A 56,902-nucleotide genomic window follows, 5' to 3' on the forward strand; every position below is an offset into this window, starting at 1 on the left:
CCGTATCCCGACCCGCCAGGAATACATGGAAGGCACGGGCATTCTGGGCGCCCATGAAAAGACGATCTACAGCTACATGAACTTCGACCAGATCGCCGACTTCAAGGACGTGGCGGACACCGTCAAGGCCTGATAGCCACAACGTTCGTAAAGGCCGGGACACCCTTCGGGATGTCCCGGTTTTTTTCGTCTGATCGGGGTCGCCATCGGCCGTTCGGGTTTGGGTACGCGGCTTGCTTGAAGCCGTCATCACGACCCGGAAGGAAGGCTGGATGAACGATCTGATCGATTTGATGCAATGGCCCGCCATGGTGGTATCGGTGCTGGCGGCCTACCTGGTGGCGTCCCTGTCCAAGCACAAACGCAACTGGGGATTCTGGCTGTTCCTGCTCAGCAATGTGTTGTGGATCGTATGGGGCCTGCATACGTCGGCCTGGGCGCTGATCGTGTTGCAGGTGAGCTTGGCGGTTCTGAACATCCGGGGGTACTGAAGAACGGTCCGCAAGGGCAGGAGGCCAAGGAAGCGGCCTAGCGGGATCATCGCGGCAGGGCAGGACCTGGCCGGCCACTGGGCTGTCTTGGGCGCAGCGTGGCTGCGGCCCGGGCGCGGGAACGATATAGTAGGCGTCCTTGCAGCCCTTCGGCGTCCGCCATGCCATCGACCTTGTCCTGCTGTCATCCATGCCCCGGCTTGCCGCATGGCGTTGCGACCGGATGCGTATGACGCGCGCTGGACTGACACCAGGCGAATACCTGTGCGCCTTGCTAGTCGTCGTGATCTGGGGCCTGAATTTCGTAGTGATGAAATTTGGCGTGCAGGGACTGAGCCCCATGTTGCTCGGCGCGCTGAGATTCAGCACGGCATCGTTACCGCTGCTGCTGTTCATCAAGCCGCCCAAGGTGCCTGTGCGTTTCGTGGTCGTCTACGGCCTGACACAAGGCCTGGGCCAGTTCGGCCTTATGTTTACCGCCATCCATGTGGGGATGCCCACGGGCATGGCGTCCCTGGTGCTGCAGACGCAGGCGTTTTTTACGATGATCCTGGCGGGCGTGCTGCTGCACGAGCGGCCGCATGCCTGCCAGTGGGCGGGGCTGGCGATCGCCGCAGTGGGCCTGGGCTGTATCGCCGCGTCAGCGGGCGGCCGGCCCGGTGACATGACCCTTCTGGGGTTCCTGCTCACGGGTGGCGCAGCGCTGATGTGGTCGCTGTCGAACGTGGTGATCCGCTTTACGGGACGTGCGGCGCCGGTCTATGACTCATTTTCCCTGATCGTGTGGAGCAGCCTGGTGCCCATCGTGCCGTTTTTCGGGCTGGCGTTCTGGCTGGAAGGCACGGAGCACACGATGGCGGCGCTGGCCAATGCGGGGTGGAAAGAGATCGGGGCGGTCGCCTACCTGGCCTTCCTGGCGACGTTGACGGCCTACAGCCTGTGGGCGCGCCTGCTCAAGCGGCATCCCACCAGCCGCATCGCGCCGTTCTCGTTGCTGGTGCCGGTAGTGGGGCTGATCACGGCCGCCATCGTATTCGACGAGCGGCTGGGGCCGGCGCAGTGGCTGGGCACGTTGGCTGTGCTGGGTGGCCTGCTGGTCAGCCAGTTCGGGCAGCGGTGGTGGCCGAAGCGCGCAGTGGCCTAGCGCGTCCCACCGGTCAGACGCACCACGTCACCCGCTGCACCCTGGCCACCGGCCCGGGCAGACCTGTCTGCCCTGTCCCGGTCGCCGCTCACGTCAGCCCTGATCGTAGCTATCCGTTGGCAACGTGAAGCTGAACGTGCTGCCCTTGCCGTGCGTACTGGTGGCCGAGATAGTGCCGCCGTGCGCCTCGACCAGTTCCTTGGCGATGGCGAGCCCCAGGCCGACGCCGGGCGCCAGGCCCTGATCCGGATCCGGCTGAAGCAGACGGTCGAACACGTGGGGCAGCTGGTCTTCCGGAATGCCCATGCCGTGGTCGATCACCGATATGCAAATCATGTCGTAATGCCGTTCGGCGGTGATAAGCACCGTGGCATTTGCCGGACCGAACTTGACCGCATTGCCGATCAGGGCGCCCAGGATGCGCAGCAGCCACGCCAGATCCACCCGGATATGCGGCAGGCCGGGCTCGACCTGGAATTCCAGTCGGACCTGCTTGCGGTCCGCGATTGCGGCCATCATGCTGGTGGCGCGGGACAGCAGGTCTTCGACCGACACGTCTTTCAACACCAGCCCGGACAGGCTGCGCGACGCGGTGCCGGTCAGGCTCTTGAGCCGTTCGGCCATGCCGTCTCCAGCGGCCGACACCCGCGTTAACGACGTGCGCTGCGCCGGGGTCAGATCGCCCAGTAGCAACGATTCGGCCGAAAAGGTCACGATCTGCAGCGGCCCCAGCAGGTCGTGCGCAATGGTCGCCACCAATTCTTCGTGTTTGCGCACGGCTTCCTTGGCGGCTTCCAGATTGCGCGCCGCGTCCTGCAGGGCCTGCTGCAGCTTGATCTCGCGCAGGGTGGAGTGGGCAAGTTCGCTCAGGATCTCGATGTCGCGTTCCGTCCAGTGCCGGGCACGCATGTCAATCGCGCAAAAGCTGCCCAGATGCATGCCGTCGTCCGTGATCAGCGGCACGCCCAGATAGGCGCGAACGCCCAGCACGTCGATCAGCGGGATCGCCTGGAATTCGGGATGGTCCACGACGTTGTCCACCACCAGCGGACCGGCGGACACCAAGCCGTAGTGGCAGAAGGTGCGCCCTTCGACTTCGCGCACGTCGTGTGCGGGCGGATGCGCCCAGTAGCTGCTTTTGTAGAAGTCGCGGTCTTCGTCAATAAAGGAAATGAAGGTGGCGGGAACGTCGATCAGCTTCGCTGCCAGGCGGGTCAGGCGATCGAAGCGTTCGTCTTTGGGACTGTCCAGCATCCCGGTCAGGCGCACGGCCTGCAGCCGCCGGCGGTGGGCCAGGGCGGCGTGGATCTCGAGTTCGGACGGCAGGCCTGACATGGCGGTCAGCAGCGGCGCGCGCGGCGTGCGGCGTCACAGCAGGGTCCGGCTCAGCCAGATCCCCAGGCTGAGCAGCGCCATGAAGGGGATGCCCCACAAAATGAAAATGCCGAACCAGCCAAACGTGGCCCAGCCGGCAGCGCCATCGACCTTGACGGCACTGCGCTCCATGCGCATGGTTCCTATGAATCCGAGGACGGCCAGTACGGCCCAGATCGTCCAGAGTGTCGTGATCACGTCGTTCGCCCATGTTTTGACGCATCATAGCGTGTCGGAGGGAGTGGACGCTTACCGCACGTCTTCCGGTGTTGCGCGAATGCAGGATTCACCCTGGCGTCAGGCCACATTGCAGCCGCGCATCAAGTGCAAGAGGGTGTGTCGCCAGGGCAGCGGCAGGCCGGGCGGGCCGTACGATGTGGGCTTTTCGAAGTCCAGGACACTCGCTATGACCATGACGCTGCGCATCTCGCTGGTGCTTGCCACAACTGCCGTGCTTTGGGGCGTGATGCCCGCCCAGGCGCTGGAAACCCGGCGCGCGGGCGACATCGAATACGTGTCGGGCGGCGTCGGTGACGAAGAACGCGCCCAACTGAATGACGTGCGCGCCCGCTACAACTTCCACCTGACCATGGCGCAGGCTGGTGGCGAATACCTGGAAGGCGTCCAGTTGCGCCTGACCCCGGCCCGCCAGGGCGACAAGGTGATCGAGGCCCGTGCCGAAGGCCCGCAATTCTTTGCCAAGCTGCCCCCCGGCGAGTATCTATTGACCGCCACCTACCAGGGCAAGGTGCAGAGCCAGAAAGTGTCGATCGCGAACAATGCATCGGCCAATCTGACCCTGTTCTGGCCCAATGAAGGCGCGGGCAAGAGCAAGTAAGCCCCGGGCACTACCGGGTAAACTTGCGGGTTACCCGATTGAACAAGGAAAACCAGGATGCACAAGACCGTTCCCCCGTTCCGCGCCGACACCGTTGGCAGCCTGCTGCGGCCCGCCGCGCTCAAAGCTGCCCGCGCCAGCCGCCTTGCCGGCGACCTGTCGGCCGATGGCCTGCGCGAGATCGAAGATCGCGAGATCCAGAAGGTCATTGCCAAGCAGGAAGAGATCGGTCTGGAAGCGGTCACCGACGGTGAATTTCGCCGCTCGTGGTGGCACTTCGACTTCCTGGAAGGCCTGGACGGCGTAGAGGGCTACGAGTCCATCCAGGGCATCCAGTTCAATGGCGTGCAGACCAAGGCGCGCAGCGTCAAGGTGACCGGCAAGCTGGGCTTTACGTCGCACCCGATGATCGAGCACTTCAAGTTCCTGAAAGCGAACGCGAAGGCCATGCCGAAGATGACCATCCCCAGCCCCAGCCTGCTGCACTTCCGGGGTGGCCGCAACGCCATCGACAAGAAGATCTACCCGGACATGGAAGCCTTCTTCGACGACCTGGCCGAAGCCTACCGCAAGGTGGTGCACGCCTTTGCCGATGCCGGATGCCGCTATCTGCAGCTGGACGACACGGTCTGGGCCTATCTGTGCTCGGAAGAACAGAAGAACCTGGTCCGCCAGCGCGGTGAAGACCCCGACACCTTTGCGCGCATCTACGCGAAGATGATCAACCATGCGATTGCCGATCGGCCGGACGACATGACGATTTCCATGCACATCTGCCGTGGCAACTTTCGGTCGACGTGGATCTCCGAAGGCGGCTATGAGCCGGTGGCGGAAACGCTGTTTGGCGAGCTGAATATCGACGGCTATTTTCTGGAGTACGACAGCGCGCGCGCCGGTGGCTTCGAGCCGCTGCGTTTCGTGAAGCCGGGCACGCAGAACGTGGTGCTGGGCCTGGTCACGACCAAGACCGGCGAGCTGGAGAACGCCGACAACGTCAAGGCCCGCATCGACGAGGCGGCCAAGTACGTGTCGCTGGATCAGCTGTGCCTGAGCCCGCAATGCGGCTTCGCATCGACGGAAGAGGGCAATGATCTGGCGGAAAGCGAGCAGTGGGCCAAGCTGCAGCTGACGGTGGATATTGCGCGGGATGTGTGGAAATAAAGCCCCCCTGGGCGCTTCGCGCCTCCCCAGGGGCGGCACCGATGGACCGGCGGAGCCGGATCCATGGTGCCCTCGGTTTGGGGTGTCTTGGGTCGGGGTGGTTGTGTTCTTGGTGGTGGTGGGAATAGAGCCCCACTGGGCGCTTCGCGCCTCCCCAGGGGCGGCACCGATGGACCGGCGGAGCCGGATCCATGGTGCCCTCGGTTTGGGGTTTCTTGGGTCGGGGTGCTGGTGTTTTTGGCGGTGGTGGGAATAGAGCTTCCCTGGACGCTTCGCGCCGCCCCCCAGGGGGCGGCACTGGTGGACCGGCGGAGCCGGATCCACGGTGCCCTCGGTTTGGGGGGCTTGGGTCGGAAGGGCTTGGCGGTGATGAACGCAGACGGAAGTCTGCGTTTTTTTAGTGCATGGCGCGGTTGGCGCGGGTGAGGTCCAGGGGAAGGGCGGGGGGCGGGGCGTCGGCGTTGCGGACGATGTCGTTGCCGGACTGGGGGCTGAGCGCGGCGGCGTCTGGCGGAGTGGTGGTGGGCGGAAGGGCGGCCAGGGACTTGACGGCTTCGCAGGGGTCGGGGCGGGCGATGGGCATGACGCCTTCGGCCTGGTCGTAGGCGCCGGTGGTGGCGCGGCCTTCGATGAAGCCGATGGACAGGGACGGCGCGCCCAGCCATTGCGGCACACCGATGTCCTTGCGCACGTGACCGTTGCCGGCAAGCAGGACGACGGGGCCGGCGGCGCTGCGCATGACGCCGGCCATGACGGCGTCGCGGGCGATCTGGGCGGTGGCCATGGGACCGTGCATGGCGGCGGGCAGGACGCCGCAGTGGCCATCGGCCACGGCCTGTTCCTGGGCGGCCATCAATTCAGCATGCGGGGGCACGGCCAGACCCATGTCCCGCAACTGGGCGCCCGAAAAAACGGCCGACAGGCCGCCGCGCACCACCTTGGCCGCGTCGGCGCGGGACAGGTTCGCCGCCAGCAAGGGCAGCTTGTACTTCAGGGCCAGATCGATGACCGGCTCGTAATAGGTCCACTCCCAGGCGCTTTTGCCGGGCACCGCGGCGGCGATGACGCAGGGCGCGTCGGTGCAGGTGGTCATGGCCAGGTCCAGCAGCGGCTGGAAGCGGGTGTCGAATTGCTCCATGGCGATGGCCGGACGCCAGCCGGCTTCGATCGCGCGGGTCAACGCCTGCGTGCGCCATGCGTGGCCAAACGGGTTGTCGTGCACTTCGCCCATCAGCACGAAGCGCTGCGTCATCATGGCGGCCGGCAGGCCGGCGCGGGTTTCGGCGGACAAGGGCACGATGGTGTCCATGCCGCGCGGCGGCGCCGAGGCGCAGGCGGTCAGGCCGATCGCCAGCAAGGCCGCCAGCGTCGCGTGGCGAAAGGGGAAGCCGGTGGATGCGGGGCGGTGAGCAAGACGGAAAAACAGATCGGGCAAAGGCATGAACGGACACCGCGAGGCAGGGTAGGCAAACAGGCGGACCGTGGCGGCGCACGCACCCGCCCGCGCACGGTCGAGCGCAAGCTTACCAAGATACAAGACGCGGCATATCGTGCATGGGCGCTACGTAATGGTGAGGATTGGCAGCATTCGTTGCAGAAGCCAAGCGCGCCCAGCGAGGTGCCCGGAGCTGGCGCCAGGTAACTGGCGCATCAGGCGGGGCGCATGCCGTCGTCCGGACGCCTGTCTGATTGGCGGATGCCGCCATGTGCCATGGTGGGCATCGCGAGGATCGACGAAGCCCTGCGGCGCGCATGCGCGGGGCGGCAACGCATCCCCGCGAACAAGCCTATAATTATCGGTTCGCCAGACCCAAATTGTGAGAATTGCTATGCCGCAATACCGTTCACGCACATCGACCCACGGACGCAATATGGCCGGGGCTCGCGCACTATGGCGCGCGACCGGTATGAAGGACGGCGATTTCGGCAAGCCGATCGTGGCCGTCGTCAACTCGTTCACGCAGTTCGTGCCGGGTCATGTGCACCTGAAAGACCTCGGCCAGATGGTCGCCCGCGAAATCGAAGCCGCCGGTGGCGTTGCCAAGGAATTCAACACCATCGCCGTGGATGACGGCATTGCGATGGGGCACGGCGGCATGCTGTATTCGCTGCCGTCGCGCGAACTGATCGCCGACTCGGTCGAATACATGGTCAATGCCCATTGCGCCGACGCCATGGTCTGCATTTCCAACTGCGACAAGATCACGCCCGGAATGCTGATGGCCGCCATGCGCCTGAACATCCCGGTCGTGTTCGTGTCGGGCGGCCCGATGGAAGCGGGCAAGGTCATCGAGGCCTACCATCCGTCTGCCGACACCACCGTCAAGGGCCAGAAGGTCATCAAGGTCGACCTGATCGACGCGATGATCAAGGCCGGCGACAGCTCGGTGTCCGATGCGGACGTCGAAAACTACGAACGTTCCGCCTGTCCCACGTGCGGCTCGTGTTCGGGCATGTTCACCGCCAATTCCATGAACTGCCTGACCGAAGCGCTGGGCCTGGCCCTGCCGGGCAATGGCTCGCTGCTGGCCACGCACGCCGATCGCAAGCAGTTGTTCCTGCGCGCCGGCCGTCTGGTGGTGGACCTGTGCAAGCGCTACTACGAGCAGGACGACGTAACGGTTCTGCCGCGCAACATTGCCTCGAAGGCGGCGTTCGGCAACGCGATGGCGCTTGACGTGTCGATGGGCGGGTCCACCAACACGGTGCTGCATCTACTGGCCGCGGCACAGGAAGCCGGCGTCGACTTCACCATGAGCGACATCGACCGCATCTCGCGCAAGGTGCCGTGCCTGTGCAAGGTGGCGCCTGCCACGCAGGAATACCACATGGAAGACGTGCACCGCGCCGGCGGCATCATGGCCATCCTGGGTGAACTGTCGCGTGCGGACTTGCTGGACCTGACGACCTATACCGTCCACTCGAAAACGCTGGGCGACGCGATCAAGAACTACGACGTCACCGTCACGCAAGACGAGGCCGTGCATTCTCTGTACAGCGCCGCGCCGGGCGGCGTGCCGACCCAGGTCGCATTCAGCCAGGACAAGCGTTTCGCCAGCCTGGACGTGGACCGCGCGGGCGGTTGCATCCGCGACAAGGCGCATGCCTTTTCGCAAGATGGCGGCTTGGCCGTGCTGTACGGCAACCTGGCCCTGAATGGCTGCATCGTGAAGACCGCAGGCGTGGATGAAAGCATTCTGACCTTCAGTGGCCGCGCCCGCGTGTTCCACAGCCAGGACGCGGCCGTGGACGCGATCCTGGGTGACCAGATCGTCGCCGGTGACGTGATCATCATCACGTACGAAGGTCCGAAGGGCGGGCCGGGCATGCAGGAGATGTTGTATCCCACGTCGTACATCAAGTCCAAGGGCCTGGGCAAGTCGTGCGCGCTGTTCACCGATGGCCGCTTTTCCGGCGGATCGTCGGGTCTGGTGATCGGCCATGCGTCGCCTGAAGCGGCGGAAGGCGGCAACATTGGCCTGGTGCAGGAAGGCGACATGATCGACATCGACATCCCAAATCGCACGATCCAGCTGCGCGTAAGCGATGCGGACCTGGCCCACCGCCGCGAGGCGATGGTCGCCCTGGGCGCCGATGCGTGGAAGCCGATCGGCCGCGAACGTGTGGTGTCGCAGGCCTTGCAGGCCTACGGCATGCTGGCAACGTCCGCCGACCGTGGCGCCGTGCGGGATATTTCGCAGCTGACGCGCAAGGCTTGAGGCGTCTCTATCCTGCAGCGGTCTTTCTGCAGGACGTGCCTTGCCAACATGGCCGCCCCGGCTTGATCAGCGGGGCGGCCATTTTCATGATGGGCGCGGTTTATTTACGTCCGGGCTTTGCGAGAGCCCGCCGAAGACGTCTTTTTGAAGGCGCCGCGCCGGCCGGTTGTCGTCTGATCGGCGGCGGCCTTTTGCGCCTTGGTCAGGCCGCGTATCATCTGCAGCGCGATGCGGCGATGTTGTCTGTCCAGCCCGCTGTACGCGCGGCGCAGGCTCTGCATCTCTTCATCGTAGCGGTGGGTTTCGCTGTCTCGCAGCTGGTGCTGCGCTTCGGTAGACGGCGATTCGATCAGCAGGAACAGGTCGGATACACGAACCTGCATGGCCTTGGCCACTTCCGACAGCCGGTCAACGGTCACCGCCTGCTGCCCGCGCTCCATGCGCGACAGATTGCCGGCGTCAAAGCCAGCTTCCATCGCGACGGCTTCGAGAGTCAACCCGAGGCGCTCGCGGGTCCAACGAATCGCGTCCCCGATATGCATGCCCGCATTGTCAAAGTCGCTTGCTCACCACGCAAAGCGCGACACGCAACGTAATGCTTCATAATTTGCGCCTGATGCAAACCGGGCGTGACGCATGCCGGCGAAAGTGGCGACAGGCGTGGGCCGCCCGCAACCTGTGGGAGTTGCGCATGATGCAAATACGTACGACGGACGCGCCAGTGCTCGTGCTGACCGGGCTGTCGCAACGGGGATTTACGGAATGGGTGTTCGTGCCCAAGGACTGGGATGTGGAGGCGGTCCTGCGGCGGTTCCGGTTCTCCGGCACGGCGCGGTCCAGAACGCGTCAGTGTCTGGCAACGCCAGCCAGCGTCAAGGAACTGATTGCCCAGTACGGAGAATCGAGCATGGTGCCCGCCGCATTGAACGCGACCTTGACCGAGTTGCTGGACCGGGCGCTGATTGCCGTGGACATGACGATCATTGCGCCCGAACCCGTGGAGGCCTGTTCAGAACGGGACAACGAGGCACGCTGATCCGGGGGCCGATTGAATGCCGCGCCGACGGAATGCCGGGCTGACTGATTGCCTAGCCGACGGAATGCCGGGCCGACTGATTGCCGGGCCGACTGACTGCGGGGCCGACTGACTGCGGGGGCCGACTGAATGCGGGGGCCGACTGAATGCGGGCGCGGGGCGCGGACCCCGGCGCCCCGCCAGGTGGCTGCGGTCAGTTGGCCTCGGCCACCATGCCGCTGTGGCGCAGCAGGGCGTCGATGCTGGGCTCGCGGCCGCGGAATGCGCGGAACGAGTCGATGGCCGGGCGGCTGCCGCCGACCGCCAGGATCTCTTTCCGGAACCGTTCGCCCACCGCTGGAAGCAGCGTGTCGCCGCCAGCGCTTTCGATGGCCCTGGCCGCTTCTTCGAACGCCGCATAGGCATCGGCGGACAGCACCTCGGCCCATTTGTAGCTGTAATACCCGGCGCCGTACCCGCCCGCGAAGATGTGCGAGAAGGAGTGTGACGACCGGTGCCATGCTGGCGGGAAGAGCACGGCGACTTCGTCCCGGACGGTCTGCTGCGCAGCCAGGACTTGGTCGATGCTCAGACCAGTGGCCTGGTGATGCAGCGTCATGTCGAACAAGGAGAACTCCAGCTGACGCACCGTTTGCAGGCCGACCTGGAAGTTGCGCGCGGCCAGCATGCGATCGAACAACGCGCGGGGCAAAGGCTCGCCCGTGTCAACGTGCGCGCTCATGCGCGACACGACAGGCCATTCCCAGCAGAAGTTTTCCATGAATTGCGAGGGCAATTCGATGGCGTCCCATTCCACGCTCGAGAAGGGCGAGGCACCCAGTTCGTCCACCTCGGACAGCACCAGATGCAAGGCGTGGCCCATTTCGTGGAACAGCGTGATGACGTCGTCATGCGTGAGCAGCGACGGACGGTTTTCACCGGGCGCCGCAAAGTTGCAGGTCAGAAAGCCTACCGGCGTCTGCACCCGTTCGTTGCGCAGGCGGCGATTGCGGTCCAGGTCGACCCACGCGCCACCCTGCTTGCCGGACCGGGCATACAGGTCGAAGTACAGGTGCCCCACCAGTTTGCCGTCGCGCGAGATGCGCACCGGGCGCACCGTGGGATGCCACTTGGGTGCATCCACGGTTTCCAGCTTGACCGAGAACAGCTTTTCGACGACTTCGAACAAACCGGCAATCACGCGCGGCTCGGTAAAGTACTTTTTGACTTCCTGTTCGGAATAGTCGTAGCGGTCGGTCCGCAGCTTTTCCGACACATACGCCATGTCCCAGGGTTCCAGACTGTCCATGCCCAGCTTGGCCTGGGCGAACGCACGCAGTTCGGCCACGTCTTTCTGGGCGAACGGCTTGGCGCGGGCGGCCAGATCGCGCAGGAAGGTGAACACGGCGTCGGGGTTGCCCGCCATGCGCGATTCCAGCTGTTTGTCGGCAAAGCTTTTGTAGCCCAGCAGACCCGATTCTTCGGCGCGCAACGCCAGCAGTTCGGAAATCAATGGCGAATTGTCGAAGGCGGGGTCACCCAGTTCGGATGCACGGGTGCCGTAGGCGCGGTACAGCGTTTCGCGCAGACCGCGGTCGTCGGCATACTGCATGACGGGCATGTAGCTCGGGATCTGCAGCGTCAGTTTCCAGCCAGTCTTGTCATCCGCCTTGGCGGCTGCCGCGGCGGCGTCAAGGACGTCGGACGGAAGACCCTTCAGGCGGGCTTCGTCGTCGATGTACAGCGCGAACGCGTCGGTCGCGTCCAGCACGTTCTCGGAAAACTTGTTGGTGATTTCAGCTTCGCGCGACGAGATTTCGGCATAGCGGGCGCGTTCCTGCTCGGGAAGTTCGACGCCGCTCAGGCGGAAGTCGCGCAGCGCCAGTTCGATGATGCGACGCCGTGCCGCCGACAGGGACGCGAAGTCGGGAGCGTCGTGGACGCGGCGGTATTGGCGGTACAGACCTTCGTGCAAACCCACCCAGGTCCAGAAGTCGGTAACCGACGGCAGCGCCGCGTTGTAGGCTTCGCGCAGTTCGGGCGTGTTGACCACCGAATTGAGGTGACCGGCGGCCGACCACGCGCGCGACAGGCGCTCGGCGGCGTCGTCCAGCGGGTCGATTACGGCATCCCAGGTTGGCGGCAGCGCGGGGTCGGCGGCGCGGTCGACGGCCTCGCGCGCCTGGGCGATCAGTTCGGTAATCGCCGGGCCGATATGCTCGGGCTTGATGGCGTCGAACGCCTGCAGGTCTTGCGTGGCAAGAAGCGGATTGTCAGTGGCGGTCATGAGCGGTTCCCGGGCAGTGATACATGAACGGCCAGCGCCGGCAATGCTCGTTCACGAGCACGGTCGGGCGGGCCGAGAATGGTGCGACCCGCGCGCGGCAAGGCCGCGGCAGGAACGGAATTCAGGACGGGCGACCCGGCGTTGCGGCAACGCCGGCGCTGCGTTCAGCAGCTTCCATGGTGTTCACCAGCAGCATCGCGATCGTCATGGGGCCGACGCCACCCGGTACCGGGGTGATCGCGCCAGCCACTTCCACGGCGGAGGCGAAATCCACATCGCCAGCCAGCTTGCCGTTGTCGAGGCGGTTCATGCCCACATCGATGACGACCGCGCCTGGCTTGATCATGTCGCCGGTAATCATGTTGGCGCGGCCCACGGCCACCACCAGCACATCGGCGCGGCGCGTATGCGCCGCCAGATCGACCGTCTTTGAATTGCAGATGGTGACGGTTGCCCCGGCTTGCAAGAGCAGCATGGCCTGCGGCTTGCCAACGATGTTGCTGGCGCCGACGACGACGGCTTCGGCGCCCCGCAGCGCCACGCCTTGGTTTTCGAGCATCTTCATGACGCCGTAGGGCGTGCACGGGCGAAACAGCGGCTGGCCGGTCATGAGCAGGCCGGCGTTCGAGATATGGAACCCGTCCACGTCCTTTTCGGCCGCAATGGCTTCGATGACCTTGTGGCTGTCGATATGTTTGGGCAGGGGCAGTTGCACCAGGATGCCGTGCACGTCGGGATCGGTGTTGAGGGCTTCGATGCGGGCCAGCAGGTCGGCTTCGCCCAGCGAAGCAGGGTGGTGTTCGAGAATGGAGCGCAGGCCCGATTCTTCGCAGGCCTTGACCTTGTTGCGCACGTACACCTGCGACGCTGGGTTTTCGCCGACCAGGATCACGGCCAGGCAGGGCTGCGTGCCTTGGGCGGTAAGGGCCGCGGCGCGGGCGGCGACTTCCTGGCGGACGGATTTGGCAAGTTCAGTGCCGTTGATGAGGCGAGCGGTCATGGGGGCTCCGGAGCGGATAGAAGCACGCTTGGCGTGGCGATGCCGGATTTTACCTGAGGGCCTGCTTTCCACCCCAGGGTACCAGGGCAGAACTGTCCAGGTGCCGGGCACAAAAGCATCGCCCCGCCACCTGTCCAGGGACAGAGGGCGGGGCGACGCAGGCCGCGGACCGGCGCAGGCAGGCGAACCGGCTTACGCGGAAGGGCGGTGGTGCAAGGCCACTTTCATCAGGTCGGCCACGGTGGTGACCTGCAGTTTTTCCATGATGTTGGCGCGATGTGCTTCGACCGTCTTGATGCTGATGCCGAGGTCGTCGGCGATCTGCTTGTTCAGGCGGCCCGCCACGATGCGCTCGAGCACCTGCTGTTCGCGCACCGTCAGGCGCGACAACAGCGCCTCGTGCCCGCGGCGCGTGGCTTCGTCGGCGGCCTTGGCGTGGGCCTGCTCCAGCATGGCCGCGATGCTCTGGCGCAGGTCGGCCTCGTTGAACGGCTTTTCAAGGAAGTCGACCGCGCCTTTTTTCATGGTCGCCACGGCCATCGGCACGTCGCCGTGACCGGTGATGAATACGATCGGCAGGGTGGAATGACGGGAGATCAACTGCTCTTGCAGTTCAAGCCCGGTCATGCCCGGCATGCGCACGTCGGCGATCAGTACGCCTACGGTGGCAGGATCGTAGTCGGCAAGAAAGCGCTCGGCGCTGTCGTACGCGCGGACCCGGTACCCGTTCGCCTCCAACAGCCAGCGTAGTGAATCACGCACTGCCTCGTCGTCATCGACGATGAAGACCGTGCTGGACTGGGGACTAATGCTCATTCGGTAAGCTCCTTGGGTGCGGATTCCTGTTCTTGGGCCGGTCCGGTGGCGACGAGCGGACGGACCCAGGGAAGCGTAAACCTGAAAATCGTGCCTCCGTCGGGATTGGGTTCAGCCCAGAGCCGTCCGTGATGGAACTCGATGATGGTCCGGCAGATGTTCAGACCCATGCCCATGCCTTCCGGCTTGGTGCTGTAGAAGGGTTCGAACAACCGTTCGGGATCGCCGAGGCCATGTCCGGTATCGGTCACTGCCACTTCAACCATATCTTCGCGCAGGTTCGCTTCCACCAGCAATTCCCGCCCCGCCGTTTCCTGCATGGCTTCAAGGCCATTCTTGAGCAGGTTCAAGAGCACCTGTTCGATCAGGATCGGGTCGGCAAGAACGTCTGGCAACTGTTCTGGTATTTTTTTGACGATATCAATCCGTTTCGGACGGGAATCGATCCCGGCAAAACCGACCGCATTATCCACGATCGTGAGCAGGTTGACGCGCTTGCGCTTCGGTTCGCTGCGTTTCACGAATTCACGGATGCGGCGGATGATCATCCCGGCGCGCTCGGCCTGTGCCGTGGTCTTTTCCAGCGCGGGAAGCAGCTTGCTGGAGTCGGTCACCCCGGCACGCACCAGCGCCACGACGCCCATACTATAGTTGGCAATGGCCGTGAGCGGCTGATTCAGTTCGTGCGCCAGGGACGACGCCATTTCGCCCATCGTGATCAGGCGGCTGGTCAACTGGATCTTTTCCTGCTGCGCGCGGGACGCTTCTTCGGACGCGCGCCGTTCGGTAATGTCGCGGGCCACCTGCATGCGCACGCGCCGGCCGTCCGACCACTGCAGCATGCGGTGGCGCACTTCGAACCAGCGCTGGGTCGACGAAGAGTACACCTCGATCGCCTCGTCGGTGAACCGGCCGCGGCGGCCAGCCGACAGCTCGTCGTGGCCGGTTGCCTGCGAACCCAGTACCCGGCGGTAAGTCTTGTTCGCGAATAGCAGTTCCGACCCCTTGGCGGATTCGGCCGTGACCGAGATCGCATCGTCCAGGCCTTCCAGCACCGTCATGAAGCGTTCGTGCGCGGCGGCGAGCGCCTCGCGAATCCGCTTGGGCTCGGTAATGTCGGTCATGGACGTCATCCAGCCGGTCTGCACGCCGCGCTGGTCGAGTAGGGGCGACACATACATCCGGGTCCAGTAGATCGACCCGTCACGCCGCTGTGCTTCCATCTCGAAGCCGCTGCTGGGCGCATTGCCACTCAACAGCATGTCGATGGCGCGCTGCTGCGCTTCGTGGTCGCCCTGAGGCCAATAGGGGTAGGGCGGCGCGCGGCCTATCAGGTCGGATTCGTTCCAGCCCATCATGCGGCAGAAGGCCGGGTTCACGTAGGTGATGCGTCCTTCCATGTCGATCACGCGCATGCCGGTCAGGATCGCGTTTTCCATGGCCCGCCGGAATCCCGTTTCGGCGATCAGGGCTTCTTCGGCCTGGGACCGGAAGCGGGTGTGGCGCCACAGGGCCAGCAGGCTCCAGATGATCACCGCCGACAGCGACACCACCACCCAGACCAGCATGGTCTGCGACGTTTCGGTCGTGGTGCGGTAGGCGTGGGCGCGCAGCACCATGCCATTGCCCGGTGGGTCCAGCGGCACTTCGTAGGCGTTGACGGCGGCCTTGTCGGCGCGCGAGGACGAGGACACCAGGGTACGGTCTTCGCCGTCCAGTATCGATACTTTGTATTTGCGGCCCGTTTCCTGGGGAATCAACAGCTGCAGCATGCTGTCCACCGAATAGACGGCCGCCAGATTGCCCAGGAAGCGTTCGTTCTGGAACACCGGAAGATAGAGGTCGACGTAGACCTCGTTGTACTGACCCTGGTAGGGCCGTGAATAGGTAGGACGATGTTCGTTGCGCGCGATTTCGAAGGCCATGACGGCGCCCGGGTCGGACACCCCGGGCGTGCTCATGCGGAACGACTGGCTGGCGCGCCGCTCGGGCGTGGAGATCCATTGCGCCCGGCGGTCGGCATCGAGCCAGGCCACGTGGATGATTTCGGGGTGTTCGGTCAGCAGTTCGCGGGCGTCGTCCAGGAAGCGCCCCTCGTTCATATTGGTACGGACGAGGTCCCGGCCCAGGGCGCCGATGCGGTCGCGCGCGGCCAGCATCCGCAGGCGCATGGATTGCTGCGCCCAATCGACGTCGCGGACCAGGGTGCCGTAGCGTTGCGCGTCGTCGCGCGCATCGAGCCACCACAGGATGGAGCCCATGACACACACGAACAGGCCAAGCGCGATGGCAGGCGTGAGCCAGTACCAGCTGCGGCGGCGAAGGCGGACGTGCTCGCGGAATGGAGCAGGAATGTTGGGAGGCGTAGTGCTGGACATCCGCGTAGTTTACGCAGCCGCAGCGGGCTTGTTGGGCGATTCCGCCTATGTTTGGCACAAGGCCTTCACATTTTTTGAGCACCGCATTTCACATTATGATATGACGCACCGCAGCATGAAATTTAGGTTGCCACGAGGCAAGGCGGCCTTCTAGAATCGCGGCCAAGTTGCTCCTTTTCGTGCGAAATACAGCTTGCGCGGACCAGGCATCGAGGGGCAAAAAGCCCGGCGGATTACCCATTCGCCGGACGATCACAGACTCAGGAGACAGATATGTCCGCTCTTCCTCAGATCGGGGCCGGCGAAGGCGCCGCCAACGACGAAGATACGCTTGAAACCCAGGAATGGCTCGATGCACTCGAGGCGGTACTGGACCGCGAAGGGCCGGACCGCGCCCACTATCTGCTCGAACGCCTGATCGATCACGCCCGCCGCTCGGGCGCCTACATCCCGTTCTCCCCAAACACGGCGTATGTCAATACGATCCCGCCGCATATGGAGCCGCGCCATCCGGGCAAGCTGGACCTTGAAGAGCGGATCCGCTCGTACGTGCGCTGGAACGCCATGGCCATGGTCGTGCGCGCCAACCGCCTGCACCCCGCCGACGGCGGTGACCTGGGTGGTCACATTGCTTCGTTCGCGTCGCTGGCAACCATCATCGGCACGGGCCAGAACCATTTCTGGAACGCCGAGCATGAAGGCCACGGTGGCGACCTGGTGTACTTCCAGGGCCATTCGTCGCCCGGCATCTATGGCCGCGCTTTCCTTGAAGGCCGCCTGACCGAAGACCAGCTGAACAACTTCCGCCAGGAAGTCGACGGCAAGGGTCTGTCTTCTTACCCGCATCCCAAGCTGATGCCCGAGTTCTGGCAGTTCCCGACCGTCTCGATGGGCCTCGGCCCCCTGATGGCGATCTACCAGGCCCGCTTTCTGAAGTACCTGCATGCCCGCGGCATTGCCGACACCAGCAACCGCAAGGTCTGGGTGTTCTGCGGCGACGGCGAAATGGACGAACCCGAATCGCTGGGCGCCATCAGCCTGGCTTCGCGCGAAAACCTCGACAACCTGGTCTTCGTGATCAACTGCAACCTGCAACGCCTGGACGGTCCGGTGCGCGGCAACGGCAAGATCATCCAGGAACTGGAAGGCGAATTCCGCGGCTCGGGCTGGAACGTGATCAAGCTGATCTGGGGCGGTTACTGGGATCCGCTGCTGGCCCGCGACAAGGAAGGCATCCTGCGCAAGGTCATGGAAGAAACGGTCGACGGCGAGTACCAGGCGTACAAGGCCAACGACGGCGCATTCGTGCGCGAAAAGTTCTTTGGCAAGCATCCGGCGCTGCTGGAAATGGTCAGCCGCATGAGCGACGAAGACGTCTGGCGCCTGAACCGTGGCGGCCACGATCCGCACAAGGTGTATGCCGCGTTCGACGCCGCCTCCAAGAGCGTGGGCCGTCCGTCGGTCATCCTGGCCAAGACCATCAAGGGCTACGGCATGGGCACCGCCGGCGAGTCGCGCAACCCGGCTCACCAGCAGAAGAAGCTGGACGCGGACATCATCCGTGCCTATCGCGACCGTTTCAACATTCCGATCGCCGACGACAAGCTGGAAGAGGTTCCCTTCTACCAGCCGCCGGAAGATTCGCCAGAAATGCAGTACCTGCACGAGCGCCGCAAAGCGCTGGGCGGTTACCTGCCGAAGCGCCGCCTGAACGCCGATGAGAAGCTGAACGTCCCGGCGCTCTCGACCTTCAAGGCCGTGCTGGACCCGACCGCCGAAGGCCGCGAAATTTCGACCACGCAAGCGTTCGTCCGGATCCTGACGCAGCTGCTGCGTGACAAGGAACTGGGTCCGCGCGTCGTGCCCATCGTGCCCGACGAGTCGCGCACCTTCGGCATGGAAGGCATGTTCCGCCAGATCGGCATCTACGCCCACGAAGGCCAGAAGTACGTGCCCGTGGACAAGGCGCAGGTCATGTACTACCGCGAGTCCGAAGACGGCCAGATCCTGGAAGAAGGGATCAACGAAGCGGGCGCCTTCAGCTCGTGGATCGCGGCTGCCACGTCGTACTCGACGAACAACCGCATCATGGTGCCGTTCTACATCTATTACTCGATGTTCGGCTTCCAGCGTATCGGCGATCTGGCCTGGGCCGCCGGCGACATGCAGGCCCGTGGCTTCCTGCTGGGCGGCACGGCCGGCCGGACGACGCTGAACGGCGAAGGCCTGCAGCACGAAGACGGTCACAGCCACCTGCTGGCCGCGACCATCCCGAATTGCGTGGCCTACGATCCGACCTTCGCGCATGAACTGGCCGTGATCATCCAGCACGGCATGAAGCGCATGATCGAAGATCAGGAAAACGTTTATTACTACATCACGGTAATGAACGAAAACTACGCGCAGCCGGGTCTGAAGGAAGGCGACGAGCAGGGCATCATCCGCGGCATGTACCCGCTGATCAAGAGCGAAGCCAAGGCCGACCTGAAGGTGCAGCTGCTGGGCTCGGGCACCATCCTGCGCGAAGTCATCGCCGCCAAGGACCTGCTGGAAGCCGACTGGGGCATCGCCGCCGACGTCTGGAGCGTGACCAGCTTTACCGAGTTGCGCCGCAACGGCCTGGACGCCGAGCGCGAAAACCTGCTGCACCCGACCGCCAAGCCGGTGGTGCCGTATGTCACGCAGCTGCTGGAAGGCACCACGGGCCCGATCATCGCGTCGACCGACTACATGAAGGCCTTTGGCGACCAGATCCGTCAATTCGTGCCGCGTGGCCGCGAGTACCGCGTGCTGGGTACCGACGGTTTCGGCCGGTCGGACTTCCGCACGAAGCTGCGCGAGCACTTCGAGGTGGACCGTCGCTTCGTGACGCTGGCGGCCCTGAAGGCGCTGGCGGACGAAGGCAAGATCCCGATGGCCAAGGTGGCCGAAGCGATCGCCAAGTACGGCATCAACCCCGAGAAAGCCAACCCCCACTACGCATGATGACGGCCGGGAGGCGCGGCGCGACCCGATCGCGACGCCCGCTTCCCGGCCGGCCCCAGCCCCGCGCACGTGTCGGCGGGGCTGTCGTTCGGCCGGGGTCCGGCTTTCCTGGAGATAAGGTATGAGCAATGTGAACGAGCTGAAGGTCCCGGACATCGGTGACTTTGGCGAAGTGGAAGTCATCGAGATCCTGGTGGCGGTGGGCGACACGATCACCGCCGAACAAAGCCTCGTGACGGTGGAATCCGACAAGTCGTCGATGGAAATCCCGGCCGAAGCCGCGGGTGTCATCAAGGCCATCAAGGTCAAGATCGGCGACAAGGTGAGCCAGGGCACGGTGCTGGTCGAAGTCGAAGCGTCAGGCGACACGCCTGCCGCCAAGCCGGCCCCCGAACCCGCCAAGGCGGCAACGTCGGCGGGCGCCAGTGCCGAAGCGAAAGGCAACGGCAAGGCGGATGCCAAGCCGGCCGCCAAGCCTGAGATCAAGGCCGAAGACGCGCCCGCGGCCGACGCTGCGCCGGCGGGCGGATCCGAAGAAATCGTGACCGTGCCGGACATCGGCGACTTCGACGCGGTCGAAGTCATCGAAGTGCTGGTGGCGGTGGGTGACAAGGTCAGCGCCGAGCAAAGCCTGGTGACGGTCGAGTCCGACAAGTCCTCCATGGAAATCCCAACGGCGATCGCTGGTGAAGTCACCGAGGTGCTGGTCAAGATCGGCGACAAGGTGTCCAAGGGCAGCAACCTGGTCAAGCTGAAGTCTGGTGGCGGGTCCAAGGCCGCCGCGGCCCCGGCCGCCAAGGCCGAAGCCAGCGCGCCCGCGCCGGCCCCCAAGGCCGATGCGCCGTCGGCTGCCTCGCAGAAGGCGGGCGCCCAGCCCAGCGAATCGCAGGCTGCCACGCCCTCGCGTCCGGCGCCGGCTGCGGCTGTCGATACGCCCGTGGCGAACGGTCCCAAGGCCCATGCGTCGCCGTCGGTGCGCAAGTTCGCGCGCGAGCTGGGCGTGGACCTGACCAAGGTGCCTGCCACGGGTCCCAAGAACCGTGTCACGCCCGACGACGTGCGCAACTACGTCAAGCAAGTGATGGCGCAGGGCGCGGTGGCGCCGGCCGCGGCTGCCGCCGCACCGGCCGGTGCGGGCGGGGGTCTGCAGGTGCTCGCCTGGCCCAAGGTGGATTTCGCCAAGTTTGGCGAAGTCGAAGCCAAGCCGCTGTCGCGCATCAAGAAGATTTCGGGTGCGAACCTGCACCGCAACTGGGTCATGATCCCGCACGTCACGAACAACGACGAAGCGGATATCGGCGCCCTGGAAGCGTTCCGTGTGTCGCTGAACAAGGAAAACGAGAAGTCGGGCGTCAAGGTCACGATGCTGGCCTTCCTGATCAAGGCCGTCGTGGCCGCGCTCAAGAAATTCCCCGAGTTCAACGCCTCGCTGGACGGCGACAATCTGGTGCTCAAGAAGTACTTCCACATCGGTTTTGCCGCTGACACGCCCAACGGGCTGGTCGTGCCGGTGATCCGTGATGCGGACAAGAAGGGCATTCTGCAGATCGCCGTGGAAACCGGCGAACTGGCCAAGAAGGCGCGTGACGGCAAGCTGGGCCCCGCCGAAATGCAGGGCGGCTGCTTCTCGATTTCGTCGTTGGGCGGCATTGGCGGCACGCACTTCACGCCGATCATCAATGCGCCGGAAGTCGCGATCCTGGGGGTGAGCAAGTCGGCCATGAAGCCGGTGTGGGACGGCAAGCAGTTCGTGCCCCAACTCACGCTGCCGCTGTCGCTGTCGTATGACCACCGTGTCATCGACGGCGCCTCCGCCGCGCGCTTCAACGCCTATCTGGGCGCCGTGCTGGCGGACTTCCGCCGCGTGATCCTGTAAGGAGATGGCATGGCTATCCAACTGAAGGTTCCTGATATCGGTGACTTCGACGCCGTCGAAGTGATCGAGATCCTGGTGGCCGTGGGTGACACGGTCAAGGCCGAACAGAGCCTGATCACGGTCGAATCCGACAAGTCGTCCATGGAAATTCCCGCCGAACAGGGCGGCGTCGTCAAGGCCATTTCGGTCAAGATCGGCGACAAGGTGAGCCAGGGCTCCGTGCTGGTCGAGATCGAGGCGGACGGCGCTGCGGCGCCGGCCGCGGGTTCGGGCGCTGGCAAGCCGGCGTCGGCGCCTCAGGCGTCGGCCACCGGTGGCACGGCCAAGGCCGAAACCGCACCGGCCAAGACCGACGAACTGGGCGACCAGAGCAATGACAAGCCGGATCCCGATCCGGTGCCGCTGCCTGCCGGTCCGGGCGCCGCGTCGAAAGCCGATGCGCCTCGCGCGTCGGGTTCGGGTGCGGCGACGTCGGGCGGCGCGCCGGCCGCCGCGCCGTCCAAGCCTGCGCGGGCGGACGACAGCGCGGTCCAGACGTACAAGGCCAAGGCCGAGGGCGAATACGACGTGGTCGTGCTGGGTGCGGGCCCCGGGGGCTACTCGGCGGCGTTTCGCGCAGCCGACCTGGGTCTGAAGGTGGCCATGGTCGAGCGTTATGCCACGCTGGGCGGCGTGTGCCTGAACGTGGGTTGCATTCCGTCGAAGGCGCTGCTGCACACGGCCGCCATCATCGACGAAGCGGCGGCGCTGGCCGATCACGGCGTCAGCTTCGGCAAGCCGACGATCGACCTCGACAAGCTGCGCGCGTTCAAGGACGGCGTGATCGGCAAGTTGACGGGCGGTCTGGCCGGCATGGCCAAGGCGCGCAAGGTCACGGTCATTCGCGGCGTGGGCACGTTCGTCGACGCCAACACGCTGTCGGTCAAAGCGGACGACGGTGAACAGACGGTCAAGTTCGCCAACGCGATCATCGCGGCCGGCAGCCAGTCCGTGAAGTTGCCGTTCGCGCCCGAAGACGAACGCATCGTCGATTCCACCGGTGCCTTGCTGCTGAAAGAAGTGCCGAAGAAGATGCTGATCATCGGCGGCGGCATCATCGGCCTGGAAATGGGCACGGTGTATTCGACGCTGGGCGCACGCCTGGACGTGGTCGAAATGATGGACGGGCTGATGCAGGGCGCGGACCGCGACCTGGTCAAGGTCTGGCAGAAATTCAATGCCCATCGTTTCGACAACATCATGCTCAAGACCAAGACGGTCGGCATCGAAGCCAAGGAAGACGGTGTGTGGGTCAGCTTCGAGGGAGAAGGCGCCCCGAAAGAAGCGCAGCGCTACGACCTGGTGCTGCAGGCTGTCGGCCGCAGTCCCAATGGCAAGAAGATCGGCGCCGAGAACGCAGGCGTGGACGTATCGGACCGCGGCTTCATTGCCGTGAACAGCCAGATGCGCACCAACGTGCCGAACATCTTTGCGATTGGCGATCTGGTCGGTCAGCCGATGCTCGCCCACAAGGCGGTGCACGAAGGCCACGTGGCGGCGGAAGCGGCTGCGGGCCAGAAGAGCCACTTTGACGCGTCGGTGATTCCGTCGGTGGCGTATACCGACCCGGAAGTGGCCTGGGTCGGCATGACCGAGGATGAAGCCAAGAAGCAGGGCGTGAAGTTCACCAAGGGCATGTTCCCCTGGGCGGCCTCGGGCCGGGCGATCGCAAATGGTCGCGACGAAGGTTTCACCAAGCTGATTTTCGATGAGGAAACGCATCGGATCATTGGCGGTGGCATCGTCGGCACGCACGCGGGCGACCTGATCAGCGAAGTGGCGCTGGCCATCGAAATGGGCGCGGACATGGTGGATATCGGCAAGACCATCCACCCGCATCCGACCCTGGGCGAATCCGTCGGCCTTGCCGCGGAAGTGGCCGAGGGCAGCTGCACGGACCTCCCGCCGGCACGCAAGCGCTAAGGGAAGAGCAAGAAGCGGCGGCTTACGCTGCTTTCCACGCCAGATCCGGCGTGGTTGGAACGGTCTGCGCCATGACGGCGCAGGCCGTTTTTGTATTGGCTGGACCGAATGCGCGGGCATGCGACGTGGCTGGCACGCGTGGCCTGCCCTTGACCCACCCCGGCAGACACCGAAGACGTGCCACGGCATCCGCGCCACGGCCCGCCAGCCGCGACGCCGGGCCTGTTACGCTTGCACGATATTTGCTTGGAAGCCTGCGGGATGGTGTCGGGCGGCTGCGTCCGCCCCCGGACTTGGTGGGTAGTGGATGCGTGGCGAGTACAACGTGAACGGATAAACGATGTCCCTGGTGCAACATTTTCAGCGTAATCAGCGGGGCCGCGATTTTGCGGTCGGGGATATCCACGGCCATTTTTCCAAGCTGCAGACGGCGCTGGACGCGGTCGGCTTCGATCCGGCCGTGGACCGGTTGTTCAGCGTGGGCGACCTGGTGGACCGTGGGCCGGAGTCGGAAGCGTCGCTGGCCTGGCTGGCGCGCCCCTGGTTCCACGCGGTCCGCGGGAACCATGAAGACATTGCGATCCGCCACGTGGCCAACGGGAAGGTCGACATCAATAACTACACGACCAATGGCGGCGCGTGGTTCCTGGCCATGGCGGAGCCGCGGCAGGAAGAGTTCGCGGACGCCTTTTCGGCCATGCCGCTGGCGATCGAGGTCGAGACCGACGCGGGACTGATTGGCCTGCTGCATGCCGATTGTCCGACCAGCAACTGGGCGTCGCTGGAAAGCAAACTGATCAAGCGCCGGTCCGCCCGGGACCGGGCCATGTGGTCGCGCGACCGTATCCATTCCGAAAATGCCGAGGGGGTGGCCGGCGTGTATGCGGTGATCGTTGGTCATACGCCCGTGCGCGAGCCGGTGCGGCTGGGCAATGTTTTCCATATCGATACACGCGGATGGAAGCCGAACGGCTACTTCACGCTGCTGGAGCTGGGTACGCTGGATGTGCCGCCGCCCGAGCGGATGCCGGAACCGGCGCTGCCTGCCGCGGATGACGCGTCGATCGAGACCGGCGTGGTCGGATCGTTGCTGCGCTGGTGGCGCAGTCCGGATGGCCTATGAACACAACATCAGGAAGAAGCGTGGAAGCGTCCGGTGGCGCCGGGGCGGACCGCCCGACGGAAGCACCGCGCCCAGTCACTGCCGACCGCAATGCGCCATGCGACCTTGCTGCGCCCGAGGGCCTGTTGCTGGATGCGCATCCGCTCGAACGCCGCCTTGCGGATTTCGCCGCCGCACGCGACTGGGAGCGCTTTCATTCGCCCAAGAATCTGGCGATGGCGCTGAGCGTCGAAGCGGCTGAACTCGTCGAGATCTTCCAGTGGTCGACGGAAGACGAGTCGCGGGGTGTCATGCAGACGGATCAGGCCGAGCATGTCGGCCAGGAACTGGCCGACATCGCAATGTACCTGGTGCGGTTGGCGTCGGTACTGAGTGTCGACCTGAACGATGCCATCGAGAAAAAACTGGCCCTGAACGCGCGGAAGTACCCGGCGCCGTGATCGCAGGGTGCACCGCCCCGCGAACCGGCCAGGTCCGCCTTACGCCCCAGGCGCTTCTCCGGCATCCACCAGCACGGCGCCCTGACTGAGCGGCCGCACGTTGTCGCGATAGATCTGCAGCCAGCCGCCGTGCGCGCGCGGGGTGGGCTTCTGCCATTGCGCCTGGCGCCTGGCCAGGACGTCGGGTGCAACATCCAGGTCCAGGCGGCGGGTGTCCAGGTCGATGGTGATGGCGTCGCCATCTTCGACCAAGGCGAGCGGGCCGCCCATGGCCGCCTCGGGCGACACCTCCGCCACCACCAGCCCTTTGCAAACCAGCCCGGACAGATGCCCGTCGGTCAGGATGGCCACCTTGTCGCCCAATCCCGCGCCATCGATGGCGAACACGACCCGCGATGCGCCGCCGCCCATGGCCGGGCCGCCGCATACACCGGCGCCGCGCATCACCACGACGCAACCCGGCTGAATGCGGCCGTCCTTGATCCCGGCGATGGCGTCGTCGGTGGTCCAGAAGCAGATGGCGGGGCCGGTGTAGCGGCGCTCTTTGCGTTCAACGATGCCGGTCTTGATCAGGCCGGATTCCGGCGCCAGGTTGCCGCGCAGCAGAGATGATGGCGGGCAGGGGGGCCACGGGCCGGTCGATCGGGCGGATGACCTCGGGATCGTGGACCACGGCGTCCTTCAGATTGTCGGCGACCGAGCGTCCGGTGGCCGTCAGCACATCGGTCAGCAGCAACGTTTCCAGCTGCTTCATGAGCGCCTGGCACCCGCCGGCCGCTTCGAATGCTTCGATGGTCTGGTCACCGATCGGCCGCACGCCGCTCAATACCGGCGTGCTGTTGCCCAGGCGTTCGAACAGGGCATACACGTCGATGCCGGTGCGTCCTTCGGCGGCCACGGCCTGCATGTGCTTGACCGTATTCAGCGATCCGCCGACCGACAGGATGACCCGGACCGCATTCAGGAAGGCGCCGTGCGTCAGGATATCGCGCGGTTTCAGGTCGTCTAGCACCATCTGCACGATGCGGGCGCCGGCCGCGCGCACGTCCTCCATCATCTTGTCACTGTTGGCGGCCACCGGCGTGCTGCCCGGCAAGGCCATGCCCAGGGCTTCACAGACCATGTGCATCGAATTGGCCGTGCCGAGCCCGGAGCACACGCCCGGGCTGCGGATGGCCTGCCGGCTCATGCCGATCAGCTCCTCGACGGGCATCGATCCGGTCACGGCGTGCATCGCGCCAACGAACACGTCCTCGATGTCGACATGCCTGCCCTGGAACTGGCCGCTGGCCTGGTAGCCGCAGGGCACCATCAGCGCAGGGATGTTCAGCCGGGCGGCGGCCATGAGCTGCCCCGGGACGGTCTTGTCGCAGGACGTAAGGCAGATCATGCCATCCAGCTGCGCGCCTTCGACCGCGACTTCGATGTCATTGGTGATCAGGTCACGCGCGCCCAGCATGTAGGCGCCGCGCGCGCCTGCGCCGGTAATGAAGTCACTGGGGGCGGCGGTACGGATCTCGAACGGAATGGCCCCGGCCGCGCGGATCGCAGCCTTCAGCTGGACCGACACCGTATCGAGGTGGCTGAAACAGGATGCCAGTTCGGATGAACTGTTGACGACGGCAATCTTGGGCTTTTCGCAGTCGGCTTCATCGAGGCCGAGCGCCTGCCATTGGGCATTGCGCACGGCCCATAGATAGGAACCGCGCGGAAAGTTGCTGCGCAGGGGGCGGGTCATAAGGGTGTCTCCGGAAGGCGCTCAGGCGGCCTGGCTCGCGCCCGTACGGGGGCGCCCTGGGTGTTGGCATCGGCCGGCAGGGAATGGGCAGGGTGGGCAGTGTCCGCGCCGTTCTGCGCCGCACCTGGCCGCACCAGCACATGCTGACGCAGCAACGCGGCCTGCAGGCTCCCGATGTCGACCGCGCGAGGCTCGACGTTCTGCGATACGGCCAGCGCTGCCGCCGTGCCGGCTGCCTGCCCGGTTACCCAACATTGAGGGATTTCGCGCATGAACCCGTGCGAATTCGGATCGCATGAAATGTGGCGGCCCGCGGCCAGCAGTCCATCCAGCTGCTTGGGCACCAGCGCACCATACGGGATGGAAATATTCGGGAATTTGGGCGACACGGCGGGTGTGACGCCGACCTCATCGGGCAGGGCGGTGCCCGACGACCATTGTTCGCGCACGATGCGACCCGTACCGACCAGGCGGCGCGTATGGCGCACGCCGATCTGCGGCGCGCTGATCATCAGGAAAGCGTTTTCGAAGCCCGGTGCGTGTTGCCGGAAAAAGTCCAGATGGCCCGCCATCAGACGGTGGGAACGCACTTCGACGTCGGTCAGGTCTTCGACGACCAGTCCGGAAAATCCCGACTGCCGAGGGCCCATGAACAGGGCAACGTCGTTGCGCCATGAAACGAAGGGCCGTTCGAACAGGCCCACGGCCTTGCGGCCCTGGGCCATGAACTCGGTGTACTGATCGGGCTGGCCGACGCGGAATTCGATCCAGCGGGCCATGTCCACGCCGCCGAACATCCACGAGGTGTTCATGCAGTGGTGCACGTCGTTGGCTTCGATGTCGGTCTCGAGTTCGGTTCCGGCGCGCGCAAACATGTCGCCGTCGCCCGTGCAGTCGATCACGACCTTGGCGCGGATGGCCATCCGGCCTTCCTTGCTTTCAAAAATCGCACCGCGCGTGGCGCCGTCTTCCACGATAGGCGTCGCGCCCCAGGCATGGAACACCAGGCGCACACCGTGTTCCAGCACCATGTCCTGCGACAACAGCTTGAGCCGTTCGGGGTCGATGGTGGGCGACCAGGTGACGACACCGTGATAGGCGGCCGTCCGCTGCGCCCAGTAGGCGGCGCGCTGCGGGTCGCGCGACCCCCATTCGTCGGCGGCCGGACCCGCCACGGCGCCGGGCGGCAGCCGGTGCAACAGTTCTTCAGCCAGGCCGCGGATGGTGGGCTTGCCCTCCCAGTCGGTCATCCGGTCGATCCAGATCACGAGGCCCCCTGTCGACAGGCCGCCCAGGTGGTTGTAGCGCTCGAGCAAGGTGACGTGGGCGCCCCCACGCGCGGCGGCAATCGCGGCTGCCGTGCCGGCGGGCCCGCCGCCTACGACCAGGACGTCGCAGCGATGGTGGATCGGGATGTCCCGGGCGGCTTCCTGGTGAAGGCCGGTGTCCCGGGGCCGATCGGTGCGTTGTCCTTCGAAAATGTCCGAGGACAAGATGCGTTCGTCACTGCGTTCGATGGTTTTCATGCGTCTCGCCCCAGCTGTTCCGCGCGCGGGCGCGCAGGATGGCCCGCCCGGTTTTCCTTATTATGGAACGTTGTTCCAAAAAATAAAGGGCGGCGAGATGCAGGGTGCCCGAGCCGTCAGTCCACTTTGGGATGCGCCAGGAAGAAACGCAGCATTTCGCGGCTGGCGTCCGGACCCATCGGGTCGGTATAGCTGCCGGTGCGATCGCCGCCCGCCCAGGCATGGCCGCCGCCGTGGATGGTCCAATGCTCGACGTCGGCGCGGCCGGCTTCCCCAGGAATCACCTTCTTGCTGTAGGACCGGCCGCCGGCAGCATCGCCTCGATGTGCGGCGGCGGTGTGCGCCGCCGGGCCGCTGATGCGCCGCACGATGTGCTCGGCATGTTGCGGATGGACCGTGGTGTCCGCATCGCCCTGGAACACGATGGTGGGCAGGACCGGTCCCCTGGACTTGGCGGTGATGGTATTTCGGCTGGGCGCCTGTCCGCTTTTCATGGCGGCGAGGGCGGATGGCACGTCGCGCGCGGCGCCTACGTCCAGGCCTGAGTGGATGCCCACTGCCGCATACAGGTCGGGGTAGGCGTGGCCCAGGATCGCGGCCATGGCGCCGCCGGCCGACAGACCCGCGACATAGACGCGGCGGCGATCCACCTTGTAGTTGGCAAGGATGTCCTGGGTCAGGCCCGCCAGCAGGGCGGCTTCGCCACCGCCGCGCACCTGGTCGGCCGGGCGGAACCAGTTCCAGCATTTCGACATGTTGTCGCTCTGGCGCTGGATCGGGTAGGCCACCAGGCACACGCCGGGTTCGGCCAGGCGGTTCATTCCGGTGCCGGCGGCAAAGTCGACGCCGTCCTGGGTACAGCCGTGCAGCATGACGACGAGCGGCAAGGGTGTGTCCGCGTAAGCGCTCGGTATGTATAGCAGGTAGTCGCGGGTGCCAGTGGGGCCGCTAAAGGTACGACGCACGGTGTGGCCGGTGTCTTCTACCGTGGGGGAGCCCGCGGACGCCGGGCGTCCGGCGGCGGTCGCGGTGGCGGTGCGTGCGGTTGCGGTCGGAGTTGCAGCCGCAGTCGCATTGGCAGCTGCGCTCGCATTGGCAGTCGTAGCCGCAGCTGCAGCCGCCGTCGCATTCGCAGCGGCAGTCGCGCTTGCGAACGCCTTTTGCGCGAACGTGGCGGGGGCCAAGCCTGCGCCAGGCTGGCCGGGCAGGGACCCCAGCGCGCGCTGGATCGCGGCAGTGGCTTCCCGCGGGCCAGCGGTCTGCAGCAGCCGGGCGGCGTCCTGCATGGACTTCAAGAAATCGTCGTTCATATTCATGCGTGCTCCTTTGGCGGCCTAGTGGGTACGGGCGGCCAATGCGGTTTTGACGGCGGCGCTGGCGTGGAAGGCGCCCAGCACGGAAAGGGATTCAATGGTTGCCAGCGCCAGATCCGGCGTGACGTCGTTGGCAATGCTGGCGAGGCCTAGGACCTGGATGTTCAGCATTTCGCCGCGTGCCCGGACGGCTTCCAGATCGGCACGGGAAAAATGCTGCATGCCCAGCACCAGTTCGCGCCGCACCACGGTGTCGTGGACGACCTTGGTATGGAGCGCCAGCTGGTTGCGGATGGCGGTGCGGATCAGGTCGGTGCGGTTGGCGTAAAAGCCTTCCTGGACCAACAGGTCGATTTGCCCCAAGTCGACTGGACCGAGATTAATCGTGATCTTTTCGGTTTCGCCGCCTTTCGGCCGGCTGGCCAGCGGCGCTGTCGCGGCAGGGTGTTGGGTCATTGCAAGGTTCCTTTGGCATCAGGACGGCGATCGACCAACTCTGTAGCCTGCCACCCGGTCAGTCGCTGAGGCCATCCGTAAAACATCCGATAACCATCCAGTGGGATGGTTATACCTGGTTTTGTTGCGGCGCGTCAATTTCAACGAGCATCCATTGTTCGTAATCTGCGATCACCTCATCGAAAACTTTTGCTTATTTCCGGCGCACGCTTGCTCTTTAATGGCTCACCACAAAGAAAGACTGCGTCGGCGCCGCACCCGGCCCGCCTGACGCGGATCCGCCGATCCAGGAGACCCGTTTGACTGATGCCCACTCTCCGGCTGCGCCTGCCGCTGCCTCCGCGCCCGATATGGAGCGCTTCCGCCTGAAGCGTTTTCTGGAAAGCCTGGGCGATGACGAACTGGACCACCGCGCCGATCCGATTCCGCTGACCGAGATTGCCGCCGTATTGGAAGGCAATCCTCGTGCCGTCTGGTTCGATGCGCCGGGTGGCGAGACGACCAGCCTGTGCGGCAGCGTGGTCGCCGGGCGCAATCGAATTGCGCAGGCTTTTGGCACGACGCCGGACGGGCTGCTGCCGGAAATCATGGCAAGGCTGCGGCGCAAGGGGAGGTCATCGAAGTCCCGCGCGACGCCGCGCCCGTGCAGCAAGTCGTGCTGACCGGCGACGAGTGTGATCTGACCGCCTTGCCGGTCCACCTGCAGCACGGCATGGACGGCGCGCCGTATATCTCCGCATCGATCGACTTCGTGCGGGATCCTGAAACCGGCTGGACCAACGTCGGCATTCGCCGCCTGATGCTGCGGGGCCGGCGGGTGGCCGGCGTCGATGTCGTCGCCCCGTCCGACCTGCGCGCCATCTACCTGGCCCACGCAGGGCGGGGCGAACGTCTGCCGATCGCGTTTGCCGTCGGCTCGCACCCGATCGACCACGTGGCCGCGACCATGCGCATTCCCACCGACGAACTGGCCCTGATCGCCAGCCTGCGCGACGCGCCGCTACCTGTCGTCAAGTGCGTCAGCAATGACCTGATGGTGCCGGCAGACGCCGAATTCATCATCGAAGGCTATCTGCACGAACACGGCCATACCGAGCCCGAAGGTCCGTATGGCGAGTTCCTCGGATACTACGGCGGGGTCAAGCGCAACCCGCTGTTCCATGTGACGGCCATCACGCACCGGCGTGATGCCGTGTTCCAGACGGCCACCATCAGCGGCCCGAGCATGGCCACGACCGACACCGCCCAACTGTCGGCCCTGCGCACCGAGGTGATGGTCTGGCGCGCGCTGGAAACCGCCGTGCGCCAGGTCGACGGGGTGTATGCCAACCCGGCCACCGGCGGCATGTTCAACGTGCGGGTGGCCATGCGGCAACGCGTGCCGGGCGAGGCGCGCAACGCCATCACGGCCGTCTTTGCGTCGCTGGCCAACGTCAAGCACGTGTTCGTGGTCGACCCGGACATCGATATCTTTTCGGACGCGCAAATGGACTGGGCGTTGGCCACGCGCTTCCAGGCAGACCGGGATCTGGTCGTGGTGACCGGTCTGCGGGCGATGCCGCTCGATCCCTCGCTGGCGGGCTCCCACCAGGGCGCCAAGGCGGGTTTCGATCTGACGCTGCCTATCCTGAAGCCAGGCGCCAAACGGTCAATGGAGCATCGGGTGCCCGCGCCCCCGGTGTTCGACGGCGCGCGATTCGACTCGTGGCTGGCCGCGCTGGAAGACGGTCCGAAAAGCTTCGGTGAGCTGATGTCGGCCACCGGAACCCAGGATGGCCGCGAAGTGGTGCGCTGGCTGGAAGACATTGGCGCAACCCGTTCCATCCGCCGCGACGACGAAGGGCGTTATCACTTCGAGCAGTAGGCATTGCATTCCGGGCACAGAGCGCCGGACCACCGGCGCCGCTCATCGACACACTGGAGGAGACACCAGGCATGACCGCATTCGGCTATCGACAGAACACGTTCCTTGAACGCGCATCCCGTGCGGCGGCTGCCGCGCCCACGACGGCATCCGCCGCGCGCCGCCGCCTGATGTTGGGCGCGGCGCTGGCCGTGGCCGTTGCCTGTGCGGCCGCGCCGTTCCAGGCCAGCCACGCGCAAAGCGCCGGGGACTATCCCAACCGGATGATGAAGATCATTTCGCCCCATACGCCGGGCGGCCTGGGGGACACCTTCGCGCGTTATCTGGCGCTGGAACTGAGCAAACGCCTGAACCAGCCCGTCGTTGTCGAAAATCGCGCCGGCGCCAACCAGGCCATCGCGGCCGAAGCCGCAGCTCGCGCCGCGCCCGACGGCTACACGCTGTTCATTGGCACGCAGACCGCCCTGGTGTTCAATCCGATCGCCAAGAAGAAGCTGCCGTATGACGCGGTCAAGGACTTCGCACCCGTCAGCATGCTGTTCAACACGCCGTTCTATCTGGTGGTGAACAGCAACGTGCCGGCCACCACCGTGCCCGAACTGATCAGCCTGGCCAAGGCCAAACCCGGCAAGCTTACGTTTGCGTCGCTGGGGCAGGGCAGCTCGCAACACCTCGTGGCGGAAATGTTCAAGGATCTGGCCAAGGTCGACATCCTGCACATCCCGTACAAGGGCAGCGCGCCGGCATCCACCGACCTGATGGCGGGCCAGGTGGACATGATGTTCGAAGGCGGCAGTTCGTCCTTGCCCAACGTTGCCACCGGCAAGCTGCGCGCGCTGGCGTCGACCAGCCTGAAGCGGACCGAAGCCATGCCCAACCTGCCCACGGTCGCCGAAACGCTGCCGGGCTTTGAACTGACCGTATGGTTTGGCCTGGTCACCCAGGCCGGCGTGCCGCGTCCCATCATCGACAAGCTCAATCAGGAAGTCACGGCCATCCTCAAAGAAAAAGCCACGCACGACAAGTTCTACGCGGTGGGCGTGGAAGTGTCGCCGAGCACGCCCGAGGAACTGTCGCAGCGCATCCAGGCCGAGATCCCGCAGTGGACCAAGGTCATGCGCGACGCCAATATCCAGCCGGAATAGGCGCCGCTACACCTCGTAATCCACCATGCACCCCTGTTCCAGAAACCCGTCTACCGCGGCTCGGGTTTCCAGGTGAACAGGGTGCTGGTGGTAAGCTTCCAGCGCCGCCCTGTCGGTGAACACGGTGTAGACCGCCACGTCCATGGCCTTGGACGATACCTTGAAGTTGAGGCCCGCTTCGGATTCCAGCAGGCCGGGAATGCGGCCAACTTGTCCGGCCAGTGCGGCCCGGATCACGGCAAATGCCGCGTCCTTGTCCTGGCCATCGGCCAGGCGCAGCTTCCACATGGCAATGTGTTTGATCATGTCCGCCTCGGTGTCAAAGGCGGCAGTGTAGCCGCGCGTTCACTGGCTATCGTTGCAGCCTGACCGGGATGGCCTTGGCGGCCGGGACGAAGCTTTCCTCGGCGTAGTGCCATAGCGGAATCAGCGGATTGCATTCCGGGTAATAACCGCCCACGCACCCTTGCGGAATGTCATAGGCCACGATGCGCAGGCCGGCCACCTTGCGGGGCTTGTCGGGCTCCACCGCGGTCACGACGCTGACGGTTTCGCCGTCGGCAAAGCCCAGTCTCGAGATGTCGGTTCGGTTCATGAACAGCACGTGGCGGGTGCCATCGACACCGCGGAAACGATCGTCGTATCCATACACCGTCGTGTTGAATTGGTCGTTGCTGCGCAAGGTCATCAACTGGAGCACGTCGGGCGCGTGCACGTCCACATCGGCGTCCGCTTTGAAGCTGGCGGGCACCGTGAAGTTGGCGCGGCCGGTTTTGGTATTCCATTTGCGTTCGCGCGCCGTGTTCGGGCGCGGAAAGCCGCCCGGCGTGCGCATGCGTTCTTCATAGTCATAGAACTGATCAGGCAACGTCTTTTCGATCGCGCCGCGCACCAGGCGATAGTCGCCCGCCCAGTCGGCCCAAGGCACTGCCGTATGGTCAAGGGTGGCAAGGGCAATACCGGCAATGATCGCAGGCTCGGATTTCAGGGTGGGGCTGGCCGGCGTCGCGCGCCCGTACGAGGCGTGGATGAACGTTGTGCTGTCTTCCGTCGTCACGGCCTGCACGCCGCTCAGCTGCACGTCCTCTTCGGTGCGGCCCAGGCAGGGCAGCACGTAGCTGATTTTGCCATGCACCAGGTGGCTGCGATTGAGCTTGGTGGCGACCTGCACGGTCAGGCGCAGGTTGGCCCAGGCCGCTTCCATCGCGACCGTATCCGGCACTGCCCGCACGAAGTTGCCGCCCAGGCCCAGGAAGGCCTTGACACTGCCGTCCAGCACGCCTTCGCAGGTCTCGACGGTGTTCAGGCCTTTGTGGCGCGGCGGCTCGAAGTGATAGAGCTCGGCCAGCTTGTCGAGTTTGAACAATTCGGGCTTTTCGGTAATGCCTACGGTGCGTTGCCCCTGCACGTTGGAGTGGCCCCGCACCGGGCAGATACCCGCGCCTTTCTTGCCGATATTTCCTCGCAGCAGCAACAGGTTGACCAGCATCTTGACGTTGTCCACGCCTGCGCGGTGCTGCGTCAGACCCATCCCGTAGATGCCCATGGCCGCCTTGGACTGCGCGTAGGTGGCGGCGACGGTTTCCAGATCGGCGCGCTTGAGGCCGCTGTGGGCTTCAATGGTGTCCCAGCTCGCGGCGCGCGCCGAGTTGGCGAACGCGTCGAAGCCGTGTGTATGGGTGGCGATGAAGTCGACGTCGATCCAGCGCGGTGCGCCGGTTGCGACTGCCCCATCGTCGGCCTCGATCAACGCCTTGCACACGCCCATGATCGCGGCGATATCGCCCCCGGTCTTGACCTGCAGGTATTGCGAGCTGATCCGGGTGGCGCTGTTGGTCAGCATCTCGGCTGGGGCCTGGGGATTGACGAAGCGTTCCAGGCCACGTTCCTTCAAAGGATTGAAGGTGATGATGGGCACCCCGCGTTGGCTGCAGTGCTGCAGATCGTGCAGCATCCGCGGACTGTTGCTGCCGACGTTCTGCCCGAAGAACAGGATGCAGTCGGTATGCTCGTAATCTTCCAGCCAGACCGTGCCGACCGGCATGCCGATGGTTTCGGGCAGCGCCACCGACGTGCTCTCATGGCACATGTTGGAGCTGTCGGGCAGGTTGTTGTTGCCGAACTGGCGAGCCAGCAATTGCCACATGTACGAACTTTCGTTGGATGCGCGGCCCGACGCGTAGAACACCACCGAATCCACGTCCTCCGCCTTTAGGGCCTTCAGTTCCCGGCCGATGTCTTCGAACGCGGATTCCCAGCTCACTTCCTTGTATGTGTCACTGGCAGGGTCCCATCGCATGGGCGCCGTCAGGCGTCCGGTCTGTTCCAGATCGTAGTCGCGCCATCCCAGCAGTTCGGTCACGGTATGTTTGGCGAAGAAGTCGGGCGTGGCACGCAACGACGTGTTCTCCCACGCCGTGGCCTTGGCGCCGTTCTCGCAGAATTCGAACAAATGCGGTTCGGACGGTTTGGCCCAGGCGCAGCTGACACAGGCCACGCCGCCGGGTTTGTTCTGCACACGCAGCACGGCAGGCCCGGAGGTCAGGGCGTGCTCGCGCGTCAGAATCTCGGTTACCGACCGGGCAGAGCCCCAGCCGCCCGCCGGGCCGTCATAGGGTTCGATCTTGATGTCACGCGCCATGCTGCTCTCCACTGACTCGACCCCTAGTCTCGCGCGTAGCCAAAGCGCGGAGCAAGTAAGCCTCTTGCTCGTTTTGTAAGCAAGGCTGGCTGTGCTGACGCGCAGCTGAAGCCATGCAGCGCGTTGCGGCTCATCATTGACCGGCTTGGGTTGCGCGCGGATACCTTATCGTTCCTCGGGCTCGGGCACGGCGGGTTGGCATCGGCTGCTACAGTACGGCCTGCGCGACACCGCCGCAGGACTCCAGGAAAGGTATGCAGCAGAAAGGCAAGTTGAAAAGCTGGAAAGACGAACAGGGTTTCGGTTTCATCCAGCCCGAAGGCGGCGGCCCGCAGGTCTTCGTTCACATCTCGGCGTTCAAGAGCAAGCACCGCCGCCCGGACGTGGGCGAGCCGCTGTTGTACCAGGTGGGGCAGGGCAAGGATGGCAAGCCGTGCGCCGTCAAGGCGCAGTTCGTCAACAACGAGATCCGCATGCCGGCGCCGGGCCGCGGCTGGCCGGTGCCGGTCGCCGTCGCCCTGGTGTTCCTGGGCGGCCTGGGCGTACTGGTGTACCTGGACCGCCTGTCCGTCGTGATGCTGGGGATCTACCTGGTGGCCAGCGCGCTGGCGCTGCTGGTGTACGAGATGGACAAGACCGCGGCGCGCAATGGGCGCTCGCGCGTCAGCGAAAGCGTATTGCTGTTGATCGGCCTGCTGGGCGGCTGGCCTGGCGCCTGGGTGGCGCAGCGCCTGCTGCGGCACAAATCGCGCAAGACCTCGTTCCAGGTGGCGTTCTGGATCACGGTCGCCATCAACTGTGCGGCGTTGGGCTACGTGCTGTACCGCGGCGTACCGGGCCTTACCTGACCGTGACCGCACCCCAGCCCAAGGCCAGGGTTTCAAACTGATCGCCGGGTAGCGGCCGCGCGATCAGGTAGCCCTGGATCGCATCGCAACCGATATCCGCCAGGAAGGCGCGCTGCTCGGACGTTTCCACGCCTTCGGCCAGCACTTCCATGCCCACCGATTTGCCAAAGGCGACGATGGCCCGCACCAGATCGCGTGCGCCGGCATCCTCGGCAAGTCCCTGGATGAAGGCCATGTCCAGCTTGATGCCCCGGATCGGATAGCGCTTCAGATGCGCCAGGCCTGAGTGCCCGGTGCCGAAATCGTCGAGCGAGATCGCGAAACCCGCGGACGCCAACTGATGCAGGATGTCCGTGGCGCGCGTCTCGTCGGCGATCAGCGCGCCTTCGGTGATCTCGACCTGGACCATGTCGCTGCTGATCCCGTGCCGCGCGATGGCATCCGTCAGCACCTGAGGCAGGGTGGCGTCGCTCAGTTGCCAGGGCGACAGGTTGACGGATACCGGCAGGTGCAGACCCGAGTCGCCGGCCCAGGCGGCAATCTGCCGGCAGACTTCGTCGATGGTCCACGCAAACACCTGTTGCCGCACGGGTGAGGCTTCGACCAGATGGAAAAAGCTGGCCGGATACAGCAGATCCGCGTGGTCGGGGTGGTCCCAGCGGATCAAGGCCTCGGCGCCCACGATGGTATTGGTGCGCAGGTCCAGCTTGGGGTGGTAGTGCAGCACGAAGCGCTGCTGGCGCACCGCCATGGGCAACGCCTGGCGCAACAGGCTTTCGGCGGCGTGCCGCGCGGCGGCTTCGGGCGTGTGCACGACCGTGCGGTAGCCCCCGCCATCTTGGCCGTGTACATGGCGCGGTCCGCGTTGCGCATCAGTTCCTGGCCCGTTGCCCCGCCTTCCGGGTAGGTTGCGATACCGATGCTGGCGCCCACCGAAATAACGGCGTCCGAGATTTCGAACGGGCGCGACAGGTCGGGCAGCAGGCGGCTGGCGTAGTGACGGGCCTCGGCTTCGTCGGCGCCTTCCAGCAGGAACACGAACTCTTCACCGCCCATCCGGGCCACGGTGTGCTGCGGATCGCTGTCCGACAGGAAACGTTCGGCCAGGCCCACCAGCACGCGGTCCCCCACGTCGTGGCCCCAGCTGTCGTTCACGTCCTTGAACCGATCCAGGTCGACGAACAGCACGGCCAGCGTGGCGCGGCGCTGGCGCGCGCGGGACAGCGCTTCGTCCAGCCGGATGGCGAACGAATGGCGGTTGGGCAGGTTGGTCAGATAGTCATGGCCTGCCAGGTATTCCAGGCGAGCCTTGCCCTTTTGCGCCACCCGCCGCGCAATCAGCAGTTCCTTTTCGTACAGGCGGCGGTCGCCGGCATCGAACACGATGGTGCGGATGCCGACGGCCCGCCCGTCAGCCCCGGTCTGCAGGCGCGAATTACAGAAGAACGACAGGCGCTTGCGGTTCTTGGCGACCAGGTCGAAGGCGACCCCGTTGATGAACCCCTGCATGGTGAGCAGCGGCCCGTAATGGGTCTCGTAGAACACCTTGCCCGCCACGGTCAGCAGGTCCTGCAGACGCAGCTTGCCGATCAGTTCGTCTTCGCTGTAGCCGCTCCAGTGCAGGAAGGTGTCGTTGACCTTCAGCAGCGTGCCATCCGGCGCGGTCGATACGTAGCCACAGGGCGCCTGTCGATAGAGCGCTTCGTAGGTTTCATCGGCGGGCAAGGAGGACAGCGGCGGCGATGTCATCGTGTCGGTGCGATAGAGGCAAGGAACCGGCTCAGATGACCGGCGGTTTCGTCGGGGGCGCTCAAGTGCGGGCAGTGTCCGATGGCGTGCATCCGCACCAGATCACTCGCAGGAATCATGGCGTGCAGGTAGTCGCCTACCGGCAGCGGGGCAACCACGTCCTGCTGCGTCTGCATGATCAAGGCAGGTACCTTCAGGCGGGGCAGGGCGTCACGGTGATCCGACAGGAATGTGACACGCGCAAAGTGCCGGGCAATGTCCGGGTCCGTGCGGCAAAAGCTGTTGGTCAGTTCCGCTTCGATGTCGTTGCGGTCGGCATGCTGCATCAGCACCTTGGCCATGGTGCTGGTCCAGCCCAGGTAGTTGCTGTCCAGCAGGTCCAGCAGTTCGTCCACGTCTTCGCGTTCGAATCCGCCCACGTAGTCGCCATCATTGATGTAGCAGGGGTTGGGCGCAATCATGCCCAGCCCGGCAAAGCGGCCGGGCTGCAGGTTGGACGCCAGCATGGCGATCGTTGCCCCGACCGAATGTCCGACCACGACCGGCTTTTGGATGTCGAAGGCATCGCACAGCTGCAGCAGGTCTTCGGCATAGGCGTCCAGCGTGCGGTAACGCGATTCGTCATACGCCGACAGATCGGACCGGCCCGCACCCACGTGATCGAACACGACGATGCGGTGATCCTCGGCAAAGTGGGGCGCCATGCGCGCCCACACGTTCTGGTCGCAACCGAATCCGTGCACGAAGACGATCGGATTTACACCGCTGCCAAACATCCGAACATTGTTCTTATATCCAATGGACAACGCAGACCTCTTGGTGTTGTTGCCGTTATTTTAGGGCAAGCCACCGCGAAAGACGTGGCTTGCCTCCCCCAAATCTTACCGGCGGCGGTAATTTTTACCGTGATCGCGCCCAGATGAGCGCACTGCGCAACAGACCGCTTCGAGCAAGGCATATTCCTGGCGCGCTGGCCGGGTTCTTGCTATGGGGTCCATGCCGGGCCTGGTGACACAGTGTCAACCAGTGGTATCGAATGCAACCGGCACTCCCCGCCACTTTTCGCCATTCTGTTTTTGTTGTGGATTACCTGTCATGGCCACCGATTTTTCCAGCTACCTGCCTTACTGCGGCGCGCCTGCCATACCGGTAACGCTCTGGTCGAACTGGAACCTGGATCCCTGGCTGATCGCCGGCTTCGTGCTGGTTGCCGCGGCGTACTGGCGCGGCGGCGCTGCCGGGCGAGGGGAGGTGTCCCGCCGTGAGCAAGCCTGTTTCCATGCCGGATGGGCAGTGGCCTTGCTCACCCTGATTTCGCCGCTGTGCGCGCTGTCGGTCGCCCTGTTTTCCGCGCGGGTGGCGCAGCACATGCTGCTGGTACTCGTTGCGGCACCCTTGATGGTGTTGGGACGCGGGCAGGTCATGCTGCAGTTGCCCCGATGGGCGCATCCCCCCGCTGCCGCCAAAAAGCTGGTGGGCAGCGGGCGGCTGGCGTGTGCCGTATTCGCCATGGCCCTATGGTTCTGGCACGCGCCAGGGCCGTATTCGCAGACCTTCGAAAGCACCCCGACCTATTGGGCGATGCACATCAGCCTGTTCGCTGCCGCCATCATGCTGTGGCGGGCCATGCTGCCGCGCCACGCGCGGTCGCTGGGCGCGGCGTTGATGGTAGCCCTGGTGACCGCGGTGCAGATGGGGCTGCTGGGGGCATTGCTGACGTTTGCCCGCCGCCCGCTGTATGTCGAGCACTGGAACACCGCCATGGCCTGGGGCCTGACCTCGCTGGACGATCAGCAATTGGGTGGGCTGATCATGTGGGTGCCGGGCGGCACCGTGTTCATTGGCGTGGCCGTGATCGCCATTGGCGCCGTGTGGCGCACCCTGGGTGCGTCCGACACCTCTGGCCTGCGTACGGTGCGCTGAACGGTCGCGTTCAGCGGCGCGCCCGGCTCACAGGCACGGCGGCAGCAGCACCACCGCAAAGCCGGTCCATACCGTTGCCAGCAGCGCCACCCAGGACAGCACCTGTCCCACCCCGGTGAAGAACGCGGCGTCTTCAGGCGACGTGTCCAGTTCTCCTTCGGGCATCCGCGCCTTGCCCTGGCGTTCTTGCCGCAGCCGGCCGGCCAGCCACGCCAGATGGACGATCCAGATGGCAATCAGCATCACTGTCACTCCGTTGAGCCCCAGCACCTGGCTGTCGTCCCAGCCGGCGCTGCATCCGCCGGCCTGGGCGCCGTACAGCATGGCGAAACAGCTTGCCCACACGATCAGGCCGCCGCACAAGCGCCATAGTCCGCGTGACTTCAAGCGGGAGGAGACGGCGCGGCTCATTTCAATGCTCCCGGCAAAAGATACAGGGCGGCCAGGATGACGCCGCCCGTGCCGGCCGTGTAGGTCCACCACAGGTTGACCAGGTCCACATCCAGCCGTCGCGAGGCCGACACGTAGCCGCGCAGGCAGCGCAGCGCGGCGAAGGCCGCCCACAGGGTGCCCATGCCCGCATGCAGCAGGCCATAGGCGGCCAGTGCCGACGTCGTCGAAGCGTACGCATGGCTGCTTGCGGGCGGCAGGGCGTTGAACAGGATGTCGGCAAAGGCCAGGGCGGCGGCCACGCCGGCGATCGCCGCGCAGCCCAGCCAGGTGGCAACGCGCGAGGCCGGCAGGCGCTGATTGGCGTGCCGCGCATGCCGTGTCGCCAGGGTGGCGACCAGCAGCCCGGCCACGGCCACCGCCGGGGCAAAGGCATCGCCTGCAATCAGGGCAGGCGGGGGCCAGTTCGGAGCGATGGTCCACAGATACACATAGCCGAATACCAGCGACGCGAAGCAGGCCCCGTTGGCGATCAGGGCATAGACCAGTCCATACCAGCCGGGCGCATGGGCGGTCGCGGCATGCGGCATCAGCAGCAGGCCATGGCCGGCGTCAACCGGTTCCGGGTCCGACCGCAAGCCGTTATGCCAGCCCCATCCGAAAAAGATCGCCAGCGCCAGCACGCCCGCAACGGGCAGCAGCCAGTAGACCTTGAAGAGGATGGCCAGGAACACCATGCCGGTCGCCACGGCCGCAGCCAGCGGCCATTTGCTTGGACCGGGCAGGAAGACGATGCTTTGCGGCCGGCCCGTCAGCGGCTCGATACCTATCGTCTCGCGTCGGCCCTGGGTGGGCTGCGGCAGGTAGCCTTCGCCCGCGGCCAGGCGCGCGCCCAGGGTCGGGTCCTGCCAAAGGGGATCCGGCCCGTCCACCTTCGGGATCGATGCAATGTTGTAGGTGGGTGAGGGCGTGGGCATCGCCCACTCCAGCGTGCCTGCGCCCCATGGATTGCGGGACGCGGCCCGGCCGATGCGTGCATGCAGCAGCACGTCCAGCACGAAGATGCCAAAGCCGATGGCCTGCAGGAAACCGCCAAGCGACGACAGCAGGTTAAGCCAGTCCCACCCCGCATCGGCCTGGTAGGTATAGACACGCCGAGGCATGCCCAGCAGCCCGGTCAAGTGCATGAAGAAGAATGTCAGGTTGAACCCGATGAAGATCAGCCAGAACGCCCACTTGCCCAGGTGTTCCGACGGCATCCGGCCGGTCGCGTGCGGCATCCAGTAGTAGGTCGCCGCCAGCAGCGGAAACACCATGCCGCCCACCAGCACATAGTGCAGATGCGCCACCACGAAGTGGGTGTCGTGCGCCTGCCAGTTGAACGGCACCAGCGCCAGCATGACGCCGGTCAGGCCACCCGCGACGAATACCGCCAGGAAGCCGAACAGGTACAGCATGGGCAGCCGCATGACCGGCTTGCCGGCCCACAGGGTGGCGATCCAGGCAAAGAACTGGACGGCCGTTGGCAGGGCCACGAGCATGCTGGCGGCCGAAAAGAACACGGCCGCCAGATGCGCGATGCCCACCGTGAACATGTGGTGCACCCACAACCCGAAGCTGATGAAGCCCATGGCCACGATGCTGGCCACGATCCACGGATAGGCAACGGCGCGATGCCGCGCAAAGGTCGGAATCATGGTCGACACCATGCCGGCCGCGGGCAGGAAAATGATATAGACCTCGGGATGGCCAAACATCCAGAAAAGGTGCTGCCACAGCAGCGGATCACCACCCCGCGCCACGTCAAAGAATGGCCAGTTCAACGCGCGTTCCAGCTCCAGCAGGATGCTGCCCAGGATCAGGGGCGGAAAGCCCACCAGGATCATTCCGCCCGTCACCAGCATGTACCAGGCGAACAGCGGCATCTGCCGCAGGCTCATCCCTGGCGCCCTGAGCCGCAGAATGGTGGCGACCAGTTCCACCGCGCCGCACACCGCCGAAATCTCTGAAAAGGTCACCCCGATCAGCCACAGGTCGGCGTTGATGCCGGGGCTGTAGGGCTGGCTGGACAACGGGGTGTACATGAACCAGCCCGTGTTCGGCGCGACGCCGGACACCAGGCCCGCAATCAGGATCAGGCCACCGAACAGGTAGCACCAATAGGCAAAGGCGCCCAGGCGGGGATAGGCCAGGTCGCGCGATCCCAGCATCTTGGGCAGCAGGTAGATCGCGAATCCTTCAAGCATCGGGATGGCGAACAGGAACATCATCACCGTGCCATGCATGGTGAAAATCTGGTTGTAGGTCTCGCTGTCCAGGAAGTCATTGCCCGGCGTGGCCAGTTGCGCGCGGATCAACATGGCGAGCACACCGCCGATCAGGAAAAAGACCAGCGCCGTGCCGATGAAACGCAGGCCCACGGTGGTGTGGTTGACCGAAAAGATGCTGCGCCACCCACGGGGCGCGCCCCAGACGGCATCGAAGGCGTGATGGCGGGCGACGGGGTTCGGGTCAGTCATCGCTCGGCTCCGCTGGAACGGGTGAATTCGGAAGCATCGTGGGCGTGGACTTCGAAAGGCATGAGGGCGTGGCCAACGCCGCAGAACTCGGCGCACACGCCGCGATAGATGCCCGGGGCGTCGGCCTGCAGACGCATGACGTTGATACGGCCGGGGATGGCGTCCATCTTGCCGCCCAGACGCGGGATCCAGAAGCTGTGGATGACATCGCGCGACGTGATGTGGAAATCAATGGGTTCGCCAGCGGGAATGTGGATGATGGTTTGGGTGGGCAAAGCGTCGGCGGCCTGCTCGACGCTGGCCGTCTGGGCGCCGGCGGGCAAGCCGCTGGCCGGGCCGCGCAAGGCGTCGGCGGCGCGCGCGGGCGGCGCTGAAACGCCGGTCCAGCGCCGGTCCGGGTAGCGCGCGTCCCATGTCCATTGCCGTGCTTCGATGTCGATGCGCATGGCGGCGGCCGAGGGCGCTGGCAACATGCGCGGGCCCGCCGTCAGTCCATAGGCGAGCACCAGCGCAATAGTGACGCCCGGCACGGCCAGGCCGCCGGTGATCAGCCACTGGCGGGTCGATACGCGCGAACGGGTGCGGGGCGACGCGACCATGACCAGTACGCCGATCAGCATCATCGCGACCAGCACCAGCAGGGCGCCACCGAACATGACCCACCAGACACGGGCTACCGACGTGCTGACCGGCCCGCCGGGGTCAAGCGCCGAAAGAGGGCCCGATGTACAGCCCGCGGCCGCGCCGGCCAGCACCGCAAGGACGGCTGTCCGCAAAGCCGCTAACGGTGCCAAGGACGCCGTCCATGTCGGCGTCGTGCACATTGAGGCATCGCCTCGGCATGGATCTTGCGCCACTGCGGCATTACTTTCAGGACCTGGCATGGAAAAATTCGGACTCCCGCTTCCTATCGATACCCCGACGCGCGTCGCTGTCGCCGAGCATCCTATCCATCCCATGCTGGTGCCATTCCCGATCGCATTCTTCATCGGGGGCCTGGCAGCCGACGGAGCCTTTCTGTTCCTTGGCGACCCGTTCTGGGCGCGTGCGGCCCTGTGGCTGATCGGCGGTGGGGCGGTCATGGGCATCCTCGCAGGCATTGCGGGCACCATCGAATTGCTGTCGGTGCCTGGCATCCGCCATCGCGCGGCAAGCTGGAACCACTTCGTCGTGGCCGTCCTGTTGCTCGCGGTCGGATCGATCAATTGGTATTTGCGTATCGGTGATGCCGAAGCCGCCGTGCTTCCGTACGGCGTGTTCCTGTCCTGCATGAGCGCGTTGCTGGTGGCGGTAGCAGGGTGGATGGGCGGCAAGCTGGTGTTCGAGCACCAGATCGGCGTCGGCAACGACGACACTGACGATTGATCCCGGGCAGCCGCCATCATGGGGCCGCCACGAAAGGAAGGATCCCGGACAGCAGCGTGGGCTTGCCCAAGACCATCCACAGTACCAGCGGGATCAACAGCGACGGCACGGCCAGCAAGGCGGCCGACCAGCTCCGCCCATGCGCGTTGCGCTCGCGCCCAAGCCTGGCTACCAGGCCGCCACAATACAGGTGGAAGAACACCATCAGGCACACGAACAGCAGCTTCCACATCAGCCATTCCCCGCTGGCATGCCGGTAGTGCACCAGTGCCGTGCCGGAAATGATGGCAATGACGGCAGCTGGCGACACGATGAACGCAAAGGTGAACCGGGTCAGCATGCGCAGGCGGTGGAAATCCGCCCGGTCGGACGCGCGTGGATGCAACATGAACATGCCCGGAAGATAGAACAATCCGCCGCACCAGATAACGAGCGCCGCAATGTGCAGCGCCTTGATTCCGACCATAGGCATCCCATATGACAACGGTCGCCCCGCGCGACGCTGCCTTTGTATGTGTGGGTTCAAAGGGGCGGCTCAGCAATATGCGTTCCTGTGCCGAAGCAACGTTCCGCGGATCGGGTGCTCAAGCCGGTCCTGGCCTGCCGCTTGGCTTAAAATGCCGCAACTGCTTTCGGGCACCTTCAAACATATCTACCGAGGACGTCGTACATGCCCGATTTCGATTTTGACCTGATCACCATCGGTGCAGGTTCGGGTGGCGTCGCCAGTTCGCGCCGCGCCGCGTCCTACGGCGCACGCGTGGCCATCTGTGAAGACAGCCGCATAGGCGGCACCTGCGTCATCCGCGGTTGCGTGCCCAAGAAGCTGCTGATGTACGGCTCGCAGTTTTCCGAAGCCTTCGAAGATGCCGAAGGTTTTGGCTGGACGGTGGATTCGCCAAGTTTCGACTGGCCGACCCTGATCGCCGCCAAGGACCGCGAGATCGATCGCCTGGAAGGCATTTATCGCAAGCTGCTTGCCAATTCGGGTGTGACCCTGCTCGAAGGCCGGGGCACCGTGGTCGACGCGCATACGGTCGAGATCGCGGGCAGGCGCTACACCACCGAACGCATTCTGATCGCTACGGGTGCGCGTCCTGCCTTGCCCGCCATCCCGGGCATCGAATTGGCAATCACGTCCAACGAAGCGCTCGATCTGCCTCGTCTGCCCGGCAGCATCCTGATCGTGGGCGGTGGCTACATCGGCCTGGAATTCGCGGGCATTTTCAACGGTCTGGGCGCCCAGGTCACGATCGGCATCCGGCGGGATCTGGTGCTGGCGGGCTTTGACCAGGACATTCGCCTGTCCATTACCAAGGTTCTGCAGGAACGCGGCATCACCATCCAGAGCGGCCACGTGATTTCGGCGCTGCGCAAAGAGGGCGACCGTATCGTGGCGGTATCCGATACCGGCGCCGAAACATCGTACGACCTCGTCATGTACGCCACGGGACGCCTGCCCAATTCGCGCAACATGGGTCTGGAAGACGTCGGGGTGGAACTGGATGAATACGGTGCCATTGCCGTCAACAGCTGGTCGCAGACCGCCGTGCCGAGCATCTACGCCGTGGGCGACGTCACCAATCACCTCAACCTGACGCCCTGGGCCATCGCCCAGGGGCGGGCGCTGGCTGAAACGCTATACAACCGCAACCCGATCGAAGCCAGTTCGCATAACGTGCCAGCTGCGGTGTTCAGCCAGCCGCCGGTGGCCACGGTCGGCTTGTCTGAGGACGATGCGCGTGCGCTCTATGGCGTGGTGACGATCTATCGCGCCACGTTCCGGCCCATGAAGAACACCCTGTCAGGGCGCAACGAGCAGACGATGATGAAGCTGGTGGTCGACAAAGCCACGGATCAAGTCGTCGGCTGCCACATGGTCGGACCGGATGGTCCGGAAATCATCCAGGGCATTGCGATCGCCATGAAGTGCGGCGCGACCAAGCGCCAGTTCGACCAGACGCTGGGCCTGCATCCCACGGCGGCCGAAGAGTTCGTGACGATGCGGGACCCGGTGGCCTGATCAGGGTTCGTGGTTTCCGGCAGCGGCAGGGCGGCAAAGGCCAGGCCCTGCCGCCGGTTGTCCAGTCAGCCCAGCGCCACGTTCCACGCGTCGTATTCATAGACCCAGTCGGCATTGCTGCCGGCCTTGAGCCAGTTGTTGCCGCGCGACCCGATCTGGATCTGCGCGGTGCGGTCCAGGCGGGCAGCCTGGTAACGGGCCAGGGCGGCGGGCACATCCGCACCCTCGGCGTTGGCCAGGCAGCGCGCCAGCACGATCCCGTCTTCGATGGCCATGCCGGCGCCCTGCGCCATGAAAGGCATCATGGGGTGGCAGGCATCACCCAGCAGGGTCATGTTGCCCTTGGACCAGGTCGGCAGTGGATCGCGCACGTACAGCGCGGACTTCAGTACGTCGTCGCACGCGTCGAGCAAGGCGCGGGCTTCGGGATGGAAGTTTGCATACGACGCGCGCAGCTCTCCGACGTCACCCGGCGTCGTCCACGACTCATGGCGCCAGCTGTCTTGCGGGGTGGTGGCGAAGATGAAGATGTCGCGGCCGCGATTGAGCGGAAAGGTCACGATCTGCGTTTCGGGGTTGGGACCCCACCACTTGGTGAACGCGTTCAGGTTGTTGACGCCCTGCAGACGTTCGGCCGGCACCACGGCGCGGTAGGCGACCACGCCCGTGAACACCGGGTGTTCCTTGCCCACGATCGCGGTGCGGACCATCGAGTGGATGCCGTCGGCGCCCACCAGCACGTCAACGCGCTGCGTGCTGCCATCGGCAAAGGTCAGGGCTATGCCGTCGGGCGTCTCGACGATGCTCTGGGTGCGTTTGCCGAGGCGGACCTGGTCGGCCGGCATGGCCTGTTCCAGCGCGGTCATCAGGTCGGCACGGTGCATGGTCAATTGCGGCGCACCGTAGCGGGTCTGCGCGGCTTCGGCCATTTTGATCCGCGACGTTTCTTCGCCGGTATCCCACGTGCGGCTGATCCGGTGCGTGGGCCGCGCCGCCGTTTCGCGCAGGGCATCGCCGATGCCCAACCCATCCAGCGCCAGCACGGCGTTGGGCGTCAGATTGATGTCGGCGCCGACGCGCGCGAATTGCGCGGCCTGCTCGAACACGATCACGTCCTTGCCGAGCTTGCGCAGCGCGATCGCCGCCGCCAATCCGCCGATGCCTGCGCCGCTGATGCCGATGAGGGGGTGTGCCATGGATGCCGTCCTGAAAATTTTTGACCGTCGTTCATGAAGGAACGCCGTATGCAAAAAGTGTAGGAGGGCGCTGTTGCCGGGGTCAACGACGCGGGACGATCAGTACCCCGATCAGGCGTCTTCGCCACCTGGCTGCCAACGGCAACAGGGCCGGATCGCCTGCGCGTACCCGGCCCCGCCTGATCAGCCGTCAGTGCACTGACGATCAGCGGCGATAGCCGCCCCGGTCATAGCCGCGATCGTAGGGCCCTTGCGAATAATATCCGCCATGGTAGTGGGGTCCGCCTCCGCCGCCACGCGGCACGACAATGCACCCCGACAGCGCGACGGCAAGAACGCTGCCACACACGAGACTGCTCAACAGGCGTTTCATGATGCTTTCCTTCGTCAAAGGACGTGATGTCCCGTGACTGAAAGATAGCGCGCCAAGTGCCCGCAAATATGGAGAAATGCGGCGGTGGTTGTATCAATCGGCGCGTGGCGGCAAAGCCGCGATCCGCCGGGCGGCGGCCTCGATCCCTGCATCGCTCAAGTCGTCGGCCGCGACGGTCTGACGCCGGTCCCAGGCATGAAAATGCCGTGCCTGCGACCGTTCGTAATGCGGGTCGTAGTGCAACGACATCAGTTCCGAGAACAGTGGCGGCAACGCCCTGTCGCGTGCCCACTCCTGCCAGCGCTGCACGGTCTGCTTGCCCTGCAGTTCCTTCAGGAAGCCGATTTTCTGAGCCAGGGCTTCGGCATCGTCCCCCAGGTAGGCATAGTCGCGCAGCAGGTAGTCCAGCCGCGCCGCCGGCGTCGCCTGCACCTCGATGCAGGGCGCCGCCCGCATGCGCTCCACCAAAGGCAGGGGCAGGGCCACCTTGCCGATCCGCGGGCTTTCGCCTTCGACGTACACCACTCGCGACAGGTCCAGGCCTTCCAGCACATGGGCGACCTGCGTCTCGAAGCCTTTTGCGAAGGCTGCGCAATGCCGGGCAGGGCGCCCAGCAAGGAGCCTTTGTGGCGTGCGAGCTGTTCCAGATCCAGCACCTGTTCGCCCATGCCGCCCAGCGCCTGCAGCACCCGCGTCTTGGCGCTGCCGGTCGCGCCGCAGATCACCCGCAGCTGCAACTGGGGACTGGCGGTTTCCAACTGCTCGATCACATGATGGCGAAAGCTTTTGTACCCGCCGGCCAGCTGCTGCGCGTCCCATCCGACCAGCCTCAGCCAGTTCACCATGGACCCGCTGCGCAGGCCGCCGCGCCAGCAATACACCAGCGGCTTCCAGTTCGCCGGCCGATCGGCCCACTGTTCGGCAAGATGCCGCGCCAGATTGGCCGCCACCATTGCACCGCCGACCCGGCGGGCCTCAAACGCGCCGGTCTGTTTGTAGATGGTGCCCACGATCCGCCGTTCCTCATCGTCCAGGGACGGACAGTTGATCGCGCCCGGGATGTGGTCCAACGCGAATTCGGCGGGCGACCGGGCATCGATGACGGTGTCGAAGGCATGCCGCTCGTCCACCCGCACGGGGCCGCGCTTCATGCCGTGCCCCCGGCTTTCGGCGCGGCCAGGCGCGGACTGGCACAATGCAAGACGGCTGAACGCATCAAGGGATTTCCTGAATTCATGACTACCACGGCTCTTACCCAGTTTTCCCATGGCGGCGGCTGCGGCTGCAAGATCGCCCCCGGGTTGTTGTCCGAGATTTTGGCACAGGCGCCGCAAGGGCTCGTTCCGCCCGAGCTGCTGGTCGGAACCGAGACCAGTGACGATGCGGCGGTCTATCGGCTGAACGCCGAGCAGGCCCTGGTGGCCACCACCGATTTCTTCACGCCGATCGTTGACGATGCCTACGACTTCGGCCGCATCGCGGCGGCCAACGCCCTGTCGGACATCTATGCGATGGGCGGCACGCCCATCATGGCCCTGGCGCTGGTGGGCATGCCGATCGCCAAGCTGCCACCCGACGTCATCGGCCGGGTGCTGGAAGGCGGCGCCAGCATCTGCCGGGAAGCCGGCATTCCGATCGCGGGCGGTCACAGCATCGATGTGCTCGAACCCATTTACGGTCTGGTGGCAATGGGCCTGGTGCACCCCGCCAAGGTCCGCCGCAACAAGGATGCGCGCCCCGGCGACGTGCTGGTGCTCGGCAAGCCGCTGGGCGTGGGCATCATGTCGGCCGCGCTCAAGAAGGGCGTGCTGGACGACGCCGGCTATGCCGAGATGATCCGCCACACGACCCAGCTCAACAAGGTCGGCATCGCGCTGGCCGATGTCGACGGCGTGCATGCCATGACCGACGTGACCGGCTTTGGATTGGCCGGGCACACGCTGGAACTGTGCCGCGGCGCCGGCCTGACCGCCACGGTGCGCCTGGCGGATCTGCCGCTGATCGACACCGCGGTCGGTTTTGCCAGACAGGGTATCGCGACCGGCGCGTCGGGCCGCAACTGGAACAGCTACGGTGGCGACATTGCCGGGCTGGCGAACGCCGAGTCCTGGCAGCAGACCCTGGTGACCGATCCGCAGACCAGCGGCGGGCTGCTGGTCAGTTGCCGCGCCGATGCGGTCGACCGTGTGCTGACGACTTTCCGAAATGCCGGCTTTGCGCAAGCCGCGGTGGTGGGCACGGTTGACGCGGCGGTTGAGGATCAGGTATCGGGCATGCTCAGATTCGTGGTCTGATCATCGCGGCGGCCTCCAGTCAGGAGGGGCGCTGCGTCCACCAACGTCGCAATGGCTGCCAGAACGGATAATCCTGGCTCCACAACCTTGCGTTATCGGCATCGATAACCGGGGCGTGCGCTTGGCACGCTCCGTCGTATTTTCCGCGACTTTCACCGTTTCTCACACACCGCCCTCAGCCCGGCCGCGCCAGGGGACATCCAGCAAGGTATGCTGCTCAGCAGTTGGGCTGTGGGCGGGGGTGCGTGCGTCATCGACATCCGGTTCCGGTCCATCACCACGTCGGGCGCCAGCCCATAACCGGCACTAGGAATTCGGCTATGCCCACCGCCGCCTGGATCGTTCTTGCGATTGTCGTCGTGATCGTCTTGTATGCCGTCACGCTGTACAACAAACTGGTTCGGCATCGCAACCTGGTGCGCGAAGGCTATAGCGGCATCGACGTGCAACTGACCCGCCGGTCCGATCTGATCCCCAATCTGCTGGAAACCGTCAGGGGCTACGCGGCGCACGAAAAAGCGTTGTTCGCCGACATTGCCGAACGCCGCGCATCGAGCATCAGCGCCGGCAGCATCGCCGACAAGGCCGTGGCAGACAAGGCGCTGACCGGCGCGTTGGGCCGGCTCTTCGCGGTGGCGGAGGCCTATCCGGAGCTGAAGGCCGACGCCAACTTCCGTGCGCTGCAGGCGGACCTGTCCGAGATCGAAGACCAATTGCAAATGGCCCGCCGCTATTACAACGGCACCGCGCGCGACTACAACATCGTCGTGGAATCCTTTCCGAACGTGCTGGTAGCCGGCAGCCTGGGGTTCAAAAAAGAACCATTCTTCGAATTGGCGGATCCGGCTACCGCCGCTGTCCCAAAAGTCGCGTTTTGACAGGCGCCATGACACGGGCCGAGCCGCCCTTGGCCCGGCGCGATCGCGGCACCCGTGCGCCGCGCGATCCGATCATCGTGATCTTGCGGGCTGCCGCGATCGCCATTACCGCTTGCGCGGCGGCGCTGTGGTGTTCCGCCGCCCTGGCGGACGAACGCATCCTCGACTTCTTCAGCGACGTGCGCATCGAACGCAACGGGGATCTGCTCGTCACCGAAAACATCACGCTCAATGCCGAAGGCAACGAGATCAAACGCGGCATCTTGCGCGACTTCCCGACCACGTACACCGCTGCCAACGGCACCCGCGTGCGTATCGGTCTGAGTGTGGAAGGCATTCAGCGGGACGGCGCGGTCGAACCGTACACACTGGAAGCCTTGTCCAATGGGGTGCGCATGCGTATCGGTAGCGCCGACACGCTGCTCGATGAAGGCAGACATGTCTACGCCATCACCTATCGCACCACCCGCCAGCTTGGTTTCTTTCCGGAATTCGACGAGCTGTACTGGAACGTGACGGGCAACGGATGGACTTTCCCGATCGACCGCGCGCGCGCCCGCATCACGCTGCCCCAGCCCGCCGCCTTTACGCAGCACGCGGTGTATACGGGGCCGCAGGGATCACGGGAACAGAACGCCGCCGTCACCCGGCAGGCACCCGGCATGATCGAATTCCAGACGACCGTGCCGCTCGATGTGGCCGAGGGCCTGACGGTTGCCGCGGCCTTTCCGAAAGGGATCGTGGCGCCGCCGCCAGCGTGGCAGCAGTGGCTGTACCGTCTGCGGGACAACCTCCCGCTCTTTGTATCCGTGACCGGTTTTCTGCTCATCGCTGTCTATTACGTGACAGCCTGGCGGCGCGTGCAGCGGCGCGACCGGGCGACCCTGGTGCCCCGGTATGATCCGCCCGACGCCTTGTCGGCGCCCGCCGTGCGCTACATCGCCAGGCAGCGTTTCGACGACACGACCTATGTCGTGGGCATGCTGCAATTGATCGGGTTGCGGGCCCTGCGCATGACGCGCAAGGAACTCGGCACCGAATTCGAGCGGATGGATGCCGATGCGCCAGCCAGGAACCGGCCCGGGAAAGGCCTGCCGGATACCCTTGCGGGGGCTGAGCCGGATGGCGAGTCCCCTGCGTCGACGGGTGTCGATGCGGGTGCCTCCGTGAAAGTCACCGACAAATGGTTGTCCCTGATCCTGCGCCGCCTCTTCCGCAAAGATCGCAGCTTCATCCGCGAAACCGTGTTGCGCAATCCATTTGAAAGCGCGCAGTCCGGCTTGCGGGAAGGCCTGTCCAAAGCGTATGACGACACCTTGTTCGCGCCGAATCGCCGGATGGCGACACGGGGCGTGCAGCTCTGGCTGCTGTATCTGGCGGCCTGCCTGGCAGCGGCGTGGTGGCAGTACCCGCCTACCGCGTACGCCTTGATGGCAAGTCTGCCTTTCTTGATGATCTCGCTGGCCGTTTTGACCGCCGTGATCGGCAATTGGATACGCCGTGGCCGACCATCCTTGTTCGCCCTGATCGGCTCGACCGTGATGTTCCTGCCCATGCTGCTGGGTGGCTTGGGACTTCAACTGGCGTCGGCCGAGCCGCGCGGGGTTGGCGCCTTGCCGGGGTTGTTGCCGATGATTCTGTTCCCCGTCGTGTTGCGCGCCTACCATTTCCTGCGCCGCTACACGCCGGAAGGCGACGCGCTCATGGACCAGATCCGGGGCTTCAAGCGTTACCTGACCGTGGCCGAAGGCCCGCGTCTTCAGGCCCTGGTGACGCCGCAGGAAAAGCTGGAAGTCTACGAACGCTTTCTTCCGTATGCCGTGGCCCTCGATGTCGGCAAGGCCTGGGCGCGGGGGTTCCAGGGTTTGTTCGCGGGCACGGCGGGCATGGCCATGCTGCACTCGATGGAACAGCGTTATGGCGGGCACGACATGATGCGTGATCCCGGCCGGGGCACCGACTCGTTTGGCGGCACGGTCACCGCCACCCCACCATCCGTCGTGTCGTCATCGTCCAGTTCGCCGGGCAGCAGCGGCAACTGGAGCAGCGGCTCCTCGTCCTCGTCGTCCAGCAGCGGGTCGTCGGGTGGCGGCTCATCCGGTGGGGGCGGTGGCGGGGGCGGTGGGTCGGGCTGGTAGCCAGGGCCAGCAGGCGAGCCCGGGCGGACGTCGGTCCAGGCGACTCATCCAGGGGCAGCAGTGCTTCACCAAAAAGACGTATGGCCCGTATCGCCGTAAAATCACGGAAATATTGGAGCGTTCACCCATGGCAATTACGATCAAGACGCCGTTGCAGGTCCAGGCAATGCGCGAGGCCGGCAAGCTTGCCGCCGAGGTATTGGAAATGATCGGGGAGTACGTGCAGCCAGGGGTATCTACCGAAGAGCTCGACCGCCGCTGTTTCGAGCACATCACCAAGGTACAGAAAGCGATTCCGGCCAACGTCGGCTATCACGGCTTTCCCAAGACCCTGTGCACGTCGATCAACGGTGTGGTGTGCCACGGCATTCCCAGCCCGAAGGAAATCCTGAAAGACGGTGACATCGTCAACATCGACGTGACGGTCATCAAGGGCGGCTGGCACGGCGATACCAGCCGCATGTACTACGCGGGCACCCCGTCCGACGACGCGCGCCGTCTGGTCGACGTCACGCTCGAATCCATGATGCTGGGCATTCAGGCCGTCAAACCGGGCGCGCAATTGGGTGACGTCGGCGCCGCGATCCAGGTGCATGCCGAAGCCGCCGGCTTTTCGGTGGTGCGCGACTTCTGCGGCCACGGCATCGGCAAGAAGTACCACGAAGACCCCCAGGTCCTGCACTACGGCCGCCCCGGCACCGGCGTGCGGCTGAAGGAAGGCATGGTTTTCACCATCGAACCCATGCTCAACATCGGCAAGCCCGACGTCAAGGTGCTGGGCGATGAATGGACCGTCGTCACGGTTGATGGCTCATTGTCCGCACAATGGGAGCATACGGTGGCCGTCACGTCCACGGGCTTCGACATCCTGACCCCGTGGCCGGGCAAGGTGAACTGACCGCGCCGCACGCGCACGCAACAAGGCCGGCAATTGCCGGCCTTGTCGTTGGTGTTGCCATTGGCTGGTGGGGACGCCTCGACCTCGCGGCCCCCGTAACAGCCGGGTCAGACCCGATGGCTTACGTCGACGGGCTGACAGCGCCCCGTCCGCATGGCCTGCATCCGCCTACGTTTCGGACCCTCCTCATGACGCCGAGCACAGGTAGTTGGATGCCAGGTTGCCGCCCGCCGGTGACGTGCCGACGTACTTCGGATACAGCGGATAGCGGCACAGTGGCTTGGATGCCGTGACCGTGAACGGCGGCACCCGCTGTTCGATCGTCTGCACCAGCTGGTCGGCCGGGGCCTGGCCGCCTTCCACCCACTTTTCCAGGATCGCGACCCAGTCGATCGCGGCCGGAATGCCGTAGGCAGGCGCTTCGGTCGTGCCGGCCGGCACTTCCGATCCCGTGTGCCCGATACCCGGCGTGACATACGTGCGCATGAACGTAGCCACGTTCGCTTCCCCCATCCTGGCGTTGACCGAGTCGAAGTAGCGCAGGCCGGCAAACGGGCTTTGCGCCGTATCGGACACGTTCTCACGCAGGATCAGCTTGCCGCCGCGGGCACGGAAGGCCGACAGGTCCGGATTGGTCGCGTCCATCAACGCCGACACCTGTTCCACCCGCGCGCGGAAGTTGGTCGGGTTATAGGCCAGGGGGTTGAAGTTCGGGTCCTTGGCAATGAAGTAACGCACATATCCGTTCCCGAAGTTGAACAGGTTGCCAATGCCCGCGGGATTCGGCGCCGCGGTAAAGTTTGGCGCAACCGTGCCCGTCATCCAGGTCGGCCAGTTGGCGGGATTGGCTTCGTTGCCATACCCGAACCCCGGGTAGGACGTCACGCCGTTGGCCAGGGGAAAGCTGAAGGTGTAGCCGGTGTGTGCTGCGTTTACGGCAGCCAGTTGCGCCGCCGACAGGCAGCTGGCGCCTTCGTCGTTGCCCGACGGGCATCGCAAGGCGGCCAGCGCCGCATCGGCGGGCGTCTTGCAGCCCATGTAGTTGCTGACCACCCGGTCCGTGATGCCGTCGAGCGCATCGCACGCCGCCAGCACCGTGTCGTTGATGAGCTTGACCTTGGTTCCTAGCCAGGCGCCGGGATCCTTCTGCAGGATGCCCCCCACGTTGTTGCCGAAGGTCTGCAGGCCGGACCAGTTCAGCACCGGATACAAGGACAGGATGCCATCGAAGTCCTGAGGATAGCGCTGCGCCATCATCATGCCTTCGCGGCCGCCTTCCGACGATCCCATGTAGTAGCTCCGGGTGGCCGGCTTGCCGTAGTAGGCCGTCATGAGCCGCACCCCGACATCGCGCGTTTTCTTGTACGACGCATACGCGAAGTTCGTCAGCGCCTCGTCGTTGAGGGCGAACGCAAAGGCCTCGACCCCCGTGGCGTTCTGATGACCCGAATCGGTGCCCAGCGTGACGTAGCCGCGTGTCAGCGGCAATGGCGCGCTGGGCGGCTGATTGGCCTCGCCGCCGAGTCCTGTCACCAGCGACCCGTTGTAGCCGCCACCCCCCAACTGCATCGATTTGCCGTTCCACGTGGTCGGCAAATTGACTTGCGCCTTGATCAGCGGCGCGCTGGAGTCCACCGGCTTGATGTCGATCAGGACCCGGCAGTACTCGGGCAGGGCGGCCGTGACGGCCGTGCCCGCGGCATTCAGGGTTTGCGGTACGGCGCTGACCAGACTGGCTGCGGTCACGACCGCGCCCGTCGTGGGTTCGCCAATGGCGGTCGCCGGAATGGCCGTGCCGGCAAGCGCGGCGCAGGTCTGTGCGTTCTGGACCAGGGCCGGGGGAGCAGGGGTGTCGGGGGTGCCGCCGTTGTTGTCGTCGTCACTGCCGCCGCAGGCCGCCAGCAGCACGGCGGTGATCGGCAGCAGCGCGAAGGCGCGGGGCAGGGAGGATCGAAGCGGTTCGGACAGTGCGGTTCGCCGGGTGGCGCAAGGGGTGCGGGTCATCGTTGTCTCCGGAATGGTCTTTGCCATGGACATGGTCTGCGCCATGTGCACAGCAAGCGTAGGCACCCACTACGGATTTGCCAATAGCGCGTTCCGGATAATCAAAATCACTGGCGCGAATAACAGCCCTGGCCCGGTCCGGGTGCCAAGACGATCTATAGTTACGCCTTTCCGTCGATGGTCCTTCGCCATGTCCTCCAGTTCTTCTTCCCGTCCCGATGCCAGCAGCCCCTTGCCGACGTGGCTGAGCTATCTGGAGTCCATCCACAGCCGTCCCATCGACATGGGGCTGGACCGGGTGCGGCAGGTCGCGGACCGGCTGGATCTCAAGCTCGACTGCATTCGCGTTGTCGTGGGCGGGACCAATGGCAAGGGGTCGACGTGCGCGACGCTGGAATCGATCCTGCTGTGCGCGGGCTACAAGGTGGGGCTGTATACATCGCCGCATCTGCTGGACTTCAATGAGCGCGCTCGGGTCAATGGCGAGATCGCGACCGACGTCCAGCTGACTGAACAGTTCGCCGCTGTCGACGCCGCGCGGGGCGACGTATCCCTGACCTATTTCGAGCTGACCACGCTGGCGATACTGCGGCTGTTCGATCAGCAGGACCTGGACGTGGTCGTCCTCGAAGTCGGCCTGGGAGGCCGTCTGGATGCGGTCAACATCGTCGATGCCGATTGCGCGATCGTGACCAGTGTCGATCTGGATCACATGGATTACCTGGGCGACACGCGCGAGCAGATCGGCTTTGAAAAAGCCCACATTTTCCGGCCCGGCAAGCCTGCCATCTGCGCCGACCCCGTGCCGCCGAAAACCCTGGTCGATCATGCCGAATCCATCGGCGCCGACCTGTGGCGCTTCGGGCGCGACTACAACTATTCGGGCGACAAGCAGCAGTGGAGCTACGGCGGCCGCGGCCAGCGCCGCAATGCCCTGGCCTACCCGGCGCTGCGCGGCGCGAACCAGTTGCTCAATGCCTCGGCCGCGCTGGCGGCGCTGGAATCCCTGCGC

46 protein-coding genes and 3 pseudogenes (2 of these 49 only partly in view) are annotated in these 56,902 nt (G+C 65.1%); 24 read left to right on the top strand and 25 right to left on the bottom strand.

Going from position 1 to position 56,902, the window contains the following annotated elements; all coding sequences use genetic code 11:
- The 3 genes and pseudogenes from ACNANG_RS23345 to ACNANG_RS23355 all read left to right on the top strand — a co-directional run.
- A pseudogene (locus ACNANG_RS23345) lies at positions 1 to 133 on the top strand (bifunctional aconitate hydratase 2/2-methylisocitrate dehydratase) (it extends 2,452 nt beyond the left edge of the window).
- A 139-nt stretch (positions 134 to 272) separates the two neighbouring features.
- Positions 273 to 491 (top strand): hypothetical protein, encoded by a 219-nt coding sequence (locus ACNANG_RS23350; RefSeq protein WP_420225009.1) that lies wholly within the window; start codon positions 273 to 275, stop codon positions 489 to 491.
- 229 nt (positions 492 to 720) lie between these two features.
- A complete protein-coding gene (locus ACNANG_RS23355; RefSeq protein ID WP_420225010.1) occupies positions 721 to 1,635 on the top strand; it encodes an EamA family transporter in 915 nt (304 codons plus the stop codon).
- A gap of 93 nt (positions 1,636 to 1,728) precedes the next feature.
- Here ACNANG_RS23355 and ACNANG_RS23360 read toward each other — a convergent pair whose 3' ends face one another.
- Positions 1,729 to 2,970 carry a GAF domain-containing sensor histidine kinase gene (locus ACNANG_RS23360; protein ID WP_420225011.1) on the bottom strand — a complete coding sequence of 414 codons (1,242 nt, stop codon included), beginning with the start codon at positions 2,968 to 2,970 and terminating at the stop codon, positions 1,729 to 1,731.
- A 33-nt stretch (positions 2,971 to 3,003) separates the two neighbouring features.
- A complete protein-coding gene (locus tag ACNANG_RS23365; RefSeq protein ID WP_420225012.1) occupies positions 3,004 to 3,207 on the bottom strand; it encodes a hypothetical protein in 204 nt (67 codons plus the stop codon).
- 208 nt (positions 3,208 to 3,415) lie between these two features.
- Between ACNANG_RS23365 and ACNANG_RS23370 the strand changes: the two genes are divergently transcribed.
- Both ACNANG_RS23370 and ACNANG_RS23375 read left to right on the top strand, forming a co-directional pair.
- Positions 3,416 to 3,847, top strand: coding sequence for a hypothetical protein (locus ACNANG_RS23370; protein WP_420225013.1), 432 nt, complete (start codon positions 3,416 to 3,418; stop codon positions 3,845 to 3,847).
- Positions 3,848 to 3,904: 57 nt separating this feature from the next.
- Positions 3,905 to 5,008 (top strand): cobalamin-independent methionine synthase II family protein, encoded by a 1,104-nt coding sequence (locus ACNANG_RS23375; protein WP_420225014.1) that lies wholly within the window; start codon positions 3,905 to 3,907, stop codon positions 5,006 to 5,008.
- 397 nt (positions 5,009 to 5,405) lie between these two features.
- Here ACNANG_RS23375 and ACNANG_RS23380 read toward each other — a convergent pair whose 3' ends face one another.
- Positions 5,406 to 6,449, bottom strand: a complete 1,044-nt coding sequence (locus ACNANG_RS23380) for a ChaN family lipoprotein (protein WP_420225015.1) — start codon at positions 6,447 to 6,449, stop codon at positions 5,406 to 5,408.
- 388 nt (positions 6,450 to 6,837) lie between these two features.
- Here ACNANG_RS23380 and ilvD point away from each other — a divergent pair, with 388 nt between their 5' ends.
- Entirely contained in the window at positions 6,838 to 8,727 is a 1,890-nt protein-coding gene (gene ilvD, locus ACNANG_RS23385; protein WP_420225016.1) for a dihydroxy-acid dehydratase, read from the top strand.
- Between the two features lie 104 nt (positions 8,728 to 8,831).
- On the opposite strand, the gene ACNANG_RS23390 is transcribed toward ilvD, so the two are convergent.
- Complete coding sequence (locus ACNANG_RS23390; RefSeq protein WP_420225017.1) at positions 8,832 to 9,269, bottom strand: helix-turn-helix domain-containing protein; 438 nt, start codon at positions 9,267 to 9,269, stop codon at positions 8,832 to 8,834.
- 149 nt (positions 9,270 to 9,418) lie between these two features.
- On the opposite strand from ACNANG_RS23390, the gene ACNANG_RS23395 reads away from it, so the two are divergent.
- Positions 9,419 to 9,763, top strand: coding sequence for a hypothetical protein (locus tag ACNANG_RS23395; protein WP_420225018.1), 345 nt, complete (start codon positions 9,419 to 9,421; stop codon positions 9,761 to 9,763).
- A gap of 193 nt (positions 9,764 to 9,956) precedes the next feature.
- Here ACNANG_RS23395 and ACNANG_RS23400 read toward each other — a convergent pair whose 3' ends face one another.
- The 4 genes from ACNANG_RS23400 to ACNANG_RS23415 all read right to left on the bottom strand — a co-directional run bounded on the left by ACNANG_RS23400 (position 9,957) and on the right by ACNANG_RS23415 (position 16,223).
- The gene (locus ACNANG_RS23400) at positions 9,957 to 12,029 is read right to left on the bottom strand and encodes a M3 family metallopeptidase (protein WP_420225019.1); all 2,073 of its coding nucleotides are present in this window, start codon (positions 12,027 to 12,029) and stop codon (positions 9,957 to 9,959) included.
- Between the two features lie 121 nt (positions 12,030 to 12,150).
- Positions 12,151 to 13,029, bottom strand: a complete 879-nt coding sequence (gene folD, locus ACNANG_RS23405) for a bifunctional methylenetetrahydrofolate dehydrogenase/methenyltetrahydrofolate cyclohydrolase FolD (protein WP_420225020.1) — start codon at positions 13,027 to 13,029, stop codon at positions 12,151 to 12,153.
- 192 nt (positions 13,030 to 13,221) lie between these two features.
- A complete protein-coding gene (locus ACNANG_RS23410) occupies positions 13,222 to 13,845 on the bottom strand; it encodes a response regulator transcription factor (RefSeq protein WP_179587322.1) in 624 nt (207 codons plus the stop codon).
- Positions 13,842 to 16,223 (bottom strand): PAS domain S-box protein, encoded by a 2,382-nt coding sequence (locus ACNANG_RS23415; protein WP_420225021.1) that lies wholly within the window; start codon positions 16,221 to 16,223, stop codon positions 13,842 to 13,844. The genes ACNANG_RS23410 and ACNANG_RS23415 overlap by 4 nt, the downstream gene beginning before the upstream one ends.
- A gap of 273 nt (positions 16,224 to 16,496) precedes the next feature.
- On the opposite strand from ACNANG_RS23415, the gene aceE reads away from it, so the two are divergent.
- The 5 genes from aceE (at position 16,497) to ACNANG_RS23440 (ending at position 24,609) form a co-directional block, all read left to right on the top strand.
- Positions 16,497 to 19,208, top strand: coding sequence for a pyruvate dehydrogenase (acetyl-transferring), homodimeric type (gene aceE / locus ACNANG_RS23420; protein WP_420225022.1), 2,712 nt, complete (start codon positions 16,497 to 16,499; stop codon positions 19,206 to 19,208).
- 121 nt (positions 19,209 to 19,329) lie between these two features.
- Positions 19,330 to 21,084, top strand: a complete 1,755-nt coding sequence (gene aceF / locus ACNANG_RS23425) for a dihydrolipoyllysine-residue acetyltransferase (protein ID WP_420225023.1) — start codon at positions 19,330 to 19,332, stop codon at positions 21,082 to 21,084.
- A gap of 9 nt (positions 21,085 to 21,093) precedes the next feature.
- Entirely contained in the window at positions 21,094 to 23,046 is a 1,953-nt protein-coding gene (lpdA, locus tag ACNANG_RS23430; RefSeq protein WP_420225024.1) for a dihydrolipoyl dehydrogenase, read from the top strand.
- A gap of 340 nt (positions 23,047 to 23,386) precedes the next feature.
- Complete coding sequence (locus tag ACNANG_RS23435; protein ID WP_420225025.1) at positions 23,387 to 24,169, top strand: metallophosphoesterase; 783 nt, start codon at positions 23,387 to 23,389, stop codon at positions 24,167 to 24,169.
- Positions 24,170 to 24,189: 20 nt separating this feature from the next.
- The gene (locus tag ACNANG_RS23440; protein ID WP_420225026.1) at positions 24,190 to 24,609 is read left to right on the top strand and encodes a nucleotide pyrophosphohydrolase; all 420 of its coding nucleotides are present in this window, start codon (positions 24,190 to 24,192) and stop codon (positions 24,607 to 24,609) included.
- 39 nt (positions 24,610 to 24,648) lie between these two features.
- On the opposite strand, the pseudogene ACNANG_RS23445 reads toward ACNANG_RS23440, so the two are convergent.
- The 4 genes and pseudogenes from ACNANG_RS23445 to ACNANG_RS23460 all read right to left on the bottom strand — a co-directional run bounded on the left by ACNANG_RS23445 (position 24,649) and on the right by ACNANG_RS23460 (position 29,642).
- A pseudogene (locus tag ACNANG_RS23445) lies at positions 24,649 to 26,347 on the bottom strand (dihydroxy-acid dehydratase).
- Complete coding sequence (locus ACNANG_RS23450) at positions 26,344 to 27,873, bottom strand: FAD-dependent oxidoreductase (RefSeq protein WP_420225027.1); 1,530 nt, start codon at positions 27,871 to 27,873, stop codon at positions 26,344 to 26,346. The pseudogene ACNANG_RS23445 and the gene ACNANG_RS23450 overlap by 4 nt, the downstream one beginning before the upstream one ends.
- A gap of 116 nt (positions 27,874 to 27,989) precedes the next feature.
- Entirely contained in the window at positions 27,990 to 29,189 is a 1,200-nt protein-coding gene (locus ACNANG_RS23455; protein WP_420225028.1) for an alpha/beta hydrolase family esterase, read from the bottom strand.
- Between the two features lie 18 nt (positions 29,190 to 29,207).
- Positions 29,208 to 29,642: a CopG family transcriptional regulator gene (locus tag ACNANG_RS23460; protein ID WP_420225029.1), complete on the bottom strand. Its 435-nt coding sequence runs from the start codon at positions 29,640 to 29,642 to the stop codon at positions 29,208 to 29,210.
- 299 nt (positions 29,643 to 29,941) lie between these two features.
- Here ACNANG_RS23460 and ACNANG_RS23465 point away from each other — a divergent pair, with 299 nt between their 5' ends.
- From ACNANG_RS23465 to ACNANG_RS23475, 3 genes are all read left to right on the top strand, one after another.
- Complete coding sequence (locus tag ACNANG_RS23465) at positions 29,942 to 30,304, top strand: hypothetical protein (protein ID WP_420225030.1); 363 nt, start codon at positions 29,942 to 29,944, stop codon at positions 30,302 to 30,304.
- Entirely contained in the window at positions 30,286 to 31,506 is a 1,221-nt protein-coding gene (locus ACNANG_RS23470; RefSeq protein ID WP_420225031.1) for a UbiD family decarboxylase, read from the top strand. Before ACNANG_RS23465 ends, ACNANG_RS23470 begins: the two co-directional genes overlap by 19 nt.
- Positions 31,507 to 31,577: 71 nt before the next feature.
- Positions 31,578 to 32,651, top strand: a complete 1,074-nt coding sequence (locus ACNANG_RS23475; protein ID WP_420225032.1) for a Bug family tripartite tricarboxylate transporter substrate binding protein — start codon at positions 31,578 to 31,580, stop codon at positions 32,649 to 32,651.
- 6 nt (positions 32,652 to 32,657) lie between these two features.
- On the opposite strand, the gene ACNANG_RS23480 is transcribed toward ACNANG_RS23475, so the two are convergent.
- Together ACNANG_RS23480 and ACNANG_RS23485 are read right to left on the bottom strand one after the other, a co-directional pair.
- Complete coding sequence (locus ACNANG_RS23480; protein ID WP_420225033.1) at positions 32,658 to 32,957, bottom strand: Dabb family protein; 300 nt, start codon at positions 32,955 to 32,957, stop codon at positions 32,658 to 32,660.
- Between the two features lie 46 nt (positions 32,958 to 33,003).
- Positions 33,004 to 35,292 (bottom strand): FdhF/YdeP family oxidoreductase, encoded by a 2,289-nt coding sequence (locus tag ACNANG_RS23485; RefSeq protein ID WP_420225034.1) that lies wholly within the window; start codon positions 35,290 to 35,292, stop codon positions 33,004 to 33,006.
- A 254-nt stretch (positions 35,293 to 35,546) separates the two neighbouring features.
- Here ACNANG_RS23485 and ACNANG_RS23490 point away from each other — a divergent pair, with 254 nt between their 5' ends.
- Entirely contained in the window at positions 35,547 to 36,140 is a 594-nt protein-coding gene (locus ACNANG_RS23490) for a DUF1294 domain-containing protein (protein WP_420225035.1), read from the top strand.
- Here ACNANG_RS23490 and ACNANG_RS23495 read toward each other — a convergent pair.
- From ACNANG_RS23495 to ACNANG_RS23505, 3 genes are read right to left on the bottom strand one after another with little or no spacing between them, the layout of a single operon-like run.
- Positions 36,133 to 36,891 carry an EAL domain-containing protein gene (locus ACNANG_RS23495; RefSeq protein ID WP_420225036.1) on the bottom strand — a complete coding sequence of 253 codons (759 nt, stop codon included), beginning with the start codon at positions 36,889 to 36,891 and terminating at the stop codon, positions 36,133 to 36,135. The two genes, ACNANG_RS23490 and ACNANG_RS23495, sit on opposite strands and share 8 nt — an antisense overlap.
- Positions 36,804 to 37,889: a diguanylate cyclase domain-containing protein gene (locus tag ACNANG_RS23500; protein ID WP_420225037.1), complete on the bottom strand. Its 1,086-nt coding sequence runs from the start codon at positions 37,887 to 37,889 to the stop codon at positions 36,804 to 36,806. The genes ACNANG_RS23495 and ACNANG_RS23500 overlap by 88 nt, the downstream gene beginning before the upstream one ends.
- Positions 37,886 to 38,632 carry an alpha/beta fold hydrolase gene (locus tag ACNANG_RS23505; RefSeq protein WP_420225038.1) on the bottom strand — a complete coding sequence of 249 codons (747 nt, stop codon included), beginning with the start codon at positions 38,630 to 38,632 and terminating at the stop codon, positions 37,886 to 37,888. Before ACNANG_RS23505 ends, ACNANG_RS23500 begins: the two co-directional genes overlap by 4 nt.
- A 352-nt stretch (positions 38,633 to 38,984) precedes the next feature.
- On the opposite strand from ACNANG_RS23505, the gene ACNANG_RS23510 reads away from it, so the two are divergent.
- Positions 38,985 to 39,812 carry a cytochrome c oxidase assembly protein gene (locus ACNANG_RS23510; protein WP_420225039.1) on the top strand — a complete coding sequence of 276 codons (828 nt, stop codon included), beginning with the start codon at positions 38,985 to 38,987 and terminating at the stop codon, positions 39,810 to 39,812.
- A gap of 27 nt (positions 39,813 to 39,839) precedes the next feature.
- On the opposite strand, the gene ACNANG_RS23515 is transcribed toward ACNANG_RS23510, so the two are convergent.
- The 3 genes from ACNANG_RS23515 to coxB are packed head-to-tail and all read right to left on the bottom strand — an operon-like array spanning position 39,840 to position 43,515.
- The gene (locus ACNANG_RS23515) at positions 39,840 to 40,223 is read right to left on the bottom strand and encodes a hypothetical protein (RefSeq protein WP_420225040.1); all 384 of its coding nucleotides are present in this window, start codon (positions 40,221 to 40,223) and stop codon (positions 39,840 to 39,842) included.
- Positions 40,220 to 42,721, bottom strand: coding sequence for a cytochrome c oxidase subunit I (ctaD, locus tag ACNANG_RS23520; RefSeq protein WP_420225041.1), 2,502 nt, complete (start codon positions 42,719 to 42,721; stop codon positions 40,220 to 40,222). The genes ACNANG_RS23515 and ctaD overlap by 4 nt, the downstream gene beginning before the upstream one ends.
- Positions 42,718 to 43,515: a cytochrome c oxidase subunit II gene (gene coxB, locus ACNANG_RS23525; RefSeq protein WP_420225042.1), complete on the bottom strand. Its 798-nt coding sequence runs from the start codon at positions 43,513 to 43,515 to the stop codon at positions 42,718 to 42,720. Before coxB ends, ctaD begins: the two co-directional genes overlap by 4 nt.
- 88 nt (positions 43,516 to 43,603) lie before the next feature.
- Here coxB and ACNANG_RS23530 point away from each other — a divergent pair, with 88 nt between their 5' ends.
- Positions 43,604 to 44,086 (top strand): DUF2231 domain-containing protein, encoded by a 483-nt coding sequence (locus tag ACNANG_RS23530; protein WP_420225043.1) that lies wholly within the window; start codon positions 43,604 to 43,606, stop codon positions 44,084 to 44,086.
- A gap of 16 nt (positions 44,087 to 44,102) precedes the next feature.
- On the opposite strand, the gene ACNANG_RS23535 is transcribed toward ACNANG_RS23530, so the two are convergent.
- Entirely contained in the window at positions 44,103 to 44,552 is a 450-nt protein-coding gene (locus ACNANG_RS23535; RefSeq protein WP_420225044.1) for a CopD family protein, read from the bottom strand.
- 204 nt (positions 44,553 to 44,756) lie between these two features.
- On the opposite strand from ACNANG_RS23535, the gene gor reads away from it, so the two are divergent.
- Positions 44,757 to 46,109 carry a glutathione-disulfide reductase gene (gene gor, locus ACNANG_RS23540; protein ID WP_420225045.1) on the top strand — a complete coding sequence of 451 codons (1,353 nt, stop codon included), beginning with the start codon at positions 44,757 to 44,759 and terminating at the stop codon, positions 46,107 to 46,109.
- A gap of 65 nt (positions 46,110 to 46,174) precedes the next feature.
- Here the strand turns inward: gor and ACNANG_RS23545 are convergent, their stop codons facing one another.
- The 3 genes and pseudogenes from ACNANG_RS23545 to mnmH form a co-directional block, all read right to left on the bottom strand.
- Positions 46,175 to 47,305, bottom strand: coding sequence for an FAD-dependent monooxygenase (locus ACNANG_RS23545; protein WP_420225046.1), 1,131 nt, complete (start codon positions 47,303 to 47,305; stop codon positions 46,175 to 46,177).
- Positions 47,306 to 47,510: 205 nt separating this feature from the next.
- Positions 47,511 to 47,678 carry a hypothetical protein gene (locus ACNANG_RS23550; RefSeq protein ID WP_420225047.1) on the bottom strand — a complete coding sequence of 56 codons (168 nt, stop codon included), beginning with the start codon at positions 47,676 to 47,678 and terminating at the stop codon, positions 47,511 to 47,513.
- 93 nt (positions 47,679 to 47,771) lie between these two features.
- A pseudogene (mnmH, locus tag ACNANG_RS23555) lies at positions 47,772 to 48,829 on the bottom strand (tRNA 2-selenouridine(34) synthase MnmH).
- An 84-nt stretch (positions 48,830 to 48,913) separates the two neighbouring features.
- Here mnmH and selD point away from each other — a divergent pair.
- The 4 genes from selD (at position 48,914) to map (ending at position 53,886) form a co-directional block, all read left to right on the top strand.
- Positions 48,914 to 49,972 carry a selenide, water dikinase SelD gene (gene selD / locus ACNANG_RS23560; RefSeq protein WP_420225048.1) on the top strand — a complete coding sequence of 353 codons (1,059 nt, stop codon included), beginning with the start codon at positions 48,914 to 48,916 and terminating at the stop codon, positions 49,970 to 49,972.
- Positions 49,973 to 50,292: 320 nt separating this feature from the next.
- On the top strand, positions 50,293 to 50,850 hold the full coding sequence (locus tag ACNANG_RS23565) for a LemA family protein (RefSeq protein ID WP_420225049.1): 558 nt from the start codon (positions 50,293 to 50,295) through the stop codon (positions 50,848 to 50,850).
- 8 nt (positions 50,851 to 50,858) lie between these two features.
- Positions 50,859 to 52,988 (top strand): DUF2207 domain-containing protein, encoded by a 2,130-nt coding sequence (locus tag ACNANG_RS23570; RefSeq protein ID WP_420225050.1) that lies wholly within the window; start codon positions 50,859 to 50,861, stop codon positions 52,986 to 52,988.
- 127 nt (positions 52,989 to 53,115) lie between these two features.
- Positions 53,116 to 53,886 carry a type I methionyl aminopeptidase gene (gene map, locus ACNANG_RS23575; protein ID WP_420225051.1) on the top strand — a complete coding sequence of 257 codons (771 nt, stop codon included), beginning with the start codon at positions 53,116 to 53,118 and terminating at the stop codon, positions 53,884 to 53,886.
- 186 nt (positions 53,887 to 54,072) lie between these two features.
- On the opposite strand, the gene ACNANG_RS23580 is transcribed toward map, so the two are convergent.
- Positions 54,073 to 55,890 (bottom strand): tannase/feruloyl esterase family alpha/beta hydrolase, encoded by a 1,818-nt coding sequence (locus ACNANG_RS23580; protein WP_420225052.1) that lies wholly within the window; start codon positions 55,888 to 55,890, stop codon positions 54,073 to 54,075.
- A gap of 190 nt (positions 55,891 to 56,080) precedes the next feature.
- On the opposite strand from ACNANG_RS23580, the gene folC reads away from it, so the two are divergent.
- Positions 56,081 to 56,902 carry the 5' portion of a bifunctional tetrahydrofolate synthase/dihydrofolate synthase gene (gene folC, locus ACNANG_RS23585; protein WP_420225053.1) on the top strand. 501 nt of this gene lie beyond the right edge of the window, so the window shows 822 of its 1,323 coding nt (coding positions 1–822); the start codon lies at positions 56,081 to 56,083; its stop codon lies beyond the right edge, outside the window.

This window comes from Pigmentiphaga litoralis (assembly GCF_048632615.1).
Lineage (GTDB): Bacteria > Pseudomonadota > Gammaproteobacteria > Burkholderiales > Burkholderiaceae_B > Pigmentiphaga > Pigmentiphaga litoralis_B.

What these genes read in the sequence shown, in the direction of transcription:
- ACNANG_RS23350 (WP_420225009.1), top strand. Translation starts at nt 273, where the DNA reads ATGAACGATCTGATCGATTTGATGCAATGGCCCGCCATGGTGGTATCG.
- ACNANG_RS23355 (WP_420225010.1), top strand. Translation starts at nt 721, where the DNA reads ATGACGCGCGCTGGACTGACACCAGGCGAATACCTGTGCGCCTTGCTA.
- ACNANG_RS23360 (WP_420225011.1), bottom strand. Translation starts at nt 2,970, where the DNA reads ATGTCAGGCCTGCCGTCCGAACTCGAGATCCACGCCGCCCTGGCCCAC.
- ACNANG_RS23370 (WP_420225013.1), top strand. Translation starts at nt 3,416, where the DNA reads ATGACCATGACGCTGCGCATCTCGCTGGTGCTTGCCACAACTGCCGTG.
- ACNANG_RS23375 (WP_420225014.1), top strand. Translation starts at nt 3,905, where the DNA reads ATGCACAAGACCGTTCCCCCGTTCCGCGCCGACACCGTTGGCAGCCTG.
- ACNANG_RS23380 (WP_420225015.1), bottom strand. Translation starts at nt 6,449, where the DNA reads ATGCCTTTGCCCGATCTGTTTTTCCGTCTTGCTCACCGCCCCGCATCC.
- ilvD (WP_420225016.1), top strand. Translation starts at nt 6,838, where the DNA reads ATGCCGCAATACCGTTCACGCACATCGACCCACGGACGCAATATGGCC.
- ACNANG_RS23390 (WP_420225017.1), bottom strand. Translation starts at nt 9,269, where the DNA reads ATGCATATCGGGGACGCGATTCGTTGGACCCGCGAGCGCCTCGGGTTG.
- ACNANG_RS23395 (WP_420225018.1), top strand. Translation starts at nt 9,419, where the DNA reads ATGATGCAAATACGTACGACGGACGCGCCAGTGCTCGTGCTGACCGGG.
- ACNANG_RS23400 (WP_420225019.1), bottom strand. Translation starts at nt 12,029, where the DNA reads ATGACCGCCACTGACAATCCGCTTCTTGCCACGCAAGACCTGCAGGCG.
- folD (WP_420225020.1), bottom strand. Translation starts at nt 13,029, where the DNA reads ATGACCGCTCGCCTCATCAACGGCACTGAACTTGCCAAATCCGTCCGC.
- ACNANG_RS23410 (WP_179587322.1), bottom strand. Translation starts at nt 13,845, where the DNA reads ATGAGCATTAGTCCCCAGTCCAGCACGGTCTTCATCGTCGATGACGAC.
- ACNANG_RS23415 (WP_420225021.1), bottom strand. Translation starts at nt 16,223, where the DNA reads ATGTCCAGCACTACGCCTCCCAACATTCCTGCTCCATTCCGCGAGCAC.
- aceE (WP_420225022.1), top strand. Translation starts at nt 16,497, where the DNA reads ATGTCCGCTCTTCCTCAGATCGGGGCCGGCGAAGGCGCCGCCAACGAC.
- aceF (WP_420225023.1), top strand. Translation starts at nt 19,330, where the DNA reads ATGAGCAATGTGAACGAGCTGAAGGTCCCGGACATCGGTGACTTTGGC.
- lpdA (WP_420225024.1), top strand. Translation starts at nt 21,094, where the DNA reads ATGGCTATCCAACTGAAGGTTCCTGATATCGGTGACTTCGACGCCGTC.
- ACNANG_RS23435 (WP_420225025.1), top strand. Translation starts at nt 23,387, where the DNA reads ATGTCCCTGGTGCAACATTTTCAGCGTAATCAGCGGGGCCGCGATTTT.
- ACNANG_RS23450 (WP_420225027.1), bottom strand. Translation starts at nt 27,873, where the DNA reads ATGAAAACCATCGAACGCAGTGACGAACGCATCTTGTCCTCGGACATT.
- ACNANG_RS23455 (WP_420225028.1), bottom strand. Translation starts at nt 29,189, where the DNA reads ATGAATATGAACGACGATTTCTTGAAGTCCATGCAGGACGCCGCCCGG.
- ACNANG_RS23460 (WP_420225029.1), bottom strand. Translation starts at nt 29,642, where the DNA reads ATGACCCAACACCCTGCCGCGACAGCGCCGCTGGCCAGCCGGCCGAAA.
- ACNANG_RS23475 (WP_420225032.1), top strand. Translation starts at nt 31,578, where the DNA reads ATGACCGCATTCGGCTATCGACAGAACACGTTCCTTGAACGCGCATCC.
- ACNANG_RS23480 (WP_420225033.1), bottom strand. Translation starts at nt 32,957, where the DNA reads ATGATCAAACACATTGCCATGTGGAAGCTGCGCCTGGCCGATGGCCAG.
- ACNANG_RS23485 (WP_420225034.1), bottom strand. Translation starts at nt 35,292, where the DNA reads ATGGCGCGTGACATCAAGATCGAACCCTATGACGGCCCGGCGGGCGGC.
- ACNANG_RS23490 (WP_420225035.1), top strand. Translation starts at nt 35,547, where the DNA reads ATGCAGCAGAAAGGCAAGTTGAAAAGCTGGAAAGACGAACAGGGTTTC.
- ACNANG_RS23495 (WP_420225036.1), bottom strand. Translation starts at nt 36,891, where the DNA reads ATGGCGGTGCGCCAGCAGCGCTTCGTGCTGCACTACCACCCCAAGCTG.
- ACNANG_RS23500 (WP_420225037.1), bottom strand. Translation starts at nt 37,889, where the DNA reads ATGACATCGCCGCCGCTGTCCTCCTTGCCCGCCGATGAAACCTACGAA.
- ACNANG_RS23510 (WP_420225039.1), top strand. Translation starts at nt 38,985, where the DNA reads ATGGCCACCGATTTTTCCAGCTACCTGCCTTACTGCGGCGCGCCTGCC.
- ACNANG_RS23515 (WP_420225040.1), bottom strand. Translation starts at nt 40,223, where the DNA reads ATGAGCCGCGCCGTCTCCTCCCGCTTGAAGTCACGCGGACTATGGCGC.
- ctaD (WP_420225041.1), bottom strand. Translation starts at nt 42,721, where the DNA reads ATGACTGACCCGAACCCCGTCGCCCGCCATCACGCCTTCGATGCCGTC.
- ACNANG_RS23530 (WP_420225043.1), top strand. Translation starts at nt 43,604, where the DNA reads ATGGAAAAATTCGGACTCCCGCTTCCTATCGATACCCCGACGCGCGTC.
- ACNANG_RS23535 (WP_420225044.1), bottom strand. Translation starts at nt 44,552, where the DNA reads ATGGTCGGAATCAAGGCGCTGCACATTGCGGCGCTCGTTATCTGGTGC.
- gor (WP_420225045.1), top strand. Translation starts at nt 44,757, where the DNA reads ATGCCCGATTTCGATTTTGACCTGATCACCATCGGTGCAGGTTCGGGT.
- ACNANG_RS23545 (WP_420225046.1), bottom strand. Translation starts at nt 47,305, where the DNA reads ATGGCACACCCCCTCATCGGCATCAGCGGCGCAGGCATCGGCGGATTG.
- ACNANG_RS23550 (WP_420225047.1), bottom strand. Translation starts at nt 47,678, where the DNA reads ATGAAACGCCTGTTGAGCAGTCTCGTGTGTGGCAGCGTTCTTGCCGTC.
- selD (WP_420225048.1), top strand. Translation starts at nt 48,914, where the DNA reads ATGACTACCACGGCTCTTACCCAGTTTTCCCATGGCGGCGGCTGCGGC.
- ACNANG_RS23565 (WP_420225049.1), top strand. Translation starts at nt 50,293, where the DNA reads ATGCCCACCGCCGCCTGGATCGTTCTTGCGATTGTCGTCGTGATCGTC.
- ACNANG_RS23570 (WP_420225050.1), top strand. Translation starts at nt 50,859, where the DNA reads ATGACACGGGCCGAGCCGCCCTTGGCCCGGCGCGATCGCGGCACCCGT.
- map (WP_420225051.1), top strand. Translation starts at nt 53,116, where the DNA reads ATGGCAATTACGATCAAGACGCCGTTGCAGGTCCAGGCAATGCGCGAG.
- ACNANG_RS23580 (WP_420225052.1), bottom strand. Translation starts at nt 55,890, where the DNA reads ATGACCCGCACCCCTTGCGCCACCCGGCGAACCGCACTGTCCGAACCG.